Below are 45,516 nucleotides of genomic sequence, written 5' to 3'. Positions count from 1 at the left end.
CGGGTGTTGGCCCTGCGGCGGTGGAATTGGGCCTCGTCCAGCCCACCGGCGATGTAACGGATGTGAAGATCCACGCCGTCAACACCGGGGCCAAGGTGCTGTCCAAAGTGCTGACCCCCGGCGGCGTGCTTACCTATGACGGCGACACCGAGATCGCGGGCGTGCCCGGTGCCGGTGCCGCCGTGGCGCTGAACTTCATGGGGGTTGTCGGCTCTTCGACCGGGGCGTTTTTGCCCACGGGCAAGATCCGCGATACCTTTGACGGGATCGAAGTCACCTGCATGGATGTTGCCATGCCGATGGTCATCGCCCGCGCGGCGGACTTTGGCCTGACGGGGTATGAAAGCGTCGCCGAGCTCGACGCAAACAAAGACTTCTTTGCGCGGATGGAGGCAATCCGCCTTCAGGCCGGGGCCGCCATGGGCATGGGAGACGTGACAAAATCCGTAACGCCCAAGTTCGGTCTGCTCGCCCCGGCCCGAGACGGGGGCACCATCGCGACGCGCTATTTCATGCCGTGGAACACGCACCCATCCATGGCGGTGACAGGGGCGCAATGCCTTGCCTCCTGTGCGCTCACCCCCGGCAGTGTGGCAGATGGCCTGCTTGACCGGCCCGGCCAAAGCCCCGCTGATGTGGTGCTTGAACACGCGTCGGGCACGATTGCCGTGCTGGTGGATTATGACACGTCGGACGGCTTCGCGCTGAACTCCGCAGGGCTGCTGCGGACGGCGCGTAAACTGGCGGATGGCAACGTGTTTGTCCCCTCGCGCATTTGGGAGGGTCACTGATATGCCCGTAATGAACCTGCTTGTCGCCTTCAATGGCTCCGACGCCTCTGTCGCCGCATTGCGCTATGCCGCTTCTCTCGCCAAACGGCGGGGCGCGCATGTCACGGCGATCCTTGCCCATACCGCGCATGAGGTGATCGACCGTCGTTCCCGCTGGATCCCTGAAGAGGCCCGCGCCCTGTTGGAGGCTGCCAACAGCGAAATCTTGGCCGAGGTCACCCGCCGGTTCGAAGAACTCCGCCCCGCCCTCGGTCTGGGCGACGCGCTGGATTTCCGCGAGGAGACCGGCCGCGTCGACATGCTGCTTTCCGAAGGCGCGCGGTACTATGACATGCTGATCGTCGGTGCCCGGACCGAGAGTGACGACGCCCATGTGACCCACCATCCTGATCGCATCGCCTTGCAGTCCGGGCGTCCGGTGATCGTGGTGCCTGCGGGCTATGACGCAGGCGCGCAGCACAGCCACGCGGCGCTGGCATGGGACGGCGGGCGCGCCGCCGCGCGGGCACTGTCAGACAGCCTGCGCCTGCTTGAGGCCGATGGCCGGGTCAGCGTGCTGACGGTGGGCAAACGCACATCCTGGCCGATCACCGATCTGATGACCCACCTCGACCGCCACGGCGTCGAAGCGGTGCATGAGGACTTTCCGACAACCCATCCGGTGTCACAGACTCTGCTGTCCTATTGCGAGCGCCATGACCCCTCGCTGCTGGTGCTGGGTGCCTATGAGCATTCCAAATTTCGCGAAGATTTCCTTGGTGGCGTGACCGCCGAGGTGCTGGAAAAGATCAAAATCCCCGTTTTGTTGTCCCATTGAGAAACAAATGATGACCAACTACGAGAAAATCAAAACCGCCCGCCGTGATCTGGAAAAACTGCGTGCCGAGCTGATCGCCAGCCTTAACACGCAAAAAGACCGCGACCCCGATCTGCTGATCCTGCACGAACGGGTCAGCAAAGCGATCAACGCGCTTTCAGCATAGGGTGCAGGGATGAAGGTTCATATCCTCGACGACTGGTTCAACACCCTCCGCGGGCTGCCCTGCTTTAACCTGCTGGCGGGGCATGATGTCACCGTCTGGACGGACCATCAGCCTGACGAGGCGATCTTGGCCGACCGTTTGCAGGATGCCGACTGCATCGTACTCTTTCGCGAGCGGACCAAGGTGACACGGGGGTTGCTTGAGCGCCTGCCAAACCTGCGCCTGATTTCACAGCGCGGTGCCTATCCGCATGTCGACGTCGCGGCCTGCACCGATCAGGGCGTGCTGCTGTGTTCCAACAAAGGTGCGGATGGGGCCAACCATGCGGCGGCGGAACTGACCTTTGCGCTGATCCTTGCAGCCATGCGGCAGTTGCCGCAGCAGATGGCGAGCGTGAAGGCAGGCACCTGGCAGATGGGCGTCGGACGCAGCCTGCGCGGGCGACGGCTGGGGCTTTATGGCTATGGGCGTATCGGACGTGTGGTGGCGGACTATGCCCGCGCCTTCGCGATGGAGGTTGTCTGGTGGAGTTCCGAGGCCGGGTGCGCGCGGGCGAAAGCCGATGGCGAGACCGTCGCCGAGAGCCGCGCGGCCTTTTTCGGCACATGTGACGTGGTTTCGCTGCATCTGCGGCTCACCCCGGAAACGCGCGGCAGTGTCACCGCCGACGACCTCGGTGCGATGCCGCCGCGTTCGGTACTGGTGAACACCTCCCGCGCCGGGCTGATTGCCGAAGGCGCGCTGCTGCAAGCGCTTAACGCCGGGGATCTGGGCGCGGCGGCGGTAGATGTCTTTGATACTGAGCCGTTAACGGATCCCAACGACCCGCTGCTGTCGCACCCCAAGCTGATCGCCACCCCGCATATCGGCTTTGTCACCGAAGACGAATTCGACAAGCAATTCGCGGATATCTTTGCGCAGGTGAACGCCTATGCGGCAGGCGCTCCGATCCATATGATCAACCCTTCCGTCTACGCGCCATAAGCCCCGCGACCAGCGGCGCGCCGACGATCACCAGCACGATGCGGGTCAGGTGGTGGGTGATGACAAAGCCCAAGTCCGCGCCTGTCACGATCGCCAGCACAGTCATCTCGGCCTGCCCGCCCGGCGCGAAGGCGAGGAACGCCTCAACCGGATTGCCCAAGCCAGCCCAGGTAACGAGACCTGTAAACCCAGCGGCCAAGACGGCGAGCACCAGTACATAGGCGATGCCCGCCAGCACCACCCGCGTCAGCTCGCCCCATGTCACGCCCAGAAAATGCACGCCGATCCCGCAGCCGATAAAGAACTGCGCGGCAAGGATGGCCTCGGCTGGCGGGCGGCTGTGGATCAGGCCGGCCAGTGACAGAACGGCGGTGACGATCATGGGGCCAAGGATCGAAGCGCCGAACAGGCCGATCCGCTCTCCTCCCTTCCAGCCGATCAGGGCGGCGGCGGCCATCAGGGCCATCTCGCCCACAGGCAGTTCCGTCACCGGCGCGCCGATGGGATTGGTCAGCCTTGCTCCGTAAACCAGCGTCAAGAAGGCAGGCGCGAGGGTGACGATAATCAGCACCCGCGTGGCATGGATCAACGACAGCGCCCGCGGATCGCCCCCCGCTTCGGTGCCAAAAATCACCATGTCCTGCAGGCCACCCGGCATCGCGGCGTAATAGGCTGTCGGCCCGTCGAACCCCCAAACATGCCGAAAGAACGGGACGCCGATAATCCCGATCAACGCGATAAAGACCGGGACCAGCGCCACCGACATCGCCATTTGTGGCAGTTGGTGAAAAAGATCAGGCGTGATCGAAGCCCCAACCGCCACCCCAAGGATCGTGCGCGCCGCGACCGAGACCTGTCCGAAACCCTTGATCGGTACGTTCGACAATGCCGCGATGAGACAAGCCGCCATAGGGCCGAAAAGAAACGGCAGCGGCAGATCAAGCCACCAGAAGAGCAAAGTTCCACCCCCGGCAAGGATCAGGGTAAGCGCTCGGCTTTGGGTTGGCTGGGCGATGCGCATGGGGTCCACTCCTGTATTTTATCGGACTTGATCATTATTGCATACTATTGTATCCACTTGCATGCAATAACCACCTTTGGGGGCGTTTTATGAGCGAAGAAGACCGCACACCGCAGGGCAACTCTGCCTATGCGCAACTGATGGACGAACTGCGTGCCGGTCGGCTGAACCCCGGCGACCGCCTGCGTGAAACCGAACTGGCCGACCGTCTGGGCGTCTCCCGCACCCCCGTGCGCGAGGCGATCCGACAGTTAGAGGCAGACGGCGTCGTGGCACATATCCCGCGTCAAGGGGCGAGCATCCGCACGCTGGACTACGCCGAGGTGATGGAACTCTACGAGATGCGCGCCGTGCTGGAGGGCACCGCCGCACGGCTCGCCGCCCGCGCCGCCTCGGACATCGAAATCGAAGAGCTTCAGGACATGAACCAGCAGCTTGCCACTCTGGGCAATGTGCCCGAAGCCTTCACCCTTAACCGTCAGTTTCACGCCGCCCTTCTGGACGCCGCAAAGAACCGTTTTCTGACCCGCTCGATCCACACGCTGCAAAAGACGCTGATGATCCTCGGCCCAACGACGCTAACCGACCCTGCCCGCGCCGAAAAAGCGGTAGAGGAACATTTTGGCGTTCTGGATGCGATCAAGGCCCGTGATGCCGCCCTCGCCGAAGCGGCGATGCGTGCGCATATCGAAGCGGCCCAGCGGGTCCGGGTTCGCGCCCTGCGCGCGCAGCCCACGCGCGATGAGACCTATGACGGAGACCTGCTGTGACCGAGACCTACGATATCGTCGTGATCGGCGGCGGCAATGCGGCGCTTTGTGCCGCGATCACCGCAGCCGAGGCTGGTGCCCGCGTCTTGATCTTAGAGACCGCGCCGAAACCCTACCGGGGCGGAAATTCGCGCCATACCCGCAACTTCCGCTGTATGCACCACGGGCCACTGGGGCCATTGGTCGAGAGCTACACCGAGGACGAATACCTCGCCGATCTGATGAAGGTGACGGGTGGCAAGACCGATGAACGTCTCGCACGCCTTGCCATCCGCTCTTCCGAGGAATGCCTGCCGTGGATGGAAGAACATGGTGTGCGGTTTCAGCCATCGCTTTCGGGCACCCTGTCACTGGCCCGCACCAATGCGTTTTTTCGTGGCGGCGGCAAGAGCCTCGTGAACGCCTATTACCGCACCGCCGAGGGCTTGAGCGTGGATGTGCTTTATGAAGCTGCCGTGACCCATCTGGAACTGGAAGGCGACCGGGTGACGCGGGTGGACTACACCCATGAAGGGGCCGCCAAGAGCCTCTCCCCCAAATCCGTCGTCGTGGCCTCTGGCGGCTTTCAGGCCGACACCGACTGGCTCGCGCGCGCATGGGGGCCCGCGGCGAAGAACTTCCTGATCCGAGGAACGCCCTACAATCGCGGCGTGGTATTGGCGGACCTGCTGGACCAAGGCATCGCGCAGGTTGGCGATCCGACCCAATGTCACGCCGTCGCCATTGACGGGCGGGCACCGAAATTCGATGGCGGGATCGTCACGCGGCTGGATTGCGTGCCCTTCTCCATCGTCGTCAACAAAGACGCACAGCGGTTCTATGATGAGGGCGAGGATGTTTGGCCGAAACGCTACGCCATTTGGGGCCGACTGGTGGCCGCCCAGCCCGATCAGGTCGGTTATGTCATCATCGACGCCAAGTCGCTGAACCTGTTTATGCCCTCGGTGTTCCCGCCGATCAAGGCAGACACGCTGGCGGATCTGGCCGACAAGATGGGCCTCCCGGCTGATGCGCTGGAGCAGACAGTCGCCGAGTTTAACGGAGCCTGCGGCGATCAAAGTGCCTTCCACCCCACCGAGCTTGATGGCGTGGCGACATCCGGCCTCACCCCACCCAAGACCAATTGGGCGCGACCGATCACCGAGCCGCCGTTCTACGGCTATTCGCTGCGCACTGGCGTCACTTTTACCTATCTCGGGCTGAAGGTGGATGAAAACGCGCAATGCTCCATCGACGACTGCCTTGTCAGCAACCTTTGGGCGGCGGGCGAAACCATGGCCGGGTCGATCCTGGGCCAAGGGTATCTCGCCGGTTTCGGCATGACCATCGGCACCGTTTTCGGACGTATCGCAGGCAAGGAGGCCGCAGCCCATGCAAATTGATCTACTCCAAGAGGCACGCCGTCAGGCCGAAATCTGCAACGCCTGCCGTTATTGCGAGGGCTACTGTTCGGTCTTTCCTGCCCTTCAGGCCGAACGCGCCTTTTCTGACGGGGATCTGACGCAACTGGCGAACCTCTGCCACAACTGCCGGGGCTGCTACTACGCGTGCCAATACACCGCCCCGCATGAGTTTGAACTGAACCTGCCCCAAGCCTTGGCCGAGGTGCGCCAAGACAGTTGGGAGGAGTTCGCCTTTCCCCGTGCCGCCGGGAAAGCCTTCCAGAAAAACGGCCTCGCCATCGTGCTCGCCACTGTCTTGGGCTTTGCATTGCTGTTCTGGGCTGCCCGTGCGCTGGCCGCCGCAGGAGGCGAAGGTTTCTATGCGGTGCTGTCTCACAATGCGATGGTGGCGATCTTCCTGCCCGCTTTTCTATTCCCGCTGTTCAGTATCGCCATCGGGCTGCGCCGCTACTGGCAAACCGTGGGTGGCACCCCGGTGCGCCTGTCGCATCTGCGCGGGGCCATCGCCTCTGTCGCGAACATGCGCAACCTCAAGGGCGGCCACGGCGACGGCTGCAACTTTGAAGACGAAGACCGCTTCACCCATGCCCGCCGCTATGCGCATCAGGCAATCATGTATGGCTTTCTGCTGTGCTTTGCCTCGACCAGCGTGGCGACGCTGATGCATTACCTGCTCGATATGCCCGCCCCCTACGGGCTGTTTTCCGCCCCGAAGATCCTCGGGCTTTCCGGCGGTGTTCTGCTGGTGTTGGGCTGTGGTAAGATGGTCTGGCTTAAGCTGCGGTCTGACAAATCGCTCGGTGCGACCAACGCTTTTAGCGGTGAGATTGCCTTTACCGGATTGCTGGGGTTTGTCGGCCTGTCAGGGCTGCTGCTTTATGCGGCAGGCGGCACCGGCTGGATGCCGGGGCTTTTGGTCATACATCTCGGCGCGGTGCTGGCGTTTTTCCTGCTCACGCCTTTCACCAAGATGGCGCATGGGTTCTACCGGATGGCAGCGCTGGTCAGGGATGCACAGCGGCGCGAAAGGGTCTGACTTTAGGCTTTCCAGCAACGCTTCCAGATCACCCCGGCCCCGCCTACAGACGGCGCGACCGGGAGACGATCATTCGCCGAAGTGGATGACTGAACGGATGCTCTTGCCTTCATGCATCAGGTCGAAGGCTTCGTTGATCTCTTCCAGCCCCATGGTGTGAGTGATGAAATCATTCAGCTTGAATTCGCCGTTCATGTAGCGCTCGACATAGTCAGGTAGCTCGGAGCGTCCCTTGACCCCGCCAAAGGCCGACCCCCGCCAGACGCGGCCCGTGACCAACTGGAACGGACGGGTCGAGATTTCTTGCCCTGCCCCTGCGACACCGATGACAACGGATTCCCCCCAGCCCTTGTGGCAGCATTCCAACGCCGAGCGCATAATATTGACGTTGCCGATACACTCGAACGAATAATCCACGCCGCCGTCGGTCATCTCGACAATCACGTCCTGAATGGGCTTGTCGTGATCTTTGGGGTTGATGAAATCGGTGGCGCCCAGCTTGCGGGCAAGATCGAATTTGCTTTCGTTGATATCGATCACGATGATCCGGCTGGCCTTGGCCATGGTCGCGCCGATCACGGCGGACAGGCCAATGCCGCCCATGCCGAAGATCGCAACCGATGAGCCTTCCTCGACCTTGGCGGTGTTCATGACCGCGCCCATGCCGGTAGTGACGCCGCAGCCCAGCAGGCAGACCTCCTCCAGCGGCGCGTCGGGGTTGACCTTGGCAAGCGATATCTCGGGCAGCACTGTGTATTCCGAGAAGGTTGAGCAGCCCATGTAGTGCAGGATGGGCTGACCATCCTTGTAGAACCGGCTGGTGCCGTCGGGCATCAGACCGCGCCCCTGGGTTTCCCGGATCTTCTGGCAGAGGTTGGTCTTGCCGGATTTGCAGAATTTGCACTCGCCACATTCTGGCGTGTAGAGCGGGATGACATGGTCACCCACCGCCACGCTGGTGACGCCCTCGCCGATGGATTCGACAATCCCGCCCCCTTCATGGCCCAGAATGACCGGGAACAGGCCTTCGGGGTCTTCGCCCGACAAAGTGAAAGCATCGGTATGGCAAACGCCCGAGGCGATAATTTTGATGCGCACTTCGCCAGCCTTAGGCGGCATTACGTCGATTTCCTCGATCGAGAGAGGTTCGTTAACGGCCCAGGCGACGGCCGCTTTGCATTTGATGATATCGGTCATGGGTCTCACTTCGCGGTTAGGACTATTTTGGCGGGTGACGGTGTAGGGACAGTCATTTACACTGTTTCCCACTGGCGATAATCCCGGATAACTGCAAAACACCGTTACCTATTAGCAATAGTTATTCCGCCATTAAGATTGAAAGGAACATCATGCTGAGTTGGGAGGGGGTATCAGAATTTGTGGCCGTCGCTGAAGCCCAAAGCTTTACAGCTGCTGCCAACAGCTTGGGTATTTCTACGGCTCAGGTCAGCCGCCAAGTCGGCGCACTTGAGGCGCGATTGGACACCAAGCTGTTCTACCGCACCACGCGCAAGGTCACGATCACCGAGACGGGTCAGGTGTATTACAACCATTGCCGGCAGGTGCTTGATGGGCTGGCCGAAGCCGAGCGCGCGATCACCGATCTGCATCAAAGCCCCAAGGGACGGCTCAATCTCACAGCCCCGGTGACATATGGCGAGAACCGCATCGCGCCTTTGGTCAACGACTTCGTGCGGCGCTATCCTGATCTTGAGGTCAACCTCAGGCTGACCAATCAGCTGCTCGATCTTGTAGCGGAAAGCTACGATCTCGCGATCCGGCTGGGAGAGTTGGAAGACAGCTCCATGATGGCAAAGCGACTGGCCTCTCGCAGGCATTACACCTGCGCGGCACCCGAATACCTTTCCGCTCACGGAACCCCGCACACCCTGTCCGAACTTGACGGCTACAACTGTTTGCAAGGCACTTTGGGCTATTGGCGGTTTCAGGAAAAAGGAACCACCCGCCACATCCGGGTGAAAGGCAATCTCCGCTGCAACAGCGGCGCATCGCTGGTCGATGCGGCGCTGAAGAACCTCGGGATCATCCAACTGCCGGATTATTATGTCGAGGCGGAACTGCGGGCCGGTCGGTTGATTTCTGTTTTGGATACGTATCGCGCGCCGGACGATGGCATCTGGGCGATCTATCCGCAGAACCGGCATCTTTCGCCAAAGGTCCGGCTGCTGCTTGATCACCTTGCGAAAGGGTTGCGATGAAGGAGCGAGGACTGGGCAAAGATCGTATCTCTCGGCCTTGCGTTCAGCCACCTGCACCGGGGCTTCGTTCAGCGAAAGCCTCACTTGGCCGCACCATGAGGTAATCTATCGCGACGTGGCAGATGCCCCCTTCATGCGGGACCAAATGGGCCGATAGGCACCGTCCTATTGATGGAGCTCTTTTGCCAAAAACCGAACGAACAGAAGCGTGAGGTTCTCGCGACGCGAGGTGTCTGGCCAGACGGCAAAAATTCCCAACGGTTTCAGCCGCCAATCGGGGAACAGGCGGCTCAGTTTGCCCTCCGCCTCCCCCCGGGCGGCGAGATGCTCGGGCAGAACCGTGGCGCCAAGGTTCTTGCAGGCGAAATGGTAGAGGGCATCCACGCTGTCCACTTCCAGCCGGGCTTGGCCCAGAACTTTCGCCTCTTCCCCACCGGGGCCGCTAAGGCGGGTATAGTCTGAGCGATGTCGGTAGCGCACCCAGTCCCAGTCTTCCAGATCGCAAGGATGTTCGGGGGCCGGGCGCGTTGCGGCATAGTCGCTGCCAACCACCAAGGCGCGCGCGCTTTCACCCAGCTTGCGCGACATCATCGCACTGTCGTCGAGCCAGCCCGCCCGGATATTCACATCAAAACCATCGTTGATAAGGTCCATCCTCTGGTCCGAAAAAGCCAGCGACAGGGCGACTTGCGGATGAAGACGGGAAAATTCAGCGATCGCCGTCGACAGGGTCGATGACGACATAAAGGCAGGGATCGACACCCTAAGCGCACCCACAGGCTCCAACGACAGGGCGTTGAGGTCATTCAACCCGCTTTCGGCGCTTCGCAGCATGTCGGTCACCCGGGCGTAGAACATCCGCCCTTCGTTGCTGAGCGCGATCTTGCGGGTTGTGCGGTAAAGCAGTGTCACGCCAAGGAAATCTTCGAGTTCGGAGACGGTTTCACTCACCCGCGACGGTGCGACGCCAAGGGCTTTCGCCGCGGCCCGGAACGAGCCTTCGTCCACCACCCGGACGAAGATGGCCATATGCTTTAGATGATCGATCATTGTTCGGCCTGCCGGAACTATCACTTCTGGATTCCATGAATACCCCGATCAATCCGCCGGGAATAGATGTTCCTTGCAACACGAGGAACACCGCCATGAAAGCGACCACTCATCTCAACACCGAAAGCGCAGAACGTTATCTGGGCACGCTCTGCAAACATTTCGGCCACAAGGTGCCCGTCACCCACACGCGCCAAAACGGCCATATCGAACTGCCTTTCGGGGCATGTGAACTGGCCGCAACAAAGGGCCAGTTGTCACTGAGCGCGACAGCCGATGACCGGGCCGCGCTCGATAAGGTCGTGCAGGTCATTACCAGCCACCTCGAGCGTTTTGCCTTCCGCGAAGACCCCAAGCTCACTTGGACCGACGCCGCCTGAGAGCTGAGCTGGCCCGAACTTTTCGGGTACCGCGCGGAGTGGCACCCGAAATCTTGAACTTAACCAAGGCCCCATTCCTTCGGGGCACCCGATATGGAGCGACACATGAAACGCAGAACCCTTCTGAAAACTTCACTCGGCGCATCTCTGGCCATCATTCTCGGACAACACGCAGGAGCAAAAGACATGGACACAGTTACACAAGAGAGCTTTGACACCGTAATGGCCTTCATGGGCGCTATGGGGGCGGGCGATATGGAGAAAATGCGGGCCCTGATGGCCGACGATATGGTCTGGCACAACGAGGGCGACGAAAGCTTGCCGTGGATCGGTGAGGCACGCGGCAAGAAGGCAGTCTTCGACTTTCTTGGCGTCTTTGGCCAGAATTTTCAGACAACCGCTTGGGACAACACAGATGCCTTTGCCGCAGGCGACACCGTTGCCGTCTTTGGAAAGATGAGCGGCATAACCACGAAATCCGGCAAAGAGACTGGCCCCTTCACCTTTGCCCTGCGTGCCAAGGTCCGCGATGGTCAGGTGGTGCTGTGGCACTGGTTCGAAGACAGCTTTGCCGTCAGCAAAGCCTACCACGGCTAATATCCGCAACATGGCAGGGCCCGTCAGGCCCTGCCAGCGAGATCCCAGTCAAAGGAGAGCCCGATGCGCTATGCTGTCACCGCCGTTTCAGGACAACTCGGTCAAGAAATCGTCCGTAAACTCATAGAACGAACAGATCACGCCTCGGTCATCGGCCTCGCCCGGACGCCGGGCAATGCCACCGAGTTAGGGATCGAGGTGCGCCCCGGCGATTATGATCAGCCGGACGCGCTTCGGACTGCTCTTGCGGGCGTTGATGCCCTTGTGCTCGTCTCAGGCATGGCCCCGCCCGAAGACCGCATCGGCCAACACCGTAACGTGATCGAGGCGGCCAAGGCCGCCGGCATTCGCAAGATCGTCTACACCAGCATTCAAGGTCCCGAAGTTGGGACCGCCTTCTCACCCGTCGTGCAGAGCAACCGCCAGACCGAGGCCGACATCCGCGCCAGCGGTCTGGACTGGGCCATCGGTCGCAACGGCATCTACATCGAGCCTGACGTTGAGTATATCGACAGCTACCGCGCCAAGGGCGAGATCGCCAACAGCGCGGGGGACGGCAAATGCGGCTACACGACCCGTTCCGAATTGGCCCATGCCTATGCCGCTTTGCTGACGCGGGACGAGCTGAACGGTCAAACCTTTGATTTGAACGGCACGCCGATCACTCAGGCGGAACTAACGCAGTATATGAACGCCGCATATGGCACAGCGCTTACCTATCGCGGCATGTCGGCCGAAGACTATGTCGCTGACCGCACCGCCGAGCTTGGCGATTTTATCGGCCCGATTATCGGCGGCATCTACGACGGTATCCGCCGCGGCGCCTTTGACGCCTCCGGCGATTATGAAGCCGCGACCGGACGCCCGCATCAAAGCTGGGAAGATTATTTCGCCTCGCTGTTATGCTGATCGCCACAGATACGCGGGGCGACCCGCGTAGAACGACCAACCTTTCGGAGATATTTGCGTGCTGAAATCCACATGGGATCACCCCCTCACCTTCTGGGCGCTCTTGAGCCTCCCCGCCATTCCAATGACCCTTGGCCTGACCTCCGGCGCGCCGGACGCGGTCAAAACTCTTTTGCATCCCACCGGTGAGTTCGCCGCGCGGTTCATGATCATCGCGATGATGATCACCCCGCTGATGATGCTTTTTCGCGATGCGAGCTGGCCGCGCTGGCTGATGAAGCGTCGGCGCTATCTTGGCGTGGCCGCATTCTTCTACGCGCTGGCCCACACGGTGCTTTACCTCGTTGATGAAGGCGCCATAGCCTTCACTGGCGACGAGGTATCAAAGCTGTACATCTGGACCGGCTGGATCGCCTTTCTTATCTTTGTGCCATTGGCTGTTACGTCGACAGACGCATGGGTGCGCCGCCTTGGGCGGTCGTGGAAAAAGCTACAGCAGTTTGTCTATGCTGCGGCTATACTAACCCTCATCCACTGGGCTGCCCTGCACGATTGGGGCGGCGTCGGCGCGGCTCTCGTGCATTTTGCGCCTCTGGCCGTTCTTGAGGTGTACCGTCTGTGGTCAACCCAACAACGCCGCCGCCAGCGCGCGATGACGTAAGCGAAGGGTTGCGGGGCAAATTCTCCGTTCGTTCGGCGATCTAAAGCTAAATAGCCGATCTCCCTACCTTTATAGGGAATCTTCGCACCTACCGTCAAAGTGCATAAGCCACCCATCGTGTCGGACGCAGCGAACGGCCCAGAGCCCACATCCGTCCCAGTCCTTCGATGCTGCGGTCGCAGCCGACATTGCCGACCGTTGCTGCGAGAGCAAAACGTGATGCGGGCCGAACTGACCCAACGCGGGACAAAGCTGCCACGTAGCCACTTAAACTGGATCTCCTCTCCGACACTCGGATACTCGTGATGAGCTTGGCCTTGGATGGTAGTTCAAATGGTTTCGGTTCCGCTGAGCGTCGCCTTGGCGGACCCGAAATGATCGGAAGCTTTGGCTCGGGCTGAGGCAAACGGCGGGTGGGCCGCCCTTACAAAGGGAGTGACAGTTGCACGGGTTTGAACAGCCGGTGGTTTGGTCGTGGCCTGCGCCAAATAATGAGACTTCAGCTCTTTCGGAATGCGTCGGCTGAAGTAATAGACCCCACCCTTAACGAAAGTGAACGGGGGGCAAATGGTCTCCGACATGGTCTACGGCTCCTAGCAGTGGCTAAAAGCTGAAGCATTACCAATGTGTTAGCTGTTTAAATGGTGCCCAGGGGCGGAATCGAACCACCGACACGAGGATTTTCAATCCACTGCTCTACCCCTGAGCTACCCGGGCACCGGAGACCACCGTAGTGGTCGGGTGTGCGGGTTCTAGGAGTTTGCGGCGGGGGTGTCCAGAGGGTTTTGCCATGTTTGGCAAAGGTTTTTTCGGAAAATTCTAATGCGGCTTGTCGGGGGCGTTCAAAGCGGCCTCGGTGGCTTCGATTGCGGCCTCGATATCCTGGGGGTCGCGGCTGGGGGTCGCGTAGCTGCCGTTCAGCCACTTGGCCAGATCCACGTCAGCGCAGCGCCCGGAACAGAAGGGGCGATACTTGGGAGAGGTTTCACGGTCGCAGATCGGGCAGGTCACTTCAGAACCTCGGCCAAAGGCATACGGGCGCGTTTGCGGTGCAGTTCGTAGTGGCCCAGCGGGGTCCAGCCGACCAGCGTCGTTTCCACGTCGTCGGCGCGGAAGGCCTGGCGCAACGCGGTCTCGAACGGGCGGCGATCTTTTTTGGGCATGGGCGCAAGGTCAAGCGTGATCTGCCCGCCCAACCCGCGCAGACGCAGGGCACGGGGCAAGGCGCGGGCACAGGCCATATTCGCTTTGATCCCGGCAGCAAGGGACACGTCCGCACCGGTGTTCACATCAACGGCCACCAACGCACGGGTGGGTTCCACAAACAGAAAGGCACCACCGTCAAGCGCGACGCGCGGCTGCGAGAGGCTGTCGACAGTGTCCAACACGCCATGGGTTTCAAAACCACCTGGGTCGGTCACGACGTCGGCGGGCTCGACCCAGTCGCGCCAAGCCAGAATATGCGGACCATCGCCTTCGGACAGGACCTCCATGTCGGTGGATGGGTCGTCCAATACCTTGTCCGCCAGCGCCAGCATCGCGTCGATATCATCGGCGATGTCATCGGCATCCGAGCCAGCGCAAGAGGACCGGAGAATCAGGCCATGTGCGGCCCCGTCGGACGCTTCATGCGCGATTTCGAGCAGCCGGTCCCGTTCTTCCTCGTCGCGGATACTGCGCGAGATATTGGTGCCGGGTGCGCCTGGCGTCACGATAGCATAGCGGCTTTTGAACAGCAGCTTCTGGGTGACGGGAACGGCCTTGCCGGGTTCAGCATAGCCGGANACCTGCACNAGAATGGGTTGCCCNGGTGCGAGCCCCTTGATCTGGCGCAGAAAAGCAGAGCCGTCGGGCGTTTTCAAAAACATCCCCCCCTGCCCCTTGACCGGACGATCCGCGATGGCGCGGTAGATCGTGCCGGGGCGCGGGCCGTCGCTGTCGATCAGAAGGTCATCCAGCTTGCCGTCCACGATCAGCGCGGCGGCTTCGATGTCGCCAAAATGGTCCAGAACGATCGTACGGCCCTTCATGAGGTCTCTCCTGCGAAAACATATCCTGCAGCACGCAGCAGGTTTGCGGTTTCGGCCAGTGGCAGGCCGACAATGCCGGTGAATGATCCGCTGATCCACGGGATAAGGGCNCCTGCCGGNCCCTGAATACCATAGCCGCCGGCTTTGCCNTGCCAGTCANCGGTTGCCAGATAGGCCGTGATCTCGGCGTCNGACAGTCGTTTCATGCGGACGGTGCTGACCACATCGCGCTGCCACAGCTTGTCNCCGCGCTTGACCGCGACNGCCGTGATAACCTTGTGGCGACGCCCCGACATGAGGCGCAGGAAACGGATCGTCTCTGCTTCATCCGCNGGNTTGCCCAGGATTCGCCGCCCCACCGCGACGGTGGTATCGGCACACAGCACGATATCATCGGCCCCCGCCTGCACCGCGGCGGCTTTTTCACGGGCCATACGCGCACAATAGGGGCGCGGCAGNTCGGCGGNATGGGGGGTTTCGTCGATATCGGGCGCGCGAATATCGTCAGGCACNACGCCGATTTGCGCCAGCAATTCCTTGCGGCGCGGACTTCCTGATCCGAGGATAAAACTCATATGCGATCCTAGATCGCTGCCCGAAAACCACCAGGTGATTCTCGGAAAAGCGTATTATTTAAAGCGGTAATTGATCCGGCCTTTGCTCAGATCATAGGGGGTCATTTCCACCTGTACCTTATCGCCAGCCAGAACACGGATGCGGTTCTTGCGCATCTTTCCTGCCGTATGTGCGATGATCTCATGGCCGTTTTCAAGCTCGACCCGGAACGTCGCGTTCGGCAGAAGTTCTTTCACGATACCGGGGAATTCGAGCGTGTCTTCCTTGGCCATGGTCTCTCCTTGAACACTTTGCCCTGCAATTTCAGGACGCAGGCTTAAATGGGCGCAATTTTCCCTTTTTTCAAGGGGTATTCACATCAAAGGCACGTTTATGGCCGTTGCGTCACGCCCGAACTGATCCTCCCAGTGGTTTCGGTTCAACACCACCCCGTCTGCNCGCACGCGGCTGATCTGGGCGATGTCGACCTCGGCGAAGGTCCAGCCGGGCACGTTGATCTCNGCGGCGGCAAGGACTCCGGTGGATGGAAAGCCCACATCCGGCGGGCAGAAGATGCCGCCTGCCCCGTAAGATGTGCCAAGCGCCTCTGACCAATCCGCAGGGCCGATGCAGGATGACATGGCCGTAACGCATTGATTTTCCAGTGCCCGCGCCATGGATCCGATNCGGACACGCCANTAGCCTGCCAGCGCCTCNGTCACGCTCGGCACGGCGATGATNTCGCAATCGGCAAGAGCACGGCCCAGCAGNGGAAACTCGCTNTCNTAGCAGATGAGGATGCTGATCTTGCCCAATGTNGTCTCNAAGATGCGCAGAGGCTCCCCGCCGACNACGCCCCAGACCTCGCGTTCGAATCGGGTCATGATCTGCTTGTCCTGCACCCCGACTTGACCTGAAGGGGTGATCAGACGTGCGCGGTTCACCGGACGNGCNGCGGCAGGCGTCACCGCGGGCCCCGATGCCGCAACGATATGCACGCCATATTCCGCCGCCAGTTTCTGATGCGCCGCATCCGCATCCGCCAACCGGTCAGAGACNGCAAACAGCGACGCCTCAAGATTGCCCGCCACGTCAAGGCCAGCGAGCGTCGCCAACTCCATCGCGCCATATTCGGGAAAAACCAACAGNTCTGCCCCGCTGGCGGCCGCCGTCGCGACCCAGCCTGCAAGCTTGTCTTCATATTGCGCCCAGCTGGTCAGGACATCCAGCGGGTATGCGGCGGTTGCGATTTTCATGGGGCCTCCGGGTGCGTGATTTCCCTTATGGTGCGCCGCGCGCAGCCAAGCTTCAAGTACCACCACCCCACCCCAGGGCTCATTTCACTTTTGTGAAACTATGGGTGCATGATCCGCGACAAGCTTGCCAATTTATCGGGCATGCTTCACAAAATTGGAAAGAACGAAGGGGNCNAGCANCATGATNAAAAANGGCATCACCCTGCGCGGTATAGAGGTGTTCGAGGCTTTGGCCAGCCGTGGNTCGGTCGCACAGGCCGCNNCGCTGACAGGGTTAAGCCAACCCGCCGTGAGCCAGCAGATCAGCAACCTAGAAGCCGCCATGGGCACCGCCCTGATCGACCANAGCACGCGCCCCATGCGCCTGACCGCGGCGGGCGAAAGCTTTCTGCGNCACAGCGGCGCGGCGCTGACCCATATCCGGCTCGCGCAATCCGAGCTGACGGTCATGGATCTTGCCAACCTCAGCGACCTGAGNCTTGGCGTGATCGACGACTTTGACAACGATGTCACCCCGCGTCTGGCGACCCTNCTGGCCGACAGTATGGCNGGCTGTCGCTTTCGCATGGTGACCGACGGCAGCAAGGGGCTGATCCAGTCGGTGCAGGACAAATCGCTTCATATCGCCATTGCNGCCACCAGCGGGGATGCCAAAAGCGGGCTGATCGAGATTCCTCTGGCCCGCGATCCCTTTGTGATCGTCNCCCCCGCCAGCTTTGACGGCGACAGCGCCGCGCTGATGACGGGGCGATCCGCCCTGCCCTTCGTTAANTACGCGGCAGACCAGTTGATCGCCGACCAGATCAACAACCACCTGACGCGCAGCAATATCACCCTGCCTTCGCAATTCGAGATCGGCAGCCATCTCGCCCTGATGGCGATGGTGGCNCGGGGNATCGGCTGGGCCATCNCGACGCCCTTCGGCTATTGCCGCGCAGAGCGGTTTCACCAGCAGCTTGCGGTGCACCCGCTCCCCACGCCCGGATTAACGCGACAGATCTCGCTGTTTGCGGGGTCAGACTGGACGGGGCCGGTGCCCCAGAATATTGCCGACACGATGCGGCAACTGCTTCGGTCCCACATGATCGCGCCGACGGTGGCGCAGTTGCCGTGGCTTTCTTCCAGCTTCGAGGCGTTAGAGGGCTGACCGCTTGCGCAAAAGCTGCGCGGCTGGTTCACTTGGCGCGTAAAACAAAGGGGCTGACATGAGCAAGATCGTCATTCTGACCGGCGCGGGCATTTCTGCGGAAAGCGGCATTGATACCTTCCGCGCCGAAGACGGGCTTTGGGCGCAGCACCGGGTCGAGGACGTCGCCACTCCCGAAGGCTATGCCCGCGACCCGCAACTGGTTGTGGATTTCTATAACGGTCGCCGCAAACAGGCAGCAGAGGTATCACCGAACGCGGCGCATCAAGCGCTGGCCAGACTGCAGGCGAATTATGCCGGACAGGTGGTGATTGTGACGCAGAATGTCGATGATCTGCACGAACAGGGCGGCGCGCGGGTGATCCATATGCACGGCGCGCTGAATTCGGCGCTCTGCGCTGCCTGTGACCACCGTTGGNCCGCACCTATGGTCATGGCNGTCGGTGATCCCTGCCCCGCCTGCAATGCCCCAGCCGCGCGGCCCGACATCGTTTGGTTCGGCGAAATGCCCTATGACATGGACGAGATTTTTGACCATCTGGCCGAGGCCGATATCTTTGCAGCCATCGGCACCTCTGGCAACGTNTACCCCGCCGCCGGTTTCGTGGCAGAGGCGCGGCGCAACGGGGCCCATACGGTAGAGCTGAACCTCGAACGTTCNGCCGTGGGGAACCAGTTCGCCGAACACCGCACCGGTCCGGCGACACGTGTGGTCACCGATTGGGTGGAGCAACTCTTGAGCNCCCCACCCCAGCANCGGCCCGCGNTTTAACACAGATCGGGCCGCTACCATTCATGGGGGCGAAAAGGCTCAGTCTTTCGGCATCTCGTGACCGGTGTGATCCATATCACCGNGGTCNTGCTTCATCTTGTCGTGTTTCATCGCGCCATGGTTCGGCTTGCGATCCTGATCGACCATCACCTCGATNTCGACCNNNCCGGCNTTTTCGAACTCAAGNGTNACGGGCACCATCGCGCCCTGCNCCAGCGGGCCTTTCAGGCCCATGAACATCAGGTGNTCGCCGCCNCGTTTGAAGGNNTGCATGTCATCCGNNGCAATGGCCACGCCGCCTTCGATCTCGCCCATCCGCATGACGCCATTGTCGTCAGAGGTNTGGGAATGCAGCTCGACCTTNTCGGCCACGTCNGAGGACGCCCCGATCAANCGGTCATCCGCGCCAGAGTGGTTCATCACCACCATAAACGCCGCACCGGAGGTGGATTTCGCGGTCGAGCTGCGGATGTAGGCGTCATCTACCATGATGCCCTCGGCAGCGAGAGGGGCGGAAAAGAGAAACAATGCGCAGACAGCGCGGGTCAGCAAAGCAGGTGTCATTGGTATATCCTGTCGTCATATTCAAAATGTCTGTGAAGGGTGTGGATCAGACAGCGACAGGCGGGGCCCTTGGGTCGTGGCGCGTTTTACGTCGCGGCACATCGGCTGTCAGGACATGCACCGCCGGCGCGACAAANGTCACGATCCGCATCGGTGCGGCCGCCAGAACCACCGCGCCTGCCATTGCAACGTTAAGCGCCGAATCGGGGCAGATATGCGGGGCCGAGGTCGGCTTGCCCTGCGCATCCACATAAATCGCNACAGGGCCCGCACCGGTGCACAACACCATCTGCCCCGTAGCCGCAGAGGCCCCGCGCGCGACAGCCATGCTTTGACCCGTGAGGGCCAGCATCAACGCCAGAACCAAAGCCGAGAGGGAACGCAGGNTCATGGGCCGCACCCTAGACGAAGCGCTTGAAAAAGCACCAGCCCAAAACGACGCAGCCCCGGCCNAGGGCCAGGGCTACAACATCGTAACGATTGGAAAGTCTTACGACAGCGCTTCGGCTGTGGCGCTGGACTTTGCAATTGCTTTCTTAACTTTCAACGCGTTGACGGACAGTTCAGTGTCCTTNGCCTTCGCCATGAACTTGTCCAAGCCACCGCGGTGGTCAACAGTGCGCAAAGCAGCTGCCGAGATGCGGAACTTGAAACCGCGGCCCAGTGCTTCGGACTGCAGGGTGACATCGTTCAGGTTTGGCAAGAACCGACGACGTGTACGGTTCTTGGCGTGGCTTACGTTGTTGCCCGTCATCGGGCCTTTTCCGGTCAATTCGCAAACGCGCGACATGGGTCTATCCTTTTGCTGCGGGGCATTTCCGGCGATCCGGTGCAATACCCATATGGGCCGCGCTACGGCAAACCCTGAAATTGGTTTGCTGGCTTTAGGCGGAATCGCGAGCGGGGTCAACCCAAGCCTGCGNGGCAACACACGCTTTTCCTTTTGCATCCGTCGAAAAGATTTGTCATCTGTCGCATATGAATATTCATTCCCGTGCCCTTCTTGTCCATCTGTTCACTGCGACGGGTGCGATTTTCGCCATGCTGGCCATGCTTGCTGCCGCCGACGAACGCTGGGATATGATGTTTCTCTGGCTGGTTGTCGCCTTCTTTGTCGACGGGATCGACGGGCCGCTGGCGCGTAAATACGACGTAAAAACCAACGCGCCNGAATTCGACGGCGTGCTGCTTGATCTGATCATCGANTATCTCACCTATGTGTTNATTCCGGCCTTNGCGCTATTCCATTCCGGCCTCATGGACGGGTGGAGCGGTTGGGTCATGATCATCATCGTCACCTTCACCAGCGCCATGTATTTCTGCGACACACGCATGAAAACCAAGGACAACTCGTTCTGGGGCTTCCCCGGATGCTGGAACATGCTGGTACTGGTGCTCTTTGCCCTGTCGCCGCCATGGTGGGTGTCGCTGGTGCTTGTCACGGTCTTGGCCATTACCATGTTCGCCCCGCTGAAATTCGTGCANCCCGTCCGGACAGAGCGTTGGCGCNTGGTCACCCTGCCCATGGCATTGGGCTGGACGTTCTTTGCCGGNTGGGCCGCGTGGGTCGATTTNCACCCGCAAAGCTGGGCCCATTGGGGCCTGATCATNACCAGCGTCTATCTGATGTTTGCCGGTGTCGCGCAGCAGTATCTTTACGACCGCGAGGCCTGATANAGGCGCGCAGGGCCAANGCAGCNGCACGAAACCTCTAAACTAGATNAGCANNCCNGCCGCCCCTTCGTGGCGTAGCAGGGCGATCTTGGTCTCTACCCCGCCAGCACCCGAGTATCCGGTCAACCCCTTAGCCCCCATCACACGGTGGCACGGCACAATGACNGGNACAGGATTCTGCCCGCAGGCCTGCCCCACCACTTGCGCCGGGATCGCCAGTTTGGTCGCGATGTCGCCGTAGGTCACTGTATCGCCAAAGGGGATCGCCGACATCTCGGCGCAGACCGCTTGCAACGTGGCACTTCCGCCAATGCGCAGTGGCAGAGTGAACTGTGTCCGCTGCCCGGCATCATAGGCACGCAACTGCGCCTCTGCGTCATCCAGCAGTGCGCTTTTGTCTTGGTGTAGGGCATCCTGCCCCCAATGCAGGTAGGTAATCGCGCCCGCATCCTCGGTCACGACCAAGGTGCCAAAGCGCGTGGGGATGCAGCGCCGCTTCACCCGAGTTTCCGGAGCAAGCGGCGCGGCGTCATCTTAGGACACGGCTTCGTCACACCGGGCGCATACGCCCGCGTGAGCGTGGGTGCCGACATCCGGCAGCACCTTCCAGCAGCGTGCGCATTTCTCGCCCGACGCTTTCTCGAACACCACGGCAACGCCGTCGGTCTCTGGCATACGGAACGCCTCTGCCGGGGCGTCATCGCCGGTGATGGCGATCTGCGAGGTGATGCAAACGTCTTCGAACGCAACGCTTTCAAGCGCCGCCCGCTGAGCGTCATCGGCAACAAACACCATCGGTGCGGCCTCAAGCGAGGCCCCGATGACCTTCTCGACCCGCTGCACTTCCAAAGCCGAGGTCACAACCCGCCGCGCGGCACGCACCTTGGCCCATTTCGCCGCCAGATCGGCATCCAGCCACGCCTTGGGCGTTTCAGGGATATCCGTCAGGTGAACCGAGCTTTCGTCGCCGGGGAACCGTTCAAGCCAGACTTCTTCCATGGTGAACACCAGCACAGGGGCCAGCCACGTCGTCAGACGGTGGAACAGGATATCCAGCACCGTGCGCGCAGCACGACGGCGCAGCGTGTCGCCGTCGCAATACAGCGCATCCTTGCGCACGTCGAAATAGAACGCGGACAGATCAACGGTGGCGAAGGTGAACACCGCCTGGAACACGCCTTGGAAGTCGTAGCGCGCATAGCCCTCGCGCACGATCTGATCCAACTCTGCCACACGGTGCAGCACCCAGCGTTCAAGCTCTGGCATCTCCGCGGGTTCGGTCCGGTCAGCATCGGTAAAGTCCGACAGCGCGCCCAGCATATAGCGCATGGTGTTGCGCAGACGGCGGTAGCTGTCGGCGGTGCCTTTCAGGATTTCCGGCCCGATCCGCTGATCCGCGGTATAATCGGTCTGCGCCACCCACAGACGCAGGATATCCGCGCCATATTGCTGCACGACCTTTTCGGGAACGATGGTGTTGCCGATGGATTTGGACATCTTCATGCCCTTCTCATCCAGCGTGAACCCATGCGTCACCACGTTACGATAAGGCGCGCGGCCCGTGGTGCCCACGGATTGCAGCAGCGACGAATGGAACCAACCGCGGTGTTGGTCCGTGCCTTCCATATAGACATCCGCGATACCGTCTTCCGAGCCATCCTCGCGGTCGCGCAGAACGAAGGCGTGGGTCGAACCGGAATCGAACCACACGTCCAGAATGTCGAATACTTGGGTATAGTCGTCGGGGTTCACGATGCCGCCAAGGAACCGCTCTTTCGCGCCATCTTCGTACCAGACATCCGCACCGTCAGCCTCGAACGCCTCGACGATGCGCTGGTTGACCTCGGGGTTACGCAGCAAGAAGTCTTCATCCGTTGGCAGCGCGCCATTCTTGGTAAAGCAGGTCAGCGGCACACCCCAGGCCCGTTGACGCGACAGNACCCAGTCNGGGCGTGCNTCCATCATCGANTGCAGACGGTTGCGGCCCTTTTTGGGCACCCAGTTGACGTTGTCGATCTCGGTCAGGGCGCGTTCACGGATGGTCTTGCCGAATGTGTCCTGCCCGTCACCAACGGGCCGGTCGATCGCGGCAAACCACTGCGGCGTGTTGCGGTAGATGACCGGAGCCTTGGAGCGCCAGGAATGCGGATAGCTGTGCTTGATCTTGCCACGCGCCAGCAGCCCGCCGACCTCGACCAGCTTGTTGATCACGGCNGTGTTGGCGTCGCCTTCCTTGCCGTTGGGTTTGAGGATCTTCTTNCCGCCAAAGAACGGCAGATCGGCGCGGAAAGACCCGTCTTCGACCACGTTATAGGTGATCACCTGATCCAGCATCCCCAGACCGCGGTAAAGTTCATATTCCTCAAGACCATGCGACGGCGCACAATGGACAAAGCCCGTGCCTTCNGTGTCGGTCACGAAATCAGCGGCGCGGAAGTCGCGCAGATCGTCCCATTCGCCATTGCTGCCTTCGGCCCCCGCCAGCGGGTGNTGCAGCTTGATCTTTGCCAGCTCGNCCTGCGTCACATCCCGCAAACGGCGCACCATNGTGTCNTCCAGACGCGCACGCCCGAACACATCCATCGCCATGCTGTCCGACAGCAGATAGCGATCACCGATGGTGACCCAGGATTCCTCGGGGCGGCCGNTGACTTCGTACAGACCGTAAGAGATATCTTCGCCATAGACGACGGCCTTGTTGGACGGCATGGTCCAGGGCGTCGTGGTCCAGATCACGACGTGAGCGCCNTCAAGGNTGGCGTCATCCGTGCCAACAACCTTGAACTTCACCCAGATCGTAAAGCTTTCCTTGTCGTGGTATTCGACCTCGGCCTCGGCCAGCGCGGTCTTTTCAACCGGCGACCACATCACGGGNTTGGAGCCNTNNTANAGCGTGCCGTTCATCAGGAACTTCATGAANTCTTCGGCGATCACACGTTCCGCNTGGAAATCCATCGTCAGATAGGGATCAGCCCAGTTGCCGGTGATGCCCAGACGTTTGAATTCCTCGCGCTGGACATCGACCCAGCCGGCGGCGAACTTGCGGCATTCGGCGCGGAAATCNTTGATCGGCACATCGTCCTTGTCGCGGCCCTTCTGGCGGTACTGTTCCTCGATCTTCCATTCGATGGGCAGACCGTGGCAATCCCAACCGGGGATATAGCGCGCGTCAAAGCCCATCATCTGGTGCGACCGCACGATCATNTCCTTGATCGTCTTGTTCAGCGCGTGGCCGATATGCAGGTTGCCNTTNGCATAGGGGGGGCCGTCGTGCAGCGTGAANGGCTTGCGCCCCTGNTTTTCNCGCAGNCGGTCATAGACGCCGATCTTTTCCCACCGCTCCAGCCATTCGGGNTCGCGNTTNGGCANNCCCGCNCGCATCGGNAAATCGGTTTTNGGCAGGTTCANNGTGGNNTTATAGTCNNGNGTNTCNGGGGTNTCGGCGCACATGGCNGGCGTCCTTNNGCAANNNNATNTNGGNATGGATNCATATCNTCNGNTGCGGTGCGANNNNCTCAANCACCTCNGCCCGGCGTCTCGTNNNTCAGAGCGCCGGGNAAATAATTCGNATAATGATCGCGGANNTCCGGNTCATNNNCNGCCTTATAGGCCGCAGCAGATCGACCGACAAGCCCCCTCGCCCCGGCATCTAGCTGCCNTTGGAAAACAGNCCCGACANCGCNCGTTTGATGATGCTGCGCACCTTNGGGCGGCGNGNTTCNGAGAACGGCATGGGGCGNCANACCTCCATCGCGGCGACGCCNACGCGGGCNGTCAACGCACCGTTNACCAGCCCNTCGCCAAAGCGGCGCGACAGTTTTGCCAGCATCGTTCCACCAAGGATCGGTTCCAGCATGTCGTCGCCCACAGCCACGGCCCCCGTCGCCACCAGATGCGACAGCACCACCCGCGTCANACGCCANGANCCNAAGAAGCCCGAGCGCCCGCCGTATATCTCGGCNACGCGGCGGATCATGCGCAGGTTGCTGGTCATCGCCGCGACCACATCGGCCAGCGCCANGGGCACCAGCGCCGTCACCGTCGCNACCTGACGGGCCGCCGCCTCGACCTCGCGGCTGGCGGCGATGTCGAGAGGGCCTAACAGCTCTGCCTCGGTCAGCGCCAGCAAGGTCTGCGCATCCAACTGATCGCCGCGCAGCTCTGCCAGACGGTCGCGNCCCCAGCGGGTATCCTCGCGGCCCTGATACAGGCCGACCANCCGGTCCGTCACAGCCCGCGCNGCNNTCAGATCATTCTGCGCCAGCGCCTCGCCCACATCGTGATGCAAACCGTCAAGCCGCGCCAAACGGCTAAACGCCGCCAATTCACGCAGACAGAGCAGTACCAGAACCAACAGCACCGCACCAATAAGCACGGTCATCACCATCCCCAACAGCGGATAGCTCGCCAGAAGCCCCATGATAAAGTTCCACGCGGCAATGGACACCAGCGCGCCGANCAGCGTGGTCAGCAGCCACCAGAACAGNCGNACCAGCTTNGACGGCTTGCGCGCGGCCAGCCGTGCCGCGATCTGCATCGCCTGCCCTTGCGGCGCGGGNGCNCCNACNTCGGGCACCGGCGGCGCATCCGATACCGAAGGCCGCGCGGTTGTGTCTTCTTCAAGATCNAATAGCACCGGACCCTTGGCCATCACGCCGCCCCTTTCATCCACTCAAACCGNACATCGGGCAGCCCGAAATCATTGCCTGCCCCGTCGCTGCGCGCCACCTCGATAAAGCCCGCGGCACGGTAGAACCGCGACGCACGCAGGTTCGCCTCGAAACTCCACAGCGCGAGCCGATCGCTTTGCGCCTTGGCCCCGTTCAGCAAACGCTGCGCGATGCCTTTGCCTTGGGCCTTGGGGTGCAGATACAGCCCGTGAATCTCGGCCGCACGCCGTGCAAGAAAGCCCACAACATGCCCCTCGGTCCGCGCCACCTGCACCCAGCCCACATCAATCATGTCNCCCAGTGTGCCGATCTCTTCTGCGCGGCTGTGGGCCTGAGGCAGCCAATCGTGNTCTGCATTGGCGCANGCCATCACCTCTGACAGGCGNCCGGCATCCAGCACCCGCGCGGGTGCGATGGTCACATCGTCACCGGTCACAGACGATCCCCGATCAGGAANTCCGCCGCGCGGTCCAGACGGATATGCGGNGGCCCGTCACCGGGGCGCAGGTTCAGCCGAGCAGGCGCGAAACGCATGATCTGATAATCCTGATCCAGCCATTTTTCCGCCCCCGCCCGCGCCGGACTTAGAAGATGTGCCGGGTCTTTGGGTAGTTCACCGGGATAGAACGCGGCCTNTTTGCCGNTATCCAGCAGGCTGCCGCGCACGACCTCTAGGGTTTCGCCGTTGTGCGTCATCGTGGCTTCGGTCGTGGCACGCAAAGACGCCAGCGACATGGCCGATGTCTGAGCCCCCGCAAAGCGCGCGCGNTCGCGGGCATCNCGTGTCAGCGCCTCCATNATCGCGGTGAGGCTGGCGTGNTGACTGTGGTGCAAATGGTCGGCCTTGGTCGCGGCAAAGAGGATTTTCTCGACCCGTTTGCCGCGCAAAAGCTGCGTCAGAAATCCGTTGCGTCCGGGTTTGAAGCTGCCAAGGATATCGCTCATGGCAGCGCGCAGATCCTCGACCGCNCGGGGGCCCTGATTGATCGCGCCAAGCGCATCCACCAGCACGACCTGCCGGTCGATCCGCGCAAAGTGATCGCGAAAGAACGGTTTGACCACCCGCCGCTTATACGCCTCGAACCGCCGCGCCATCTCGCGNAGCAGTGACCCGCGCGGCCCCTCGCCGCCCGGCAGGGGCGCAAAGGTCAGCACCGGCGATCCGGCCAGATCACCGGGCAGCAGGAACCGCCCCGGTGTGCAGTCGGAATAGCCATTCGCACGTGCCGTTTGCANATACTCGGCAAAGCTGGCGGCCAGCGCTTGAGCCACGGGTTCGTCCAACGCCGCCTCGGGGTCGATCCCCTCCACCAGCGCGCGGTAGCCCGCGGCCTCTTCGCGGTTGGCGATCCGCGCCAGCACCTGCGCCGACCACGTGGCATAATCCACATCCATCAGCGCCAGATCCAGCAGCCATTCGCCGGGGTAATCCACGATATCNAGATGCACCGTGCGCGGCCCCTGAAACCCCGCAAGCAAGCCGTTTGGCCGCACCCGCAAGGACAGGCGCAGNTCNGATATGGCGCGGGTGCTGTCGGGCCAATGCGGCGTGGGCCCCGTCAGCGCNGCAAGGTGGTTTTCATANTCGAACCGCGGCACGGTATCGTCGGGCTGCGGCTGNAAGAACGCCGCCTCGATCCGCCCTTCGGNAGCAGCAAGCAGCCCCGGCATCCGCCCGCGNTCCAGCAGGTTCGCCACAAGCGAGGTGATAAACACGGTCTTGCCGGAGCGCGCCAAACCGGTCACGCCCAGACGGATCACAGGCTCGAAAAACGTCTCGGACACGCCGTCCTGCACATTTTCCACCTGCCGCCATATGCCATCGGCAATTCTTGAGAGTACCAAAGCCCGTGCCCGCCTTCACCNGTCGTTAAGCTCTAACATAGGCACGCGGGTCAGGGATTGCCAGATGGNCACCCTCAGGGTAAACGCCCGCCATGCAACGCTATGCCCTGAAAATCGAATACCACGGCGCACCTTTTGTCGGCTGGCAACGCCAGATCGACCTTGCGTCGGTCCAAGGCGCGATAGAGGACGCCTTGGCCAAGATCGAACCGCGCGCCCATAACATCGCCGCCGCAGGGCGCACCGACGCCGGTGTCCACGCGCTGGCGCAGGTCGCCCATTGCGATATGGAACGTGACTGGACCCCGTTCCGCCTGTCCGAGGCGATCAACTATCATCTGAAACCACTGCCCATTGCGATCGTCGATTGCGTCGCGGTGGATGATGACTTTCACGCCCGNTTTTCCGCGCTCGAACGCCGGTATCTGTTTCGTGTGCTGGTACGTCGCCCTCCGGCGACACATCAGGCGGGGCTGGTCTGGCAGGTCAAGAAGCCGCTGGACATCGACCGCATGCGCGAGGCCGCGNCCCATCTGATCGGCGAGCATGATTTCACCACCTTCCGCTCGACCATCTGTCAGGCGCAAACGCCGGTCAAAACGCTGGACCGCGTGGATATGACAGAGCATCCCGTCGGCGGCGGTGTCGAGGTGCAGTTCGACGTGCGCGCGCGGTCNTTCCTGCACAATCAGGTGCGCAGCATCGTGGGCACGCTTGAACGCGTCGGGGCCGGATCATTTGCGCCCGACGATGTGAAACNGATGCTCGCTGCGCGGGACCGTCAAGCCTGCGGCCCCGTCGCCCCGCCGCAGGGTCTGTATCTGTCGCATGTCACCTACGAGACAGACCCTTTCGCNCAATCGNCCCTGCGCCGNGGCTANACCAGCGNCCTAGTCGCGCCGGATCGCGTTCCATGTCCCGTGGTGCGCCCCCGCGATATCGCCGCGTTCAAACCCGTGCGCGCCGAAAAAGTCGCGCTGCGCCTGGATCAAATTCGCAGACCCGCGTGCGGTTCGGATGCTGTCATACCACGCCAGTGACGCGCTNAGCGCGGGCATGGGCACNCCCAGGCTCACCCCGGCNGCGACGGTCTTGCGCAGGCCAGCAAGGTGATCGCCCAGCATATCGCGGATGGCGGGGGCGAGGATCAAGGCCCCCTCGGGCAATCCTGCGTGGAACGCATCGGCCAGATCGTCCAGCAAGGCTGACCGGATGATACAGCCCGCGCGCCAGATCTCTGCAATGCGGGCCATATCCAGNTGCCAGCCNAATTCGTCAGAGGCGGCAGACAAAACGCGGAACCCCTGCGCGTGACNCAGGATGCGCGCGGCCAGCAGGGCCGATTTCATCTCATCCTCGGTTGGCAGCGTGCCGCCGGTCACCGCATCCGGCAAGAGCGGCGCCGCCGCGACCCGCAAGGCTTTCTCGCTCGACCAGCCACGGGCACCGACGGCCGCCTCGATCGTGCTGGCAGACTGGCCAAGCTTCAGCGCCTCGATCAGGGTCCAGCGGCCCGTGCCTTTCTGACCCGCCTTATCAAGGATCAGATCCACCATCGGCGTCCCGCTCTCGGCATCCACGGTTTGCAGCGCGGCGGCAGACACCTCGATCAGGTAAGAGCTGAGCGGCCCTTTCTGCCAGCTTTCAAACAGCGCCCCGATCTGCGGTGCCGTTTGCCCACCGGCGTCGCGCAGCAGCCCGTAGACTTCGGCGATCATCTGCATGTCGGCATATTCGATCCCGTTATGCACGGTCTTGACGAAATGCCCCGCCCCGTCCGGCCCCAGATGATCTACGCAAGGCGCGCCCTGAAACTTGGCCGCAATCGCGCTGAGCATGGGGCGCAGCTGGGTCCAGCTGTGATCGGTACCGCCCACCATCATCGACGGGCCGTGGCGCGCGCCCTCTTCACCGCCCGACACGCCCATGCCGACGAAATGCCGCCCCGTACCGTCAAAGGCGGCGGCGCGGCGGCGGGTGTCGTGGAAATCGGCGTTGCCGCCATCAATGATGGTGTCGCCCTCATCCAGCAGCGGCATCACCGCGTCGATCATCGCATCCATCGGAGCACCCGACGGGATCATGAACAAGATGCTGCGCGGCTGCGCGATACTGTCGACAAAATCCTCAAGCGTCGCGTGCCCCGAGAGGTGATCCGCCAGCGGTCCGGCCTCTGCCAGAAAGGGCGCGATCCAATCGGCTTCGCGGTTGCTGACCGCCACACGGAACCCCTGCTCGGCCAGATTAAGCGCCAGCGCACTGCCCATCGTCCCCAGACCATAAACGCCAATATCTGCGGTCTTTAAATCTGCGGCCATCGCGCTAAGTCTCCTATAAGGTCCATCAAACAGTGGGATGCACACCGCCGCTGCACAAGGGTTTGCGGGGGTGAAATTGATTCTCGTCTCTTTTTCAGCTACGATGACCGGATAAAAGCAAGAACAACGAAGTTACAGGTTAACGTTTTAATTATGATACATGAACTCAAACGCGCGTGGGAGGGGATGATCCTCCCCATCTGGCGCCGCCCCAAACGTATTCAGGTCGCCGCATTGTGCTACCGTGAAACCCCCGAAGGTAAAGAAGTCCTGATGATCACCAGCCGTGACACCGGCCGGTGGATCGTGCCGAAAGGCTGGCCGATTGACGGACTGGACGGTGCCGGTGCCGCCCTGCGCGAAGCATGGGAAGAGGCAGGCGTGTCCAAGGCCGATATCGAAAGCGAGCCGATCGGGTATTATGACTATGACAAGGGTCTGTCCGAAGGGATGACCACGCCCGTCATCGCACAGGTATACCTAACCCGCGTCCGCCACATCGAGGATGAATACCCCGAGGTCGACCTGCGCACCCGCCGCTGGATGCCCCCGAAGGAAGCCGCCGAACTGGTGGCAGAGCCTGATTTGCGCGAAATCCTTCTGAACCTCTAGTCGCCACGCCCCGATAGCCCCCCGTGCGGCCTTGCGAAACCGTTTTCACTGTGCCACGAGCGCATGGTTTTAGAAAATGAGGCAGCAATGACCGACGGACCCAAAGGCCAACAGTGGAAAACACTGGATTCTGACCTGAACCGCATCTCGCGGGTGGAACAGGCCGCGACCTATGTGGCGCGGCCTATGGTCGGATTTGGCATTGCCCTTGCCTTCATCGTATTGGCCGCGCTGGTCGCAGGTCTGTTCTTTGGCGCGCAGCCTTCCAACTATGTGGTGATCGCCGCCGCGGCCTTCGGGGCCTATATGGCGGTGAACATCGGGGCCAATGACGTTGCCAACAATATGGGCCCCGCCGTCGGGGCCAAGGCGCTGAGCATGGGCGGTGCGATCATCATTGCTGCCATTTGCGAAAGTGCCGGTGCCCTTCTGGCTGGTGGCGACGTGGTATCGACTATCTCGAAGGGGATCATCGACCCCGCGTCGGTCGCGGATTCCCAAGTGTTCATCTGGGCCATGATGGCCGCGCTGATCTCGTCGGCCCTCTGGGTCAATCTGGCCACATGGGTGGGCGCGCCGGTATCGACCACACACTCGGTCGTGGGCGGCGTCATGGGGGCCGGCATCGCGGCTGCGGGGATGGCGGCGGTGAACTGGCCTTCAATGAGTATGATCGCTCTTAGCTGGATTATCTCGCCCGTCTTGGGCGGCGCTGTCGCGGCGATGTTCCTTGCGCTGATCAAGTCGCAAATCCTTTACCAAGAGGACAAGATCGCAGCTTCGCGTCGCTGGGTGCCGATCCTGATTGGCGTCATGTCCGGCGTCTTTGCCACCTATCTGGCGCTCAAGGGGCTCAAGAAGATCGTCGAGATCAACATGGGCTCGGCCCTGCTGATCGGTTTGGCCTGTGGCGTTCTGGCCTATGCCATTTCCTACCCCGCCATCCGCCGCGCGTCGGTCGGGATGGAGAACCGCAACAAATCCGTCAAAGTGTTGTTCGGCCTGCCGCTGGTCTTTTCCGCAGCGCTGCTCAGCTTTGCCCATGGGGCCAATGATGTCGCCAACGCGGTTGGGCCCCTTGCCGCGATCGTCCACGCCTCGGAGTTCGGCGGGTTCGAGGCCAAAGTCTCTATCCCTATGTGGGTGATGGTGATCGGGGCCTTCGGCATCTCCTTCGGGCTGTTCCTTTTCGGGCCGAAACTGATCCGCATGGTGGGCAGCCAGATCACCAAGCTGAACCCGATGCGCGCCTATTGCGTCGCCCTCTCTGCGGCGATCACCGTGATCATCGCCTCGTGGCTGGGCCTGCCCGTCAGCTCTACCCATATCGCTGTGGGGGGCGTTTTTGGCGTAGGCTTCTACCGCGAATGGCATATGGAGCGCCGCCTGCGTCGCCCCGGTGCCAAAGCCGGTCAGGTCAAACGCATCGCTGTAGAGGAACGCCGCCGCCGAAAACTCGTGCGCCGGTCGCACTTCATGACCATCGTCGCGGCCTGGGTCATCACCGTCCCCGCGGCAGCAACCATGTCAGCGATGATATTTCTGGGGCTGAACGCGCTGGTCAACTAAGCGCTGTGGTGCATGGCCTTGCCGCCTAGCGAAGGTCCGAGGGGTCCATATCGGGCAACCCCGGACGGCGCGCCTGCGCCTCTTTCACCAGATCAGAGACCCGCTGACACAGCGGCGTGGCGACGCCTTCCTGCGCCCCCATCGCGATGATCCGGCCCTGAAGCGCGTCGATCTCGGTCGGTTTACCCGCCTCTAGGTCATAGGACATCGAGGTCCGCGCCATCGGGTCAATCGTCAGCATCTTGGCCGCGACACGCGTGAACAGCGGCGTCGGCAGGCGCAGCACCCAAGGGATCAGCGGTGCGGGCAGTGGCGTAGAGGATGCAGGGTGGATGCCATGAGCCTTTAGCACGGCAAGCGCCTCGGCCATCTGGGCGGCCATCACGCGTCGCCAGCGCCGGTCAAGCAGTTGTTGCTGCAAGGTCAGCCCTGACAGGGCGTTCAGCGCGTTGTTCAGGTTCAGCAACAGCTTGCCCCATTGAACGCCGATGATCGCCCCCGTTCCCGTAACCTGCAATCCCGGCACCGACAGATAGCCCGCCAGTGGCATCCGGCCCGTTTCGACGAAAATATCCCCGCTGGTCGCGCGGTGATACCGCCCGTCGCCATGGGGGACGACGTTGAAGGGCACCATGCCCCCGCGTACATCATGCAGCGGCAAGGCCTCGCGCAGGATCTCGGCCGCGTCGAGGCCGTTTTGCAGGCTGACAATGGTCGAAAGCGCCGGCGTGTGCTGCGCCACCAGCCGCGCGATGTCGGCGGTGTCGTCGGTCTTGACCGTGACCAGCACGATTCCCGCCCCGGCAAGACAGGCAGGGTCCTGTGACAGGGTCAGGCTTGCGGCAGGCACCTGTTGGTCGAGCCCGTCAAAACCCGTCAGCCGCAGGCCATGCTTGCGGATCTGCTCTGCCACGCGGGGACGTACCAACAGCGTGACATCGCGACCGTGGGCGGCAAGCATGCCACCTACAAAGCAGCCGATCGCCCCCGCACCCGCGACAACGATGGGCCGCCGGTCGCTCATTTCCCCAAGCACCAGCGCATGACCGACTTTTGCGCGTGCAGACGGTTTTCAGCCTCGTCAAAGATGACCGAGCTTGGGCCGTCCATAACAGAGCTTGTCACCTCGTCATCGCGGTGTGCGGGCAGGCAGTGCATAAACAGCGCGTCGGGCTTTGCCTTGGCCATCAGCGCGTCATTCACCTGATAGCCGCGCAGCTGGTTGTGCCGACGTTCGCGCGCCGATTGCGGATCATGCATCGACACCCATGTGTCTGTCACGACCAGATCCGCGCCCTCTACCGCTTTGTTCGGGTCACGCTCGGTTGTGTAGAGGCCATTCAGCGCGGCCTCGGGGTCCAGTGTCTGCGGGCCGGTAAACACAAGTTCGAAATCAAACGCCTTGGCCGCATGGGCGAAGCTGGCGAATACGTTGTTGCCGTCACCGGACCAGACCACCTTTTTGCCCTTGATCGGGCCGCTGTGCTCTTCAAAGGTCATGATATCGGCCATGATCTGGCAGGGGTGGGTGCGGTTGGTCAGCCCGTTGATCACCGGGACAGAGGCATATTCCGCCATCTCCAGCAGAGTCGCCTCTTCGAAGGTGCGGATCATGATCAGATCGACATAGCGGCTGAGCACCCGTGCCGTGTCGGCGATGGTCTCGCCGTGGCCAAGCTGCATATCTGCGCCGGACAGCACCATCGTTTGCCCGCCCATCTGGCGCACGCCCACGTCAAAGCTGACCCGCGTCCGTGTCGAGGGCTTTTCAAAGATCAGCGCAACCATGTGATCCTTGAGCGGCTGTTCATCATCCGGCGCACCACGGGGGCGGCCCAGACGGGACGCTTTCATCGTGGCGGCATTGTCGATGATGCTGCGCAGGTCAGCCGGATCGGTTTGGTGAATATCGAGAAAATGTTTCATGGGTTATTCTTTTATTTTAGGGAGTTGGGGGGCCAGCCCCCCCGGCCCCCCGGAGTTTATAGGGCAAAATGAAGGTCAGCTGGCAGCAAGGCTGCTGGCCGCTTGATCAAGGCGGGAAACGGCTTCGGCGATGTCTTCATCGGTGATATTGAGAGGGGGCAGCAGGCGGATCACGTTATCCGCCGCCGGTACTGTGATGACCTCGTAACGGTACCCTGCGGCGACGACATCGCTGTTGGTGGCTTTGCATTTCAGCCCCAGCATCAGCCCGCTGCCGCGCACGCTTTCGAACACGTCAGGGTGGCTGGCGACCAACCCTTCGAGCTTTTGGCGCATCAGGCCGGCCTTGCGGTTCACACCCTCAAGAAAGGCGTCTGTGCCGATGATATTGACCACAGCATTGCCCACGGCACAGCCCAGCGGGTTGCCGCCATAGGTCGACCCGTGGGTGCCCGCCGTCATGCCAGAGGCCGCGTTTTCTGTGGCCAGCACGGCGCCCAGGGGGAAACCGCCGCCGATGCCTTTGGCGACCATCATGATGTCGGGGGTGACGCCGGCCCATTCATGGGCGAACATCTTGCCGGTGCGGCCCACGCCGCATTGCACCTCGTCAAAGATCAGCAACAGCCCGTGTGTTTCGCACAGCGCGCGCATCTGTTTGAGGTCAGCATCCGGCACGGGACGGATGCCGCCTTCGCCCTGCACCGGTTCGATCATGATGGCGGCTGTGGTATCGGTGATCGCCGCGCCAAGCGCCTCCATATCGCCAAATTCGATATGTTTGAAACCGGGGAGCAGCGGGCCGAAGCCTTTGGTCATTTTCTCGGATCCTGCCGCCGCGATCCCGGCAGATGACCGCCCGTGGAACGAACCCGAGAAGGTGATGATCTCGGTCCGGTCGGGCTGGCCCTTGTCGTAGAAATACTTGCGCGCCATCTTGACCGCCAGTTCGCATGCCTCGGTGCCGGAGTTGGTGAAGAACACCGTATCGGCAAAGCTGAGCGCGACCAGCCGGTCGGCCAGTTCCTGTTGCTGGGGGATCTCGTAGAGGTTCGAGGTATGCCAAAGCTGCCCCGCCTGTTCGGTCAGCGCCGCCACCAGCGCGGGGTGCGCATGGCCAAGCGCGTTCACCGCAATGCCTGCGCCCAGATCCAGAAATCGGCGGCCGTCCTGTTCAATCAACCAGGACCCTTCGCCTTTGACAAAGCTCAGGGGGGCGCGTGAATAGGTCGGCAGAACAGATGGGATCATCAGGATCATCCTTATGGGTTGGCCGCATCAAAGGCACAAAAGGCCATGTGTGACGGAGAGGGTCAATAAGATTTGAAGGGGTGCGACGCAATTTATGTCGCAAAAGATCAATGCCGTGCCCCCCTTGTCAGGGGCCGGTGTCGCCAATTAGCCTTGGCGTCGTCGCAAAGAGGATGTCGAACGGTTGATCATGCCGTTTGCATAAGCAGCTTTTCGCGGCTTGCAAAGCAAAAATTGGCGCGCGATTGCCGCAATCTGTCGCACGAACGGTGCGGTGGCTGCTTTGCTGTGGTTTTAGGGGAGCGTTTGTCCCCGCTGCCGTCCCAATCGCCCGTTCGCGCCTTGCACCCAAGCTGTCAGTGATTAGTATAGGGGCTTGAGATTTTTCCACGGCGGTCCTGAGAAGGGCCGCTTGTTAGCTAAGGACGCCAAATGTCTTGGACCGATGACCGCGTAGAGATCCTGAAGAAAATGTGGGGCGAGGGCCAATCCGCAAGCCAGATTGCAAAGGAGTTGGGCGGTGTGACCCGCAATGCCGTGATCGGCAAGGTGCATCGTCTGGGGCTGTCCAACCGGACCGCAACCGCAGCGCCCGCCGCCGCCCCTACTGCGGCGGCGAAACCGGAAGCCAAGGCCAAGCCTGCCGCGAAACCCGCCGCAGCCGCCAAGCCCAAGGCTGAACCCGCCCCCGAAGCCGCAGAGCCGGAACCGGCGGATGACACGCCAGCGCCCCGTCCTAACCTGCCCGCGCGCGCCAAGATCATTCCCGCCGGTCAGCCGCTGCCACCGCAGCCCTCCGCGAACGAGATCAGCCCGGAAGCGCTTGCCAAGGTGAGCGAGGTCGAGAAAAAGTCGAAGAAGATCGGCCTGATGGACCTGACAGAGCGGACCTGCAAATGGCCCGTCGGTGACCCTGCAACGGATGATTTCTGGTTCTGTGGTCTGCCCGTACAGCAGGGCAAGCCCTATTGCGAGGCGCACGTCGGCGTCGCCTTCCAACCGATGAGCGCGCGGCGCGACCGCCGCCGCTAACTCGCTGCGGACATCAGAGTAACGAAAGGCCAGACATCGCTGTCTGGCCTTTTTCATATCAACGCGTCGGCGCAGGGGGTGGATCATCCCTGCCCGGCTCTGCCGGATTATCACAGAAGACCGCGATCTTGTTGCCTTGGGGGTCGCGCAGGTAGCTGACGTAGAAGCGCGGACCATAGGTGACGCGAAACCCCGGCTGGCCCTCATCGCTGCCGCCCGCGGCCAGCGCTGCGGCGTGTAACGCACGCACCTGTGCCTGAGTGGGTGCTTCGAACGCGATCATGGACCCGTTGCCAGCAGAAGCCGGCGCGCCATCGAAGGTCGGTTTGACGTAAAAATCCGGCGAGGCCGCGGGCTGCCCCGCAGCCTGCGACAGCACAAAGCTCAAGCCTTCGGGACCTTCGGTCAGGGCATAGCCCAAGGCTGGCAGGAAAGCGGTATAGAAGCGTTTGGCACGTGCAAGGTCGTCTGCCCCGACAGTGGCATAAGCGATCATAGCCCCCTACCCCGCTGCGGTCTTGCCCCGACGGTCCCCGCGCAGCTGCGCATAAAGCACATGGGTCCGCCAGCGCCCGTCGATTTGCAGATAGCTTTGCGCGACGCCTTCGTATTTGAAACCGGTCTTTTCCAGCAACCCGCGCGAGGCGATGTTCTCGGGCAGGCAGGCGGCCTCGACGCGGCTGATGTCCAGACGGGTGAAGGCGTGGTGCACCGTCGCCTCGATCGCTTCGCGCATATAGCCACGGCGGGCGAATTGTTCGCCGGTCCAATACCCCAAGGTGCCCGCCTGTGCCGGGCCGCGACGGATGTTATCCAGCGTGATCGCCCCGATCAGCATGTTATCCTTGCGGCGGATCAGAAATAGCGGCAGCGCCGTCCCCGCAGAGACCGACCGGTTGGCCCAGTAGACCCGATTGGTAAACGCTTTGCGCGACAGGTGGTCCGGTGCCCAGGACGGCTCCCACGGGGTGAGGTAGGTGATGCTGTCCGACCGCAGGGTGGCCCAGGGGCGGAAGTCAGCATGCACCGGTGGCCGCAACGTCAGCCTTTCGGTTTCAATGGCAAGCTTTCGTTTCAGCAGTTGCATCAGGCAGCGCGACGCTCCTGAAGTTCTTCCAATGTGGGGGCACCATCTACCGGACCATAAAGCGCCAATGCCGCAGGGGCGCTGGCGGCGATATTCTGGGCAAAGTCGCGCACGTCGCCTGTGGTGACCGCGTCGATCTGCGCGATGGTCTCTTCCAGCGGGGGGACGCGGTCCCAGATCTGGATCAGACGCGCCAGACGTTCCGCGCGGTTCGACGGGCTTTCCAGCCCCATCAGCAGGCCAGCCTTCATCTGCGCCCGTGCCCTTGCAACCTCGGCCGGGGACATGTCGGAGGCGGCGCGCTTCATCTCGTCAATGGTGATGCCCGCCAGTTCGGGCAGTTGTTCACCGCTGGTCCCTGCATAGATCGTCATCATGCCTGTGTCGGCATAGGCCCCTGCCTGCGCAAAGATCGTATAGCACAGGCCGCGGTTCTCGCGGACCTCCTGGAACAGGCGGCTCGACATGCCGCCCCCCAGGGCAGAGGCATAGATCTGCGCGACATAGATATCATCGGCGCGGTAGCCGGGCGCTTCGAACCCGAGCGCGAAATGCGCTTGCTCAAGCGGTTTCAACTGGCGCACTTCACCGCCGCTGAATTTGGCAGCATCAACGTCGAAGAGAGGCTTGGGGGGCATGTCGCCGAACAGCTGTTCAGCAAGGCGCACGATCTCGTCATGGTCCACCGCCCCTGCGGCGGCGAGGATCATCTGGCCGGGGCCGTAATGCTGGCTGATAAAGCCCGACAGGTCGTCGCGGCTGAAATTCGACACGCGTTCGGACGGGCCCAGAATGGTACGCCCGATGGGTTGGTTGGGGTATGCCTTTTCCTGCAACCAGTCAAAGATCACATCATCCGGCGTATCCAGCGCCTGACCGATCTCTTGCAGGATCACGCCGCGCTCTACCTCGATCTCGCCATTATCAAGGACNGGATTGCGCAAGATATCCGCGATCACATCCAGCCCCAGCGANACGTCATTTTCCAGCACGCGCACNTANTANGCCGTNACCTCGCGCGAGGTATAGGCGTTGATATAGCCGCCCACATCCTCGATCGCTTCGGCGATTTGCAACGANGTGCGCTTNGCCGTGCCCTTGAACGCCATATGCTCAAGGAAATGCGCGATACCGTTTTGCGTGGCCGTCTCATGCCGCGCGCCCGCCGAAACCCAGACCCCGATAGATGCCGANGCAAGCCCCGGCATATGTTCGGTTACGATACGAAAGCCATTGGACAGGCGGTGTTGTTGCAAGCTCACTGAGCGATGCCCCCTTTAATGATATCCTTGAGCGCCTCAAGGTCGTTCGGCACGCGGGTCACGCGTTCTTCGCGGTCGAACAGATCGGCCATGTGGTCNGGCAGCGGCGGGCGCTGGCCTGTGGCGGCTTCGACCGCGTCGGGGAACTTGGCCGGATGCGCGGTGGCCAGCGTGATCATCGGCGTCGCCGGATCACGCAAGGCCGCCCCCACGCGAACCCCGATAGCAGAATGCGGGCACAGAAGTTCGTTTGTGTCGGCGTAGAAGGCCTTGATCGTCTCGCTGGTTTCCTCTTCGGANACGCGGCCNGATTTATAGGTGTTTTGNAGNTCGCGCAGGGCATTGTCGCCCACGTCGAANCCNCCCTTCGCCAGATCNCCCATCAGCGCATTGATCGCGTCGCTGTCTTGGCCGTAGGCGAAATACAAGGCGCGTTCAAAGTTGGAGCTGACCTGAATATCCATCGANGGGCTGATAGAGGCATGAACCTCGCCCTTGTGGTAGCCGCCTGTGGTCAGGCAGCGNTGCAGGATGTCATTCTGGTTCGTCGCAACCACCAGATCNGCAATCGGCAGNCCCATTTCGCGCGCGATGTAGCCCGCGAAGATATCGCCGAAGTTGCCCGTGGGNACGGTAAAGCTGACCTTGCGGTCCAGCGCGCCCATAGCGAGCCCTGCGGTGAANTAATAGACCACCTGCGCCAGCACGCGGCCCCAGTTGATGCTGTTGACCCCTGCCAGCTGCACCCCGTCGCGGAAAGCGTGGTCGTTGAACATGTCTTTCAGGCGCGCCTGACAGTCGTCGAAATCACCGTCCAGCGCCAGCGCGTGCACGTTGCTTTCCGATGGTGTGGTCATCTGTCGGCGCTGCACTTCGGACACGCGACCGTGGGGAAAGAGGATGAAGACATCAACGTTATCCAGCCCGCGGAAAGCTTCGATCGCGGCGGATCCGGTATCGCCCGAGGTCGCACCGACGATGGTCACCCGTTCACCCTTGCGCGACAGCACGGCCTGGAACATGTGGCCGATCAACTGCATGGCAAAGTCTTTGAACGCCAGCGTGGGNCCGTGGAACAGTTCAAGCAGGAAGTGCCCCTGTTCAAGCTGCACCAGCGGCGCGCGCACCTTGTGGTTGAAGCCCGCATAGGCCTTGGCGATCAGCGCCTTGAATTCATCGTCGCTGAATGTGTCGCCGACAAAGGGNTTCATCACACGAAAGGCGACATCCTCGTAGGACATCGTGGCCATCTCGCGCAGCTCATCGGTGCCGAGCGTCGGGATCGTTTCGGGTACATACAGGCCGCCGTCACGGGCGAGGCCGGTCAGCAGCGCCTCTTCGAACGACAAAACGGGGGCGGAACCACGGGTGGAGACATAACGCATAAGGGTCAGCTTTCGGTTTTGGGCGCGCGGCGGCGGCGCAAGAAGAACAGGCTCATCCCAAGCCAGATCGCGGCAAGAGAGAACCAAGTGATGGCATATTGCAAGTGGTCGTTGGGAATACGGGCGGTATCGACGGGCAACGGGCTGATCCCCGCTGGCTGAGGCNTGCTGCTGCGCGCAACCAGAAGAACGGGNTCGGTGCCAAGCGTTTGCGCCATATCCGGCACATCGCGNGCGAACCAGATGTTGCCCTTCAGGTCGGCCTCGGGNGTGAAGCTATCGGTTTCGCGCGGCCATTGCAGATTGCCCGTCACCGTCGCGGGNCCCAANNCGCGGGGGGNGTCCTTGTCCGTNGTCAGGACAAANCCGCGGTCGACCATNATGCGGCGGCCATCCTCTAGCGNGAAAGGCGCGATGACGCGGTANCCTGCGCCGACGTCTTTCTGGGACACAAGCACATGCACCTCGCCTGCGTCGATAGGNNCCGGTCACCGCGACGGGCAAATAGGCGTCATCCTCGGCGTTGACGGTAGGGGGCAGGTCGACGGGGGCGGCGGCGATGCGGGTGTTGATGTCGGCGATNATCGCCTCTTTCCACGCCAGCCGCTGGATCTGCCAAACGCCCAGCCANATCAGGATAGCAGCCCCGCCAAGGCCGACAATCAGCAGGAATAGCGTACGACGCATAAAGCTCTCTTGAGGTTGGCACCCGTGGACGGGTGGCGGCAATGCAAAGGCGCGCAAGGTNCCCCTCGCGCGCCTGTTGCTTTTAGTGATTGCGGCCCGGTTTGCAAGCCGACTGCGGGCTTAGATGCCCCACATGTAGACGGCGAAGAAGAGGAACAGCCAGACCACATCAACAAAGTGCCAGTACCAGGCAGCGGCTTCNAAGCCGACGTGCTGCTCTTGGGTAAAGTGGCCTTTCATCGCGCGGAACAGGCAGACCGCAAGGAAGATCGTGCCGATCACAACGTGGAAACCGTGGAAGCCTGTCGCCATGAAGAAGCTGGAGAAGAACAGGTCGCCGCCGAAGGTCCAGTCGNCATGGGCCAGCAGNTCATANTATTCATAGGCCTGGAACGCGGTGAACAGCATGCCCAGAACGATCGCGATGGACAGGCCGGCGATCAGGTCTTTGCGGTTGTTTTCATGTACCANCGCGTGGTGNGCCCATGTGACAGCGCAGCCCGACAGCAGCAGGATCAGNGTGTTGATCAGCGGCAGGTGGAAGGCGTCAACNGGNATGATATCCGGCTGCACATATGTGGAGCCCGGNAATTCATCCATCGGGTACAGGGCTTCTTTGAAGAAGGTCCAGAACCACGCCACAAAGAACATCACTTCGGACATAATGAACAGGATGAAGCCATAGCGCAGACCGATGCGCACGACGTTGGTGTGATCGCCGACGTGGCTTTCAGCAACAACCTCGGACCACCATCCGAACATGCAGTACAGAACGGCAACCAGACCACCCAAGAAGACGAAGGGGGTTACATCGTGCATCCAGAAGACACCACCAACCAGCATGACACAGCCGGCGATGGAGCTGAGCAATGGCCATGTGGACGGCGGCAGAATGTGATAGTCATGGTTCTTTTCATGGGCCATTGGTTCAGTCCCTCACCTTTTTCTTAATTCAGGTTTGTCTCGCTGTCCTGATCGGGGGCTTCATAGTCCTCGGGCAGGTCAATTTCATAGAACGTATAAGACAGTGTGATCGTATGTACATACTTGCCATCACGGTCTTCGACGATTTCGGGGTCAACAAAGAAGCTGACNGGCATTTGAACACGCTCACCGGGGGCGAGCACCTGTTCNGTAAAGCAGAAACATTCGATCTTTTCAAAGAAGGCCCCGGCGGCATAGGGCGTCACNTTGTAGGACGCCTGCCCCGCGACGGGGTGATCGGTTGGGTTNTAGGCCTCGTAGAACGCCAGCCCGGTCTCGCCGATGCGCAGTTCCATCTCGTTGACGACGGGTTTGAATTCCCACGGCATATCTTCGTTCAAGCTGCCGTCGAAACGCACCTTGATCGTCTGATCCAGCACCTCGCCCTCGGCCCCCGCGACCTGCCCCGGCGTTCCGCCAAAGCCGGTGACGCGGCAGAACCAATCGTAGAACGGCACCGATGCCCAAGCCAGCCCGCCCATCAGGATGACGACAGAGACGGTTTGCACCACAGTCTTCGCGGGTCCGGACAGGGCCATCAGTTGCTCTCCTGTGTTTGAAGCTCACCACCGGGCAGATCGTTGAAATCGATGTTGGTGATTTTGACAAAGGTCAGCGCCATGACCAGCACGACGAAGGCGGCCAGCAGCAGACCGACGCCAAGGTTGCGCCCGCGGCGGCGTGTGTGAATCTCGTGTTCAGCGCGAATNCCCATTACCAGCCTCCCAAGCCGTAGCCCCGCAGGGTGGCCTCNAGCANAATGGCACCGAAGTGCAANAAGAGATACCATAGCGACAGGCGGAAGAACTTGCGTTCAACGCGGAAATCATCGGCTTCGCTGTCGTCTTCATCACGCTGCCAGATGCGGAAGGCCCCGACCAGGAACAACAGGTTCAGCACACCCGCGGTCGCCAGATAGATTGGCCCGCCGATCGAGGTGAAGCCGGTGCCGACCGCCAGAATGACCAGCAAAACAGTATAGGCCAGAATGTGACGACGGGTGGAGCGGCGGCCGTGGGTCACGGTCAGCATCGGCACCTTCGCGTCGTCATAGTCATTGCGCATGAACAGCGCCAAGGCCCAGAAGTGCGGCGGGGTCCACATNAAGATNAGCGCGAACATCAGCCATGCCTCGACCGAGAAGCTGCCGGTGGCGATGATCCAGCCGATCACGGGCGGGAACGCCCCCGCAGCACCNCCGATGACGATGTTCTGCGGCGTCGCACGCTTNAGCCACATGGAATAGAAAACGGCGTAGAAGAGGATCGTGAACAGCAGCATACCCGCGGCCAGCAGGTTGGCCGCCAGCCCCAGCATGACGACAGACATGCCCGACAGCGCCACACCGATCGCCAGCGCTTCGCCCGGCTGGACGCGCCCCGACGGGATCGGGCGGCCTTGGGTCCGGCGCATGATCGCGTCGATGTCGGCGTCCCACCACATGTTCAGCGCGCCCGANGCCCCTGCCCCGATGGCGACAAACAGGATCGAGGCAAAGCCGATCACGGGGTGCACAGACTCGGGCGCGGCGAGCATGCCAACAAGTGCGGTAAATACCACCAACTGCATGACGCGCGGCTTCATCAGGGCGAAATAATCGCCGAACTGCGCCTCATACTCGCCCGCAGGTGTCGTGCTGGTATCTGTCATGCGATCTCTCATACAAAAGGAACCCGGGGCGCGCNTCGCGCACCCCGCATCAGCAATTGTGCCTTACTTGGACGCAACGGTCAGAGTCTGCGGGATGCCCGCATACTCTTCTTTCGCGTTGCCAAGCCACTGGGCATAGGCCTCTTCCGAGACGACTTTCACAGTGATCGGCATATAGGCGTGGGCGTTGCCGCACAGCTCGGAACACTGACCGAAGTACACGCCTTCTTTCTCGGCGGTGAACCATGTNTCCGCCAGACGGCCGGGCACNGCGTCCTGTTTCACACCGAAGGCGGGCATCGCCCAAGAGTGGATCACGTCCGAACCGGTGACCTGAACAACGATNGTCTGACCGACAGGGATCACAACGGCGGTATCNGTCGCCAGCAGGAACTGCTGTTCGGTATAGCCGGCNGCNTCAAGCTGNGCGANNACTTCGGGTGTTTTGCGGTTTTCGCCGCCAACAGCCGGTGCACCGATCATATAGCTGTCAAAGCCAAAGCCCTCGTCGACNTATTCATAGGACCAGTACCACTGGTTGCCGGTGGCTTTGATGGTCAGGTCGGCCTGCGGGATTTCCTGCTGACGGAACAGGATCGGCAGCGAATAGGCCCCGATCAGCACCAGAATCACGATCGGTGCGACGGTCCAGAGGATTTCAACCGGCGTGTTGTGTGTGAAGGATGCGGCAACGGGGTTGCGCTTGCGGTTATAACGGACCGCCACCCAAAGGATCAGACCGGTCACGAAGATGGTGATCAAGGTGATGATGATCAGGATCAGGTGGTCCAGATCGTGGATGTCTTGCGCGACGCGGGTCACGGCTGGCTGAAAGCCCATCTTGCCGTCTACCGGCTCACCAATGATTTCCAGCCCGTCGATGCGAAGGTTTTCCTGCGCCATTGCTGGCACGGCGGAAAAAGCGGCCATGAGACCCGAAAAAGAGAGAAGATGTTTCATATGTCGTCCTGATCTTGTGACCATTGATAAGCGAATCCCAGCAGCACCCCGCAATTGGAGGCAGCTGTCCCGTTGTAATCTGTACGCTTACAATCATATTCTAACTTCAAGATAAAGACTTCTGCTTGCGTCAAACGGACGCGAAGCGATTTTTATGACACGATTCAGGGAACATTTTTATGAGCCAGCCGCCTTTCAACCCCTTTGAGGCGCAGCTTGACCGTGACGCCGCGCTGTCCATCCTGCGCGACGCTGTGGCAGGTGCCGACGACGGGGAACTGTTTTTCGAACGCCGGCGGTCTGAAGGGTTGGTGTTTGACGACGGGCGGCTGAAAACGGCCAGCTACGATGCCTCCGAAGGCTTTGGCCTGCGGGCGGTGCGGGGCGATGTCTCTGGCTATGCCCACTCGACCGAGATCACTGAAGCCGCCCTGCGCCGCGCAAGCGAAACCGCACGGCTGGCCGTGGGTGCGGGGGGCGGCACATGGGCGGATGCGCCAGCCGCGACTAATCAAAAGCTCTATACCGACGAAGATCCAATCGCGGGCGCGGCCTTTCCCGTCAAGGTCGACACCCTGCGCGAGATCGATGATTTCGCCCGCAGCCTTGATGCGCGTGTCGTACAGGTTTCTGCCTCTATCTCTGCCTCTATCCAGGAGGTCGAGATTCTGCGCCCCGAGGGCACCTCTGTCCGCGATGTGCGCCCGATGACGCGGGTGAACGTGTCGGTCATCGTCGAACAGGATGGCCGCCGCGAAAGCGGGACCGCCGGTGGCGGCGGGCGTGTCGGGCTGGACGGGCTGCTGGACCCTGCCGACTGGCAGGCCAAAACCCGCGAAGCCCTGCGCATCGCCTGCGTCAACCTGCGTGCCGTGCCCGCGCCTGCGGGCGTCATGGATGTTGTGCTTGGCCCCGGCTGGCCCGGCATCCTGCTGCACGAGGCCATCGGTCACGGATTGGAAGGAGATTTCAACCGCAAGGGCTCAAGCGCGTTTGCCGGCCTCATGGGCCAACGCATCGCCGCCAAAGGCGTGACGGTGCTGGATGATGGCACCCTCCCCGACCGGCGCGGGTCTATCTCTGTTGATGACGAAGGCACGCCCTCGGCCAAGAATGTGCTGATCGAGGACGGTGTGCTGGTAGGCTATATGCAGGACCGGCAGAACGCCCGGCTGATGGGCGTGGCCCCTACCGGCAATGGCCGCCGCGAATCCTATGCCCACACGCCGATGCCGCGCATGACCAACACCTATATGCTGGGCGGTGACGTGACCCCCGGTGATATCGTCGCAGACCTCAAGGACGGCATCTATGCGGTCGGTTTTGGCGGCGGGCAGGTGGATATCACCAACGGCAAGTTCGTTTTCTCCTGCACCGAAGCTTACCGTGTGCGCAATGGCGTGGTCGGCGCCCCCGTCAAAGGGGCCACGCTGATCGGAGACGGGGCCACGGCGCTTCAACAGATCCGCGCCATCG

At 61.7% G+C, this 45,516-nt stretch carries 47 protein-coding genes, 1 tRNA gene and 2 pseudogenes; 20 read left to right on the top strand and 30 right to left on the bottom strand.

Features of this window, described 5'->3' with window-relative positions; genetic code table 11:
- From CBB63_RS15850 to CBB63_RS15835, 4 genes are all read left to right on the top strand, one after another.
- Positions 1-791 (top strand): PrpF domain-containing protein (locus CBB63_RS15850; RefSeq protein WP_286699831.1); only part of this gene is annotated, 791 nt, incomplete at its 5' end.
- A gap of 1 nt (position 792) precedes the next feature.
- Complete coding sequence (locus CBB63_RS15845) at positions 793-1,608, top strand: universal stress protein (protein ID WP_037954185.1); 816 nt, start codon at positions 793-795, stop codon at positions 1,606-1,608.
- Between the two features lie 7 nt (positions 1,609-1,615).
- The gene (locus CBB63_RS15840) at positions 1,616-1,774 is read left to right on the top strand and encodes a hypothetical protein (RefSeq protein ID WP_009826174.1); all 159 of its coding nucleotides are present in this window, start codon (positions 1,616-1,618) and stop codon (positions 1,772-1,774) included.
- Positions 1,775-1,783: 9 nt separating this feature from the next.
- Positions 1,784-2,758: a D-2-hydroxyacid dehydrogenase family protein gene (locus CBB63_RS15835; RefSeq protein WP_286699830.1), complete on the top strand. Its 975-nt coding sequence runs from the start codon at positions 1,784-1,786 to the stop codon at positions 2,756-2,758.
- Here the strand turns inward: CBB63_RS15835 and CBB63_RS15830 are convergent.
- Positions 2,733-3,779, bottom strand: a complete 1,047-nt coding sequence (locus CBB63_RS15830; RefSeq protein WP_286699829.1) for an AbrB family transcriptional regulator — start codon at positions 3,777-3,779, stop codon at positions 2,733-2,735. The genes CBB63_RS15835 and CBB63_RS15830 overlap by 26 nt on opposite strands.
- Before the next feature lie 89 nt (positions 3,780-3,868).
- Between CBB63_RS15830 and CBB63_RS15825 the strand changes: the two genes are divergently transcribed.
- Genes CBB63_RS15825 through tcuB form a run of 3 tightly spaced genes read left to right on the top strand, consistent with a single transcriptional unit; the run spans position 3,869 to position 6,988 of the window.
- A complete protein-coding gene (locus CBB63_RS15825) occupies positions 3,869-4,549 on the top strand; it encodes a GntR family transcriptional regulator (RefSeq protein ID WP_132997074.1) in 681 nt (226 codons plus the stop codon).
- Positions 4,546-5,931, top strand: coding sequence for an FAD-dependent tricarballylate dehydrogenase TcuA (gene tcuA, locus CBB63_RS15820; protein ID WP_286699828.1), 1,386 nt, complete (start codon positions 4,546-4,548; stop codon positions 5,929-5,931). Before CBB63_RS15825 ends, tcuA begins: the two co-directional genes overlap by 4 nt.
- Positions 5,921-6,988 (top strand): tricarballylate utilization 4Fe-4S protein TcuB, encoded by a 1,068-nt coding sequence (gene tcuB / locus CBB63_RS15815; RefSeq protein ID WP_286699827.1) that lies wholly within the window; start codon positions 5,921-5,923, stop codon positions 6,986-6,988. The genes tcuA and tcuB overlap by 11 nt, the downstream gene beginning before the upstream one ends.
- Before the next feature lie 69 nt (positions 6,989-7,057).
- Here the strand turns inward: tcuB and CBB63_RS15810 are convergent, their stop codons facing one another.
- Positions 7,058-8,173 carry an S-(hydroxymethyl)glutathione dehydrogenase/class III alcohol dehydrogenase gene (locus CBB63_RS15810; RefSeq protein ID WP_286699832.1) on the bottom strand — a complete coding sequence of 372 codons (1,116 nt, stop codon included), beginning with the start codon at positions 8,171-8,173 and terminating at the stop codon, positions 7,058-7,060.
- A 164-nt stretch (positions 8,174-8,337) separates the two neighbouring features.
- Between CBB63_RS15810 and CBB63_RS15805 the strand changes: the two genes are divergently transcribed.
- The gene (locus CBB63_RS15805; RefSeq protein ID WP_286699826.1) at positions 8,338-9,207 is read left to right on the top strand and encodes a LysR substrate-binding domain-containing protein; all 870 of its coding nucleotides are present in this window, start codon (positions 8,338-8,340) and stop codon (positions 9,205-9,207) included.
- 165 nt (positions 9,208-9,372) lie between these two features.
- Here the strand turns inward: CBB63_RS15805 and CBB63_RS15800 are convergent, their stop codons facing one another.
- Positions 9,373-10,257 (bottom strand): LysR family transcriptional regulator, encoded by an 885-nt coding sequence (locus CBB63_RS15800; protein WP_286699825.1) that lies wholly within the window; start codon positions 10,255-10,257, stop codon positions 9,373-9,375.
- Between the two features lie 95 nt (positions 10,258-10,352).
- On the opposite strand from CBB63_RS15800, the gene CBB63_RS15795 reads away from it, so the two are divergent.
- From CBB63_RS15795 to CBB63_RS15780, 4 genes are all read left to right on the top strand, one after another.
- Positions 10,353-10,637 carry a DUF2218 domain-containing protein gene (locus tag CBB63_RS15795; RefSeq protein ID WP_278425988.1) on the top strand — a complete coding sequence of 95 codons (285 nt, stop codon included), beginning with the start codon at positions 10,353-10,355 and terminating at the stop codon, positions 10,635-10,637.
- Between the two features lie 186 nt (positions 10,638-10,823).
- Positions 10,824-11,234 (top strand): nuclear transport factor 2 family protein, encoded by a 411-nt coding sequence (locus CBB63_RS15790; RefSeq protein ID WP_286699824.1) that lies wholly within the window; start codon positions 10,824-10,826, stop codon positions 11,232-11,234.
- A gap of 63 nt (positions 11,235-11,297) precedes the next feature.
- A complete protein-coding gene (locus CBB63_RS15785; RefSeq protein WP_286699823.1) occupies positions 11,298-12,143 on the top strand; it encodes an SDR family oxidoreductase in 846 nt (281 codons plus the stop codon).
- Between the two features lie 58 nt (positions 12,144-12,201).
- A complete protein-coding gene (locus tag CBB63_RS15780) occupies positions 12,202-12,804 on the top strand; it encodes a protein-methionine-sulfoxide reductase heme-binding subunit MsrQ (RefSeq protein WP_286699822.1) in 603 nt (200 codons plus the stop codon).
- A 642-nt stretch (positions 12,805-13,446) separates the two neighbouring features.
- Here the strand turns inward: CBB63_RS15780 and CBB63_RS15775 are convergent.
- The 6 genes from CBB63_RS15775 to CBB63_RS15750 all read right to left on the bottom strand — a co-directional run bounded on the left by CBB63_RS15775 (position 13,447) and on the right by CBB63_RS15750 (position 16,645).
- A tRNA-Phe gene (locus tag CBB63_RS15775) sits at positions 13,447-13,521 on the bottom strand.
- Positions 13,522-13,623: 102 nt separating this feature from the next.
- Positions 13,624-13,815 carry a DNA gyrase inhibitor YacG gene (locus CBB63_RS15770; RefSeq protein WP_009826161.1) on the bottom strand — a complete coding sequence of 64 codons (192 nt, stop codon included), beginning with the start codon at positions 13,813-13,815 and terminating at the stop codon, positions 13,624-13,626.
- Positions 13,812-14,834: a ribonuclease E/G gene (locus CBB63_RS15765; protein WP_286699821.1), complete on the bottom strand. Its 1,023-nt coding sequence runs from the start codon at positions 14,832-14,834 to the stop codon at positions 13,812-13,814. The genes CBB63_RS15770 and CBB63_RS15765 overlap by 4 nt, the downstream gene beginning before the upstream one ends.
- Complete coding sequence (locus CBB63_RS15760) at positions 14,831-15,409, bottom strand: Maf family protein (protein WP_286699820.1); 579 nt, start codon at positions 15,407-15,409, stop codon at positions 14,831-14,833. Before CBB63_RS15760 ends, CBB63_RS15765 begins: the two co-directional genes overlap by 4 nt.
- A gap of 54 nt (positions 15,410-15,463) precedes the next feature.
- Entirely contained in the window at positions 15,464-15,682 is a 219-nt protein-coding gene (infA, locus tag CBB63_RS15755) for a translation initiation factor IF-1 (protein WP_005851736.1), read from the bottom strand.
- An 81-nt stretch (positions 15,683-15,763) separates the two neighbouring features.
- The gene (locus CBB63_RS15750; RefSeq protein WP_286699819.1) at positions 15,764-16,645 is read right to left on the bottom strand and encodes a carbon-nitrogen hydrolase family protein; all 882 of its coding nucleotides are present in this window, start codon (positions 16,643-16,645) and stop codon (positions 15,764-15,766) included.
- Between the two features lie 181 nt (positions 16,646-16,826).
- Here CBB63_RS15750 and CBB63_RS15745 point away from each other — a divergent pair, with 181 nt between their 5' ends.
- Together CBB63_RS15745 and CBB63_RS15740 are read left to right on the top strand one after the other, a co-directional pair.
- Positions 16,827-17,792 (top strand): LysR family transcriptional regulator, encoded by a 966-nt coding sequence (locus CBB63_RS15745; RefSeq protein WP_286699818.1) that lies wholly within the window; start codon positions 16,827-16,829, stop codon positions 17,790-17,792.
- Between the two features lie 58 nt (positions 17,793-17,850).
- Positions 17,851-18,564, top strand: coding sequence for an NAD-dependent deacylase (locus CBB63_RS15740; RefSeq protein ID WP_286699817.1), 714 nt, complete (start codon positions 17,851-17,853; stop codon positions 18,562-18,564).
- 39 nt (positions 18,565-18,603) lie between these two features.
- Here CBB63_RS15740 and CBB63_RS15735 read toward each other — a convergent pair whose 3' ends face one another.
- Positions 18,604-19,053 (bottom strand): copper chaperone PCu(A)C, encoded by a 450-nt coding sequence (locus tag CBB63_RS15735; protein WP_502695958.1) that lies wholly within the window; start codon positions 19,051-19,053, stop codon positions 18,604-18,606.
- A gap of 565 nt (positions 19,054-19,618) precedes the next feature.
- Positions 19,619-19,918 carry a 50S ribosomal protein L28 gene (gene rpmB / locus CBB63_RS15725; RefSeq protein ID WP_005851725.1) on the bottom strand — a complete coding sequence of 100 codons (300 nt, stop codon included), beginning with the start codon at positions 19,916-19,918 and terminating at the stop codon, positions 19,619-19,621.
- Between the two features lie 188 nt (positions 19,919-20,106).
- Between rpmB and CBB63_RS15720 the strand changes: the two genes are divergently transcribed.
- Entirely contained in the window at positions 20,107-20,802 is a 696-nt protein-coding gene (locus CBB63_RS15720; RefSeq protein ID WP_286699814.1) for a CDP-alcohol phosphatidyltransferase family protein, read from the top strand.
- Between the two features lie 42 nt (positions 20,803-20,844).
- On the opposite strand, the gene CBB63_RS15715 is transcribed toward CBB63_RS15720, so the two are convergent.
- From CBB63_RS15715 to CBB63_RS15695, 5 genes are all read right to left on the bottom strand, one after another.
- On the bottom strand, positions 20,845-21,303 hold the full coding sequence (locus tag CBB63_RS15715) for a methylated-DNA--[protein]-cysteine S-methyltransferase (protein ID WP_286699813.1): 459 nt from the start codon (positions 21,301-21,303) through the stop codon (positions 20,845-20,847).
- A gap of 33 nt (positions 21,304-21,336) precedes the next feature.
- A complete protein-coding gene (gene ileS, locus CBB63_RS15710) occupies positions 21,337-24,252 on the bottom strand; it encodes an isoleucine--tRNA ligase (protein WP_286699812.1) in 2,916 nt (971 codons plus the stop codon).
- Between the two features lie 199 nt (positions 24,253-24,451).
- The gene (locus tag CBB63_RS15705) at positions 24,452-25,453 is read right to left on the bottom strand and encodes a YcjF family protein (protein WP_286699811.1); all 1,002 of its coding nucleotides are present in this window, start codon (positions 25,451-25,453) and stop codon (positions 24,452-24,454) included.
- Complete coding sequence (locus CBB63_RS15700; protein WP_502695957.1) at positions 25,453-25,764, bottom strand: GNAT family N-acetyltransferase; 312 nt, start codon at positions 25,762-25,764, stop codon at positions 25,453-25,455. The genes CBB63_RS15705 and CBB63_RS15700 overlap by 1 nt, the downstream gene beginning before the upstream one ends.
- A 140-nt stretch (positions 25,765-25,904) precedes the next feature.
- Complete coding sequence (locus CBB63_RS15695) at positions 25,905-27,317, bottom strand: YcjX family GTP-binding protein (RefSeq protein ID WP_286699809.1); 1,413 nt, start codon at positions 27,315-27,317, stop codon at positions 25,905-25,907.
- A 92-nt stretch (positions 27,318-27,409) separates the two neighbouring features.
- On the opposite strand from CBB63_RS15695, the pseudogene truA reads away from it, so the two are divergent.
- Positions 27,410-28,177, top strand: a pseudogene (gene truA / locus CBB63_RS15690) (tRNA pseudouridine(38-40) synthase TruA); the annotation flags it as partial.
- Positions 28,178-28,207: 30 nt separating this feature from the next.
- Here the strand turns inward: truA and gnd are convergent.
- Positions 28,208-29,635 carry an NADP-dependent phosphogluconate dehydrogenase gene (gene gnd, locus CBB63_RS15685; protein ID WP_286699808.1) on the bottom strand — a complete coding sequence of 476 codons (1,428 nt, stop codon included), beginning with the start codon at positions 29,633-29,635 and terminating at the stop codon, positions 28,208-28,210.
- Between the two features lie 153 nt (positions 29,636-29,788).
- On the opposite strand from gnd, the gene CBB63_RS15680 reads away from it, so the two are divergent.
- Positions 29,789-30,247 carry an NUDIX hydrolase gene (locus CBB63_RS15680; RefSeq protein WP_009826145.1) on the top strand — a complete coding sequence of 153 codons (459 nt, stop codon included), beginning with the start codon at positions 29,789-29,791 and terminating at the stop codon, positions 30,245-30,247.
- 87 nt (positions 30,248-30,334) lie between these two features.
- A complete protein-coding gene (locus CBB63_RS15675; protein WP_009826144.1) occupies positions 30,335-31,816 on the top strand; it encodes an inorganic phosphate transporter in 1,482 nt (493 codons plus the stop codon).
- A gap of 25 nt (positions 31,817-31,841) precedes the next feature.
- Here the strand turns inward: CBB63_RS15675 and CBB63_RS15670 are convergent, their stop codons facing one another.
- From CBB63_RS15670 to CBB63_RS15660, 3 genes are all read right to left on the bottom strand, one after another.
- Complete coding sequence (locus tag CBB63_RS15670; RefSeq protein WP_286699807.1) at positions 31,842-32,840, bottom strand: 2-dehydropantoate 2-reductase; 999 nt, start codon at positions 32,838-32,840, stop codon at positions 31,842-31,844.
- Entirely contained in the window at positions 32,837-33,742 is a 906-nt protein-coding gene (gene argF, locus CBB63_RS15665) for an ornithine carbamoyltransferase (RefSeq protein WP_286699806.1), read from the bottom strand. Before argF ends, CBB63_RS15670 begins: the two co-directional genes overlap by 4 nt.
- A gap of 75 nt (positions 33,743-33,817) precedes the next feature.
- Positions 33,818-34,993 (bottom strand): aspartate aminotransferase family protein, encoded by a 1,176-nt coding sequence (locus CBB63_RS15660; protein WP_286699805.1) that lies wholly within the window; start codon positions 34,991-34,993, stop codon positions 33,818-33,820.
- Between the two features lie 432 nt (positions 34,994-35,425).
- Between CBB63_RS15660 and CBB63_RS15655 the strand changes: the two genes are divergently transcribed.
- Complete coding sequence (locus CBB63_RS15655; protein WP_286699804.1) at positions 35,426-36,025, top strand: GcrA family cell cycle regulator; 600 nt, start codon at positions 35,426-35,428, stop codon at positions 36,023-36,025.
- Positions 36,026-36,083: 58 nt separating this feature from the next.
- Here CBB63_RS15655 and CBB63_RS15650 read toward each other — a convergent pair whose 3' ends face one another.
- From CBB63_RS15650 to coxB, 10 genes and pseudogenes are all read right to left on the bottom strand, one after another.
- On the bottom strand, positions 36,084-36,521 hold the full coding sequence (locus tag CBB63_RS15650) for a VOC family protein (RefSeq protein WP_286699803.1): 438 nt from the start codon (positions 36,519-36,521) through the stop codon (positions 36,084-36,086).
- Positions 36,522-36,527: 6 nt separating this feature from the next.
- Complete coding sequence (locus CBB63_RS15645; RefSeq protein WP_005851700.1) at positions 36,528-37,112, bottom strand: GNAT family N-acetyltransferase; 585 nt, start codon at positions 37,110-37,112, stop codon at positions 36,528-36,530.
- On the bottom strand, positions 37,112-38,374 hold the full coding sequence (locus tag CBB63_RS15640; protein ID WP_286699802.1) for a M16 family metallopeptidase: 1,263 nt from the start codon (positions 38,372-38,374) through the stop codon (positions 37,112-37,114). The genes CBB63_RS15645 and CBB63_RS15640 overlap by 1 nt, the downstream gene beginning before the upstream one ends.
- Positions 38,371-39,759 carry a threonine synthase gene (gene thrC / locus CBB63_RS15635; RefSeq protein ID WP_286699801.1) on the bottom strand — a complete coding sequence of 463 codons (1,389 nt, stop codon included), beginning with the start codon at positions 39,757-39,759 and terminating at the stop codon, positions 38,371-38,373. Before thrC ends, CBB63_RS15640 begins: the two co-directional genes overlap by 4 nt.
- Before the next feature lie 5 nt (positions 39,760-39,764).
- Positions 39,765-40,446: pseudogene (locus tag CBB63_RS15630) on the bottom strand (SURF1 family protein).
- Between the two features lie 120 nt (positions 40,447-40,566).
- Complete coding sequence (locus CBB63_RS15625) at positions 40,567-41,370, bottom strand: cytochrome c oxidase subunit 3 (protein ID WP_286699800.1); 804 nt, start codon at positions 41,368-41,370, stop codon at positions 40,567-40,569.
- A 23-nt stretch (positions 41,371-41,393) separates the two neighbouring features.
- Positions 41,394-41,969: a cytochrome c oxidase assembly protein gene (locus CBB63_RS15620; RefSeq protein ID WP_286699799.1), complete on the bottom strand. Its 576-nt coding sequence runs from the start codon at positions 41,967-41,969 to the stop codon at positions 41,394-41,396.
- Positions 41,969-42,145: a cytochrome c oxidase system small membrane protein gene (locus CBB63_RS15615; RefSeq protein ID WP_005851690.1), complete on the bottom strand. Its 177-nt coding sequence runs from the start codon at positions 42,143-42,145 to the stop codon at positions 41,969-41,971. The genes CBB63_RS15620 and CBB63_RS15615 overlap by 1 nt, the downstream gene beginning before the upstream one ends.
- Positions 42,145-43,080 carry a heme o synthase gene (cyoE, locus tag CBB63_RS15610; protein WP_286699798.1) on the bottom strand — a complete coding sequence of 312 codons (936 nt, stop codon included), beginning with the start codon at positions 43,078-43,080 and terminating at the stop codon, positions 42,145-42,147. Before cyoE ends, CBB63_RS15615 begins: the two co-directional genes overlap by 1 nt.
- A gap of 63 nt (positions 43,081-43,143) precedes the next feature.
- Positions 43,144-44,040: a cytochrome c oxidase subunit II gene (gene coxB / locus CBB63_RS15605; protein WP_286699797.1), complete on the bottom strand. Its 897-nt coding sequence runs from the start codon at positions 44,038-44,040 to the stop codon at positions 43,144-43,146.
- Positions 44,041-44,219: 179 nt separating this feature from the next.
- Between coxB and CBB63_RS15600 the strand changes: the two genes are divergently transcribed.
- On the top strand, positions 44,220-45,516 hold a 1,297-nt coding region (locus CBB63_RS15600; RefSeq protein WP_286699796.1), incomplete at its 3' end, for a TldD/PmbA family protein.

The organism is Sulfitobacter sp. TMED3, assembly GCF_002167505.1.
Classification (GTDB): Bacteria; Pseudomonadota; Alphaproteobacteria; order Rhodobacterales; family Rhodobacteraceae; genus Sulfitobacter; species Sulfitobacter pontiacus.
The sequence above is the reverse complement of the archived record's forward strand: the minus strand, read 5'-3'. Positions and strand labels throughout refer to the sequence as shown.

What these genes read in the sequence shown, in the direction of transcription:
- tcuB (WP_286699827.1), top strand. Translation starts at nt 5,921, where the DNA reads ATGCAAATTGATCTACTCCAAGAGGCACGCCGTCAGGCCGAAATCTGC.
- CBB63_RS15655 (WP_286699804.1), top strand. Translation starts at nt 35,426, where the DNA reads ATGTCTTGGACCGATGACCGCGTAGAGATCCTGAAGAAAATGTGGGGC.
- CBB63_RS15790 (WP_286699824.1), top strand. Translation starts at nt 10,824, where the DNA reads ATGGACACAGTTACACAAGAGAGCTTTGACACCGTAATGGCCTTCATG.
- CBB63_RS15785 (WP_286699823.1), top strand. Translation starts at nt 11,298, where the DNA reads ATGCGCTATGCTGTCACCGCCGTTTCAGGACAACTCGGTCAAGAAATC.
- CBB63_RS15805 (WP_286699826.1), top strand. Translation starts at nt 8,338, where the DNA reads ATGCTGAGTTGGGAGGGGGTATCAGAATTTGTGGCCGTCGCTGAAGCC.
- CBB63_RS15645 (WP_005851700.1), bottom strand. Translation starts at nt 37,112, where the DNA reads ATGCAACTGCTGAAACGAAAGCTTGCCATTGAAACCGAAAGGCTGACG.
- CBB63_RS15825 (WP_132997074.1), top strand. Translation starts at nt 3,869, where the DNA reads ATGAGCGAAGAAGACCGCACACCGCAGGGCAACTCTGCCTATGCGCAA.
- CBB63_RS15680 (WP_009826145.1), top strand. Translation starts at nt 29,789, where the DNA reads ATGATACATGAACTCAAACGCGCGTGGGAGGGGATGATCCTCCCCATC.
- CBB63_RS15835 (WP_286699830.1), top strand. Translation starts at nt 1,784, where the DNA reads ATGAAGGTTCATATCCTCGACGACTGGTTCAACACCCTCCGCGGGCTG.
- CBB63_RS15670 (WP_286699807.1), bottom strand. Translation starts at nt 32,840, where the DNA reads ATGAGCGACCGGCGGCCCATCGTTGTCGCGGGTGCGGGGGCGATCGGC.
- CBB63_RS15675 (WP_009826144.1), top strand. Translation starts at nt 30,335, where the DNA reads ATGACCGACGGACCCAAAGGCCAACAGTGGAAAACACTGGATTCTGAC.
- argF (WP_286699806.1), bottom strand. Translation starts at nt 33,742, where the DNA reads ATGAAACATTTTCTCGATATTCACCAAACCGATCCGGCTGACCTGCGC.
- infA (WP_005851736.1), bottom strand. Translation starts at nt 15,682, where the DNA reads ATGGCCAAGGAAGACACGCTCGAATTCCCCGGTATCGTGAAAGAACTT.
- CBB63_RS15845 (WP_037954185.1), top strand. Translation starts at nt 793, where the DNA reads ATGCCCGTAATGAACCTGCTTGTCGCCTTCAATGGCTCCGACGCCTCT.
- CBB63_RS15650 (WP_286699803.1), bottom strand. Translation starts at nt 36,521, where the DNA reads ATGATCGCTTATGCCACTGTCGGGGCAGACGACCTTGCACGTGCCAAA.
- CBB63_RS15800 (WP_286699825.1), bottom strand. Translation starts at nt 10,257, where the DNA reads ATGATCGATCATCTAAAGCATATGGCCATCTTCGTCCGGGTGGTGGAC.
- CBB63_RS15830 (WP_286699829.1), bottom strand. Translation starts at nt 3,779, where the DNA reads ATGCGCATCGCCCAGCCAACCCAAAGCCGAGCGCTTACCCTGATCCTT.
- CBB63_RS15660 (WP_286699805.1), bottom strand. Translation starts at nt 34,993, where the DNA reads ATGATCCCATCTGTTCTGCCGACCTATTCACGCGCCCCCCTGAGCTTT.
- CBB63_RS15795 (WP_278425988.1), top strand. Translation starts at nt 10,353, where the DNA reads ATGAAAGCGACCACTCATCTCAACACCGAAAGCGCAGAACGTTATCTG.
- CBB63_RS15840 (WP_009826174.1), top strand. Translation starts at nt 1,616, where the DNA reads ATGATGACCAACTACGAGAAAATCAAAACCGCCCGCCGTGATCTGGAA.